A 53,645-nucleotide genomic window follows, 5' to 3' on the forward strand; every position below is an offset into this window, starting at 1 on the left:
TTGATGCAACAGTTCCCTACTCTCACATGGGGAGACCCCACACTACCATCGGCGCTACGGCGTTTCACTTCTGAGTTCGGCATGGGGTCAGGTGGGACCACCGCGCTACAGCCGCCAGGCAAATTCTGTTTTATCACCCCGTTTCCTCGAAGTGACATAATCTGTTATCAAGCTGAACTGAAAATTCTCTCAAATCCGCCAAAACAGCTTCGGCGTTGTAAGGTTAAGCCTCACGGTTCATTAGTACCGGTTAGCTCAACGCATCGCTGCGCTTACACACCCGGCCTATCAACGTCGTCGTCTTCAACGTTCCTTCAGGACCCTTAAAGGGTCAGGGAGAACTCATCTCGGGGCAAGTTTCGTGCTTAGATGCTTTCAGCACTTATCTTTTCCGCATTTAGCTACCGGGCAGTGCCATTGGCATGACAACCCGAACACCAGTGATGCGTCCACTCCGGTCCTCTCGTACTAGGAGCAGCCCCCCTCAATTCTCCAGCGCCCACGGCAGATAGGGACCGAACTGTCTCACGACGTTCTAAACCCAGCTCGCGTACCACTTTAAATGGCGAACAGCCATACCCTTGGGACCTACTTCAGCCCCAGGATGTGATGAGCCGACATCGAGGTGCCAAACACCGCCGTCGATATGAACTCTTGGGCGGTATCAGCCTGTTATCCCCGGAGTACCTTTTATCCGTTGAGCGATGGCCCTTCCATTCAGAACCACCGGATCACTAAGACCTGCTTTCGCACCTGCTCGCGCCGTCACGCTCGCAGTCAAGCTAGCTTATGCCTTTGCACTAACCTCCTGATGTCCGACCAGGATTAGCTAACCTTCGTGCTCCTCCGTTACTCTTTAGGAGGAGACCGCCCCAGTCAAACTACCCACCAGACACTGTCCGCAACCCGGATTACGGGCCCACGTTAGAACACCAGCCATTAAAGGGTGGTATTTCAAGGTTGGCTCCATGCAGACTGGCGTCCACACTTCAAAGCCTCCCACCTATCCTACACATCAAGGACCAGTGTTCAGTGTCAAGCTATAGTAAAGGTTCACGGGGTCTTTCCGTCTTGCCGCGGGTACACTGCATCTTCACAGCGAGTTCAATTTCACTGAGTCTCGGGTGGAGACAGCCTGGCCATCATTACGCCATTCGTGCAGGTCGGAACTTACCCGACAAGGAATTTCGCTACCTTAGGACCGTTATAGTTACGGCCGCCGTTTACCGGGGCTTCGATCAAGAGCTTCTCCCTAAGGATAACCCCATCAATTAACCTTCCGGCACCGGGCAGGCGTCACACCGTATACGTCCACTTTCGTGTTTGCACAGTGCTGTGTTTTTAATAAACAGTTGCAGCCAGCTGGTATCTTCGACTGATTTCAGCTCCATGAGTAAATCACTTCACCTACATATCAGCGTGCCTTCTCCCGAAGTTACGGCACCATTTTGCCTAGTTCCTTCACCCGAGTTCTCTCAAGCGCCTTGGTATTCTCTACCTGACCACCTGTGTCGGTTTGGGGTACGATTTGATGTTACCTGATGCTTAGAGGCTTTTCCTGGAAGCAGGGCATTTGTTACTTCAGCACCGTAGTGCCTCGTCATCACGCCTCAGTGTTAGAGTGAACCGGATTTACCTGGAACACACACCTACACGCTTAAACCGGGACAACCGTCGCCCGGCCAACATAGCCTTCTCCGTCCCCCCTTCGCAGTAACACCAAGTACAGGAATATTAACCTGTTTCCCATCGACTACGCCTTTCGGCCTCGCCTTAGGGGTCGACTCACCCTGCCCCGATTAACGTTGGACAGGAACCCTTGGTCTTCCGGCGAGCGGGCTTTTCACCCGCTTTATCGTTACTTATGTCAGCATTCGCACTTCTGATACCTCCAGCATGCCTCACAGCACACCTTCGCAGGCTTACAGAACGCTCCCCTACCCAACAACACATAGTGTCGCTGCCGCAGCTTCGGTGCATGGTTTAGCCCCGTTACATCTTCCGCGCAGGCCGACTCGACCAGTGAGCTATTACGCTTTCTTTAAATGATGGCTGCTTCTAAGCCAACATCCTGGCTGTCTGAGCCTTCCCACATCGTTTCCCACTTAACCATGACTTTGGGACCTTAGCTGGCGGTCTGGGTTGTTTCCCTCTTCACGACGGACGTTAGCACCCGCCGTGTGTCTCCCGTGATAACATTCTTCGGTATTCGCAGTTTGCATCGGGTTGGTAAGTCGGGATGACCCCCTAGCCGAAACAGTGCTCTACCCCCGAAGATGAGTTCACGAGGCGCTACCTAAATAGCTTTCGGGGAGAACCAGCTATCTCCCGGTTTGATTGGCCTTTCACCCCCAGCCACAAGTCATCCGCTAATTTTTCAACATTAGTCGGTTCGGTCCTCCAGTTAGTGTTACCCAACCTTCAACCTGCCCATGGCTAGATCACCGGGTTTCGGGTCTATACCCTGCAACTTAACGCCCAGTTAAGACTCGGTTTCCCTTCGGCTCCCCTATTCGGTTAACCTTGCTACAGAATATAAGTCGCTGACCCATTATACAAAAGGTACGCAGTCACCCCATAAAAGAGGCTCCCACTGCTTGTACGTACACGGTTTCAGGTTCTTTTTCACTCCCCTCGCCGGGGTTCTTTTCGCCTTTCCCTCACGGTACTGGTTCACTATCGGTCAGTCAGGAGTATTTAGCCTTGGAGGATGGTCCCCCCATATTCAGACAGGATACCACGTGTCCCGCCCTACTCATCGAGCTCACAACATATGCACTTTTGTGTACGGGGCTGTCACCCTGTATCGCCGGCCTTTCCAGACCGTTCCACTAACACACATGCTGATTCAGGCTCTGGGCTGCTCCCCGTTCGCTCGCCGCTACTGGGGGAATCTCGGTTGATTTCTTTTCCTCGGGGTACTTAGATGTTTCAGTTCCCCCGGTTCGCCTCGTTAAGCTATGTATTCACTTAACGATAGTGCAACGAATTGCACTGGGTTTCCCCATTCGGACATCGCCGGCTATAACGGTTCATATCACCTTACCGACGCTTTTCGCAGATTAGCACGTCCTTCATCGCCTCTGACTGCCAGGGCATCCACCGTGTACGCTTAGTCGCTTAACCTCACAACCCGAAGATGTTTCGTAAAACACCGTCAGTGTTGCGAAAATTTGAGAGACTCGAACACACATTGACTGTGTGTCGTTTCAATTTTCAGCTTGATCCAGATTTTTAAAGAGCAAAACTTCGCAGTGAACCTTTTCAGGTACACTCTGAAGTTTTCTTGGGTTTTGCAGTAAATATGGTGGAGCTATGCGGGATCGAACCGCAGACCTCCTGCGTGCAAAGCAGGCGCTCTCCCAGCTGAGCTATAGCCCCATCGTAGTTAATCTCATCAACCTTAATTCGTTCTGAGACAAGGCGTGGTAACGCGAAGCATACATCAGTATATGAGCGTTGCCGCAACGCAGTATCAGAAGGAATTTGGTAGGCCTGAGTGGACTTGAACCACCGACCTCACCCTTATCAGGGGTGCGCTCTAACCACCTGAGCTACAAGCCTGCAGAGATTTTTTACTGCTAATTTTCATCAGACAATCTGTGTGAGCACTACAAAGGCAGGTTCTTTAAGGTAAGGAGGTGATCCAACCGCAGGTTCCCCTACGGTTACCTTGTTACGACTTCACCCCAGTCATGAATCACAAAGTGGTAAGCGCCCTCCCGAAGGTTAAGCTACCTACTTCTTTTGCAACCCACTCCCATGGTGTGACGGGCGGTGTGTACAAGGCCCGGGAACGTATTCACCGTGGCATTCTGATCCACGATTACTAGCGATTCCGACTTCATGGAGTCGAGTTGCAGACTCCAATCCGGACTACGACATACTTTATGAGGTCCGCTTACTCTCGCGAGGTCGCTTCTCTTTGTATATGCCATTGTAGCACGTGTGTAGCCCTGGTCGTAAGGGCCATGATGACTTGACGTCATCCCCACCTTCCTCCAGTTTATCACTGGCAGTCTCCTTTGAGTTCCCGGCCGGACCGCTGGCAACAAAGGATAAGGGTTGCGCTCGTTGCGGGACTTAACCCAACATTTCACAACACGAGCTGACGACAGCCATGCAGCACCTGTCTCACAGTTCCCGAAGGCACCCTCGTATCTCTACAAGGTTCTGTGGATGTCAAGACCAGGTAAGGTTCTTCGCGTTGCATCGAATTAAACCACATGCTCCACCGCTTGTGCGGGCCCCCGTCAATTCATTTGAGTTTTAACCTTGCGGCCGTACTCCCCAGGCGGTCTATTTAACGCGTTAGCTCCGGAAGCCACTCCTCAGGGGAACAACCTCCAAATAGACATCGTTTACGGCGTGGACTACCAGGGTATCTAATCCTGTTTGCTCCCCACGCTTTCGCACCTGAGCGTCAGTCTTCGTCCAGGGGGCCGCCTTCGCCACCGGTATTCCTCCAGATCTCTACGCATTTCACCGCTACACCTGGAATTCTACCCCCCTCTACGAGACTCAAGCCTGCCAGTTTCGAATGCAGTTCCCAGGTTGAGCCCGGGGATTTCACATCCGACTTGACAGACCGCCTGCGTGCGCTTTACGCCCAGTAATTCCGATTAACGCTTGCACCCTCCGTATTACCGCGGCTGCTGGCACGGAGTTAGCCGGTGCTTCTTCTGCGGGTAACGTCAATTGCTGCGGTTATTAACCACAACACCTTCCTCCCCGCTGAAAGTACTTTACAACCCGAAGGCCTTCTTCATACACGCGGCATGGCTGCATCAGGCTTGCGCCCATTGTGCAATATTCCCCACTGCTGCCTCCCGTAGGAGTCTGGACCGTGTCTCAGTTCCAGTGTGGCTGGTCATCCTCTCAGACCAGCTAGGGATCGTCGCCTTGGTGAGCCGTTACCTCACCAACTAGCTAATCCCATCTGGGCACATCCGATGGCAAGAGGCCCGAAGGTCCCCCTCTTTGGTCTTGCGACGTTATGCGGTATTAGCTACCGTTTCCAGTAGTTATCCCCCTCCATCGGGCAGTTTCCCAGACATTACTCACCCGTCCGCCACTCGTCAGCAAAGCAGCAAGCTGCTTCCTGTTACCGTTCGACTTGCATGTGTTAGGCCTGCCGCCAGCGTTCAATCTGAGCCATGATCAAACTCTTCAATTTAAGTTTGATGCTCACAGAATTAAACTTCGTAATGAATTACGTGTTCACTCTTTGAGACTTGGTATTCATTTATTGTCCGAAGACATTAAGAATCCATGTCACTTTGAGTGCCCACACAGATTGTCTGATAAATTGTTAAAGAGCAGTTGCGACGCGCTTTAGCGTTCTGTCGCGAGGTGGCGTATGTTACGCTTTCCTCTTTCAGAGTCAACCCTGATTTTCAGGATTTTTCTCTTCGTTGTGACGACCATCTTGTGAAGTGTTTCACTTTGTCGTCTCAACGGAGGCGCATTATAGGGATCCCATTTTTTTGCACAAGCCTTTTTTCGATCTTTTTTTTCGTTTGCTGCTTTTTCATCCCTTTCGCTCCATTCATGCGCAATGTGGCGGATTTTTGATAGCTAAAGCACTTGCGCAAGGCCGGAAATGCAACCAAAGTCATCATTACTGTTCTCTTTCCTTGAGGTAAACATGTCTGACGTATTACGTCCTTATAAGGATCTTTTCCCACAGACAGGCCAACGTGTGATGCTCGACAGCAGCAGCGTGATCATTGGCGACGTTCGCCTGGCGGACGATGTAGGGATCTGGCCGCTTGTCGCGATCCGTGGCGATGTAAATTACGTTGCGATCGGTGCGCGTACGAATATTCAGGATGGTAGCGTACTGCACGTCACGCACAAATCCGCCTCTAACCCTGAGGGCAATCCGCTCATTGTGGGGGAAGATGTGACGGTCGGGCATAAAGTGATGCTGCATGGCTGCATCATCGGCAACCGCGTCCTGGTCGGTATGGGATCGATTCTGCTGGATGGTGCGGTGATAGAAGATGACGTCATGATCGGGGCGGGAAGCCTGGTGCCACAAAACAAGCGTCTGGAGAGCGGCTATCTCTATTTGGGGAGTCCGGTCAAACAGATCCGGCCGCTAACCGAGGAGGAAAAAGCGGGGCTGCAATACTCCGCCAAAAACTATGTGAAATGGAAAGACGAATATCTCGCTCAGGATAACCAGACCCAACCGTGATCGTCTTCTTGCTGGGACTGGATCAGCGCTTCTGCTTCTTCTTCCAGATCCCAGCGATGTTCGCAAAAGCGGATCAGCCATTGTTCCGCCGTCTCACCACCAAAGCGATTCGCCAGCGTTTCTCCCTTAATTGCGCACATTAACTGCATACCATTAACCAGCACGGGAAAGCAGACCGCTTCTTTCTGCATGTTCCACTCTTCCCTGTCAGGGAAGTGGATAGCCTGGTTCATGCGGACAACTCCTGTTTGAGCCGCGCAATCACCGGTTCAATTTCCGGCAACACGCCGTGCCAGAGCAGAACGGCATGGGCCGCTTGCCCCACCAACATCCCCAGACCATCGGCATAACGTTTCGCCCCCTGGCGTTCACACCAGGAGAGAAACGGCGTATTGCCCTTTTGATAGAACATGTCGTAACAACATACAGACGGACGAATAAGCGATGCCGGGATCGCCGGGATCTCACCGCTGATACCGCTGGAGGTGGCATTGATGATCAGATCAAATTCATGCCCTTCCAGCTCATTAAGATCCAACGCCTGCACGCTGCCCGTATGCGCAAAAACTTGCGCCAGTTCTTCCGCTCGGGATGCAGTCCGGTTGACGATAGTCACCCCGCAATCCATAGAAAGCAGCGGTAACAGTACGCCACGCGAAGCCCCACCCGCACCAATCAGCAGGATACGCTGCCCCGGCAGGATAAATGACAGGCGTTCGAGATCGCTTAACAGACCGATGCCGTCCGTATTATCGCCAAGCAAACGACCATCTTCGAGCCGCTTGATAGTATTCACCGCACCAGCCAGCGCAGCACGCTCCGTGAGTTCATCGGCGCGGGCAAACGCCTCTTCTTTAAACGGCACCGTTACGTTCACCCCTTTACCGCCATCGGCAAAGAACGCGTTTAGGGTATTAATAAAATCATTTACAGGCGCCAGCACACGGCCATACGGATGCGCAATATGCAGCTGCTGCGCAAATTGCTGATGAATAAACGGCGATTTGCTGTGCGCGATTGGATTACCAAAAACAGCATAGGTTTCCATCATCTTACCCCTGTCGAAACAGCTCGCCCGTCAGGGCATCACGAATTTCCGAAGGATTCAAGCGGCCGCCGGTTTCTCCTGGCACCACCGGGAAGTCGGTACCAAACTGAGCGTGGACCTCCTCTACCGTACGACAAGGGGGTAATCCACTCAGGTTGGCGCTGGTTGAAACCAACGGTTTGCCATAAGCCTGGCACAAGGCGACCACCAGCGGATGATCCGTCACGCGCACGGCCAGTGAATCAAAGCGTCCCGTTAACCAGCGAGGCGTTGTCGGCAGCGCGGGGAAAACAAAAGTCACCGGACCTGGCCAACGCGCAAACACGGCATCACGCTGGGCATTGGTCAGCATACTGTCATCAACATACGGTTTGAGCTGTTCAAAACTGGCGGCGATCAAAATTAACCCTTTATCGACCGGACGCTGTTTTAAGGCCAACAGGCGATTAACGGCCACTTCGCTATCGGGATCGCACCCGACGCCAAAGACGGCTTCTGTTGGATAGGCGATGACATTTTCTTTATTCAGTACCTCTATCGCGTCTGCGACAGGGTCTGTTAGCAGGTTATTCTTCACTTGTTTGTTCCGCCGAAACCGGCTTTCCACATTGTTTACTGGCGCAAAAGTGCTTCACACCCTGCGCGGTTTTCTTTTCGATGAGTAGCGGATAATGGCACTCTGGGCACTCTCCGGCTAGCGGCTTGAAGTTAATGACAAACTGGCACTCCGGATAGCGATCGCAGGAGTGGAAGGTCTTGCCATAACGGGAACGCCGCTGGACCAGATGGCCCGTCTGGCATTGTGGGCAGGTAATTGCGGTTTCATCGGGCTTATCAATGAGCTCGGTATGCTCACATTCAGGATAGTTGCTGCAGCCGATAAACATGCCAAAACGCCCCTGGCGCAACACCAGTTCACCACCGCAGACAGGACAATGCTTTCCCTCCAGAACTTTGACGATATGTCCGTCCGCTGAGGATTTCAACGGACGGATGTAGTCACATTCCGGATAGTGCGAGCAGCCAAGAAACGGACCATGTTTCCCGGAGCGAATCACCAGTTCAGCCCCGCACTGTGGGCAGGGCTCATTCTTACGCACCGAAAACAGTGCTGATTTAGCCATAACAACTCATGCTGAATTAAGGTTGATTAATGCAGCATACCTTCATTCACTTCAAAGAGTAATTCTTCCATTTGCTGATATGCATTTTCACAACCCGGAATGTTGAACAAAACCATCAGGATGACCCACTTCAGGTCTTCCAGGTCGAATTCTGCAGTATCCAGCGCGAGCACACGTTCAATCACCATTTCTCGCGTTTCGAGGTTTAGCACCTGGATCTGTTCAAGGAATAACAGGAATCCCCGGCAACTGGCATCCAGTCGGTCACACTCTTCTGGGGTATAAATACGCACAGAGAGAGGATCGGAGGCAAGCTGCATCGGTTCGGCAAGTCCTTCCTGATAATCAGCAAGCTTTTCCAGCCACAGGAGCGCATTGTAGATGTCTTCACGATCAAAACCAGCGTCGGTAAGATCCCGTTCAAGTTTGTCCTGATCCACACGTAATTCAGCTTCATTGTGGATATATGTCTCAAACAAATACATTAGTACGTCGAACATGGCATGCCCTCCTCAATCGGACATAGCCGCCGGGTACAGCTGCGATCCATCCTGCTAACTCCAGTTCGAGTAGCTGAGCCACTACTTCTGGCACAGGTTGGCCGGCACGTTCAGCGACGACGTCAACAGGTGTTACCTCATCTCCTACGTTAGCCAGGAGCTCGGGAAATGGCAATGCTGCGTCTTCCTGATCTGGTGAATAAAGTGATTTTTCAGGCTCATCTGGCAGCCAATGCAAGCCATACTGCAAATTTTCCATGATTTCCTCTGGAGCCGTCACAAGTGTGGCTCCCTGCTGTACCAGCCAGTGCGGCCCTTCACTTCCGGGACTGCCGAGAGGCCCGGGTACGGCGAACACCTCTCGCCCTTGTTCCAGCGCACAGCGTGCAGTAACCAACGAGCCGCTGCGTAAGGCCGCTTCAACCACCAGAACGCCTTTACTCAGACCGCTGATAATACGGTTTCGGCGGGGAAAATTACGTGGTAAAGGAGGCATCAGTAGCGGAAATTCGGACACCAGCGCACCTCCCGTTTCCAGTAAAGCCTCGGCCATCCCGGCATGCCGGCGGGGATAGATGGACTGCAGACCATTTCCTAATACGGCAATGCTTTTCACCTTCGACTGGATCGCTGCCCGATGGGCGATGCCATCAATACCACGTGCCAAACCACTGGTAATGGTGATTTCCCAGCCCGCAAGCTTCTCACAGAACAACCGTCCCCATCGTTCGCCATACCAGGACGGGGTTCGGCTTCCCACCACGGCGAGTTGAAAATCATGGAGGCATTGCGAGGAGCCGGAGACCAAAAGCGCGCCGGGGTAATCTTCAATGGCACGAAGCTGAGCGGGATAATCTTCACTGTCTGCCAGTAATAAGTGGTGATGCGGTGGCTCAAGCCAGCGAAAGGTCTTTTCCAGTTCGTTTTGCGAAAAGGTAATAAAGCGAGTGGCCTGGGAGGGAGAAAAGCCCATACGCCGCAGGACAGCGGTATCAATATGCGGTTGTGCTATCAGCCCGTGAGCGACGCGCACCATCTCATCGCCGAACAACTCGTTCACGCCCATTAAACGTAGCCAAATTTCGGTACGGGTCATCCTTATCCCCCTGCCACAAGCAGTCTTAGCAATCTTTGCGATTGGTCACTGATGCTGTCAATCAGAGGGGGATTTGTCTAGAATAGAGGTAATAATCTTTCCAACTCCTGAACACAACTCTGGATAACTATGTCAGTTTTGCAAGTGTTACATATTCCGGACGAGCGTCTTCGCAAAGTCGCAAAACCGGTAGAAGAAGTGAATGCAGAAATTCAGCGTATCGTCGATGATATGTTCGAGACGATGTACGCAGAAGAAGGTATTGGCCTCGCGGCAACGCAGGTTGATATTCATCAGCGAATTATCGTCATTGACGTGTCAGAAAACCGCGACGAACGCCTGGTGCTAATTAACCCGGAACTGCTGGAAAAAGAAGGCGAAACCGGTATTGAAGAAGGTTGCCTGTCTATTCCGGAACAACGTGCTTTAGTGCCACGTGCCGAGAAAGTGAAAGTTCGCGCACTCGATCGTGAGGGTAAACCGTTTGAGCTGGAAGCCGACGGCCTGCTGGCTATCTGTATTCAGCACGAAATGGATCACCTGGTCGGTAAACTGTTTATCGATTATTTGTCGCCGCTGAAACAGCAACGTATTCGTCAGAAAGTTGAGAAACTCGACCGCCTGAACGCACGAGCTTAAGGACAAGAATCAACGTGTCAGACTCACTACGTATTATTTTCGCGGGTACACCTGACTTTGCAGCGCGTCATCTTGACGCGCTGTTGTCTTCTGGACATCACGTCGTCGGCGTGTTTACCCAACCGGACCGTCCGGCGGGGCGGGGTAAAAAACTGATGCCGAGCCCGGTGAAAGTCCTGGCGGAAGAAAAAGGCATTCCGGTTTTCCAACCTGTCTCCTTGCGCCCACAGGAAAACCAGCATCTGGTTTCTGACCTGAACGCAGACGTGATGGTCGTCGTAGCGTATGGCCTGATTCTACCGAAAGCCGTGCTGGAGATGCCGCGACTCGGCTGCATTAACGTGCATGGTTCCCTGCTGCCGCGCTGGCGTGGCGCGGCCCCCATTCAACGTTCGCTCTGGGCGGGCGATGCTGAAACGGGGGTTACCATTATGCAGATGGACGTCGGTCTGGATACAGGCGATATGCTCTACAAACTCGCCTGCCCCATCACCGCGCAGGACACCAGCGGCACGCTGTACGACAAGCTGGCGGATCTGGGCCCACAGGGTCTGATTGAAACGCTGAAGCAGCTAGCGGAAGGTCGTGCAAATCCGGAAGTACAGGACGAAGCGCAGGTTACCCATGCTGAGAAGCTCAGTAAAGAAGAAGCGCGCATCGACTGGTCACTTTCTGCGGCACAACTGGAACGCTGCATCCGCGCATTCAATCCCTGGCCAATGAGTTGGCTGGAAATTGATGGCCAGCCGGTAAAAGTCTGGCAGGCATCCGTGATAGACTCGCCGACGAAGGCAGAGCCCGGCACCATCCTTGAAGCCACAAAACAAGGCATTCAGGTCGCGACTGGCAACGGAATCCTGAACTTGCTCTCATTACAACCCGCCGGGAAAAAAGCGATGAGCGCCCAGGATCTGCTAAATTCACGTCGGGAATGGTTCATTCCTGGCAACCGTCTGGCCTGACGGTCACTTCTGATTACGCCCGGTGTTGCCGGGCCTTTTTATTTTTGCGGTTATGAATAAGAAACTTAACTTACGCAGTATGGCGGCGCAGGCCGTTGAACAGGTCGTCGAGCAAGGGCATTCACTGAGCAATGTCCTGCCGCCGCTACAACAAAAAGTCTCCGATAAAGACAAAGCACTATTACAAGAACTCTGTTTTGGGGTTCTGCGTACGTTGTCGCAACTCGACTGGTTGATCAACAAACTGATGTCCCGTCCGATGACGGGAAAACAGCGTACCGTGCACTACCTGATTATGGTGGGATTCTATCAATTACTGCATACCCGTATTCCTCCCCATGCTGCGCTGGCGGAGACGGTCGAAGGTGCAGTAGCGATAAAGCGCCCGCAGCTTAAAGGGCTGATAAACGGTGTCCTGCGCCAGTTTCAGCGTCAACAAGAAGAACTGCTGGCAGAATTCGCCAACAGCGAGGCGCGTTTTCTGCATCCTTCCTGGATGCTGAAACGCCTGCAAAAAGCGTATCCCACTCAATGGGAAGCCATTGTCGATGCCAACAATCAACGGCCACCGATGTGGTTACGCGTGAATCGCATACACCATTCGCGCGACAGCTGGCTGGCACTGCTCGAAGACGCCGGGATGAAAGGTTTCCCCCATCCTGACTATCCCGATGCCGTACGCCTGGAAACGCCGGCACCGGTTCATGCGCTACCGGGATTCGATGAAGGATGGGTCACCGTTCAGGATGCCTCCGCTCAGGGGTGCGTCGCCTTCCTTGCGCCGCAAAACGGCGAGCACATTTTAGATCTGTGTGCAGCGCCAGGCGGTAAAACTACCCACATCCTCGAAGCCGCCCCCGAAGCAGACGTGCTGGCAGTCGATGTGGATGAACAACGACTCTCCCGCGTTTATGACAACCTGAAACGTCTCGGGATGAAAGCAACGGTCAAACAGGGTGATGGGCGTTATCCTGCTCAGTGGTGTGGTGAACAGCAGTTTGATCGCATACTGTTAGATGCGCCCTGTTCCGCAACCGGGGTTATCCGTCGCCATCCAGATATCAAATGGCTACGCCGCGATCGCGATATTGCAGAACTGGCAAAGCTACAGGCTGAAATTCTCGATGCCGTCTGGCCACATTTGAAATCTGGCGGCACGCTGGTGTATGCCACTTGTTCAGTGTTACCGGAAGAGAACAGCCAGCAGGTTCGCGCCTTCTTACAGCGTACGACGGACGCCACGCTTAGCGAGACAGGAACGCCTGAGGCGCCGGGTCTACAAAATCTGCCGGGTGCAGAAGACGGTGACGGCTTCTTTTACGCTAAGCTAATCAAAAAGTGATGGGATAACGGGTCGCGACTGATGAAAATAATCATTCTGGGCGCAGGACAAGTGGGGGGAACGCTGGCAGAGAACCTGGTCGGCGAGAACAACGACATCACTGTGGTCGATACCAACGGTGAACGTCTGCGCAGCCTGCAGGACAAGTTCGATCTGCGTGTCGTTCAGGGGCATGGTTCACACCCACGCGTGTTGCGCGAAGCCGGTGCGGATGATGCGGATATGCTGGTTGCCGTGACCAGCTCCGATGAAACGAATATGGTTGCCTGCCAGGTGGCCTATTCGCTGTTCAACACGCCAAACCGAATCGCCCGTATCCGCTCCCCTGATTATGTTCGTGATGCGGACAAACTGTTCCACTCAGAAGCCGTCCCTATCGATCATCTGATCGCGCCCGAGCAGCTCGTCATCGACAGTATTTATCGACTGATCGAGTATCCAGGCGCGTTACAGGTCGTCAACTTTGCGGAAGGTAAAGTGAGCCTGGCAGTGGTAAAAGCCTATTATGGTGGCCCACTGATCGGCAACGCACTCTCAACGATGCGGGAACATATGCCGCATATCGATACCCGCGTTGCGGCGATTTTCCGTCATGACAGACCGATTCGCCCGCAGGGCTCCACCATTGTGGAAGCGGGTGACGAAGTCTTCTTTATTGCCGCCTCCCAACACATTCGTGCGGTGATGAGCGAGTTGCAACGTCTCGAAAAACCTTACAAGCGCATCATGCTGGTTGGCGGCGGTAACATAGGGGCCGGTCTGGCGCGTCGTCTTGAGAAAGATTACAGTGTGAAATTGATCGAACGCGATCAACAGCGCGCTGCCGAACTGGCTGAAAAACTGCAGAATACGATCGTCTTCTTTGGCGACGCCTCGGATCAGGAGTTGCTGGCTGAAGAACATATCGATCAGGTCGATCTGTTCATTGCCGTCACCAACGACGATGAAGCTAACATTATGTCAGCAATGTTGGCCAAGCGAATGGGGGCGAAGAAGGTAATGGTCCTGATTCAACGTCGCGCGTATGTCGACCTCGTCCAGGGTAGCGTCATTGATATTGCGATCTCTCCTCAGCAGGCGACAATCTCCGCTCTCCTCAGCCATGTGCGAAAAGCAGATATCGTTGGTGTCTCTTCATTGCGTCGTGGTGTCGCGGAAGCTATTGAAGCCGTCGCTCACGGCGATGAAAGTACTTCGCGCGTTGTGGGTCGGGTTATAGACGAGATCAAGCTGCCGCCGGGTACGATTATTGGTGCCGTAGTGCGTGGTAACGATGTGATGATTGCCAATGATAACTTACGCATCGAACAAGGCGATCACGTCATTATGTTCCTGACGGATAAAAAGTTTATTACCGACGTCGAACGCTTATTCCAGCCAAGTCCTTTCTTCCTTTAACTTTGAAGGGTGCATTATTCGCACCCTTTTAAATCCCCTGAGTTATCAAGGCTTAATTAGCACTATTAATCTGAATACTTAAATGGAAAATGCCTTAACATTTGTTAAACTTATTAACGTCAGCTGCATAGGGAGAATATAATGAGCATTATTAAAGAGTTTCGCGAATTTGCGATGCGCGGGAATGTTGTCGATTTGGCGGTGGGTGTCATTATCGGTGCGGCATTCGGTAAAATTGTATCGTCACTGGTTGCCGATATCATTATGCCGCCGCTGGGTTTGCTAATTGGCGGGATCGATTTTAAACAGTTTGCCGTGACGCTGCGCGATGCGCAGGGAGATATCCCTGCCGTTGTGATGCATTATGGTGTGTTTATTCAGAACATTTTCGACTTTGTGATTGTGGCATTTGCTATTTTCATGGCAATTAAGCTCATTAACAAACTCAATCGTAAGAAAGAAGAACCGGCTGCTGCACCTGCGCCAACGAAAGAGGAAGTCTTGCTCACTGAGATCCGTGACCTGCTCAAAGAACAGAATAGTCGTTCTTAACAGACCACAGAAAGCAGAAGGCCAGTGGTAAAAAAGTGATTCACTTTCTTGCCACTGGCCTCCCAGTTACCCCGATTACCGTGTTTCCCTTTGCGTAAATAACTCCCTTTGCCTTTCCTGTTCTTTTCAACACGCTGTCTGAATAGTGGGTCATGTAATAATGCCTCAATGGCATTGTCCTTTATCTGCCCTTTCGTATGCTGATAACGACTCATAATAGCTCCAGTTTGTGGTTTAACGGCGGGAGTGTAGTCCCACCAGTCTGATAAATCAACAGCCCGACTTCACTCCACTGGCACCCTGCTCCAGGGCTTCAAGGATTGAGCAGTACACGCTGCTGTGCGCAGTACCGCAGCAGGCATCGTTCAGACGCTGTAATGAACGCTGCATACTTTGCAGTTCGGCAATACGCGCTTCGACTTCTTTCAGTCTGTCCTGCACGATCCCTTTTGACTCCTGACAGGTATGATGTTCGGGATCAATGCGGATCGACAATAACTCACGGATCGACTCAAGGGTAAATCCGAGCTGCCGGGCATAGCGGATGAACTTAAGCCGCTGAAGATCCTTTTCCGTATATAACCGGAATCCCCCTTCCGTGCGCACCTCATGTTCCATCATCTGCTGCTTTTCATAATAGCGGATCGTATCAGGGGTTACTTCCGCCAGCTTTGCTAACTCACCAATGCGATACATGCCCACGTCCTTAATTATCGTTAATCTTATGCAGCAATTTATCTGCGTACTCACCGCGTAAAAATTCAGTGCTTAGGCCAGCCTGCCGCAGCTTCAGTTCCAGAAGTGACAAACGCCGGCTCACTTCCTGATACTGAGGATCATCCTGCCTAAGGCCTTTCAGCAGATCCAGTAACTGGATGGCTTCTTTTCGCTGCTCCAGCTCGGGCGGCAGACAGCCGGCATTTTTCAGTAAGCGATAACCTGCCCGCAGCTCAACAGGCACATGTGAATCATCATCCAGAACCAGCCGCTCGCCAGTACCATGAAGATTCTCGAATTCACCTTTTCTCTGTGCATCAGTGATATGGCGCTCTGCCCACTGGTCCAGTAACCACATAGAAGACTCCAGGGGATGAACAAAAAGAGTACAGATATTGTAGATAAGTGGGGGTACTGCGGATATAAAAAAACCCGCCGGAGCGGGTTTCTTTACGTTACTACAGATTACTCTGCAGCAGCTTCTGCTTTCGACTCAGAGCGATCAACCAGCTCGATGTAAGCCATCGGCGCGTTGTCGCCTGCACGGAAGCCACACTTCAGAATGCGAGTGTAACCACCGGCGCGGCTCGCAAAACGCGGGCCCAGCTCGTTAAACAGTTTTGCCACGATCTCGTTATCACGAGTGCGGGCGAATGCCAGACGACGATTAGCTACGCTATCAGTCTTGGCAAGAGTAATCAGCGGCTCAACTACGCGACGCAGCTCTTTCGCTTTAGGCAGGGTCGTCTTGATGATTTCATGACGAACCAGTGAACCTGCCATGTTGCGGAACATAGCCTGGCGATGGCTGCTGTTGCGGTTCAGTTGACGACCACTCTTACGATGGCGCATGACCTTATCCTTCTCAGTAAAACCTTAACCTGTGATCCGGTTACTCGTCAGCGATGCTTGCCGGTGGCCAGTTTTCCAGGCGCATGCCCAGAGACAGTCCACGGGAAGCCAGCACGTCTTTAATCTCAGTAAGAGATTTTTTACCAAGGTTAGGCGTCTTAAGAAGCTCAACCTCAGTACGCTGTACCAGATCACCGATATAGTGGATAGCTTCTGCTTTAAGGCAGTTAGCAGAGCGGACAGTCAATTCCAGATCGTCAACAGGGCGCAGCAGGATCGGATCGAATTCTGGTTTCTCTTCTTTCACTTCCGGCTGACGTACATCACGTAAGTCAACGAAAGCTTCCAGTTGTTCAGCCAGAATGGTCGCCGCACGACGAATCGCCTCTTCAGGATCGATTGTGCCGTTGGTTTCCATTTCGATGACCAGCTTGTCCAGGTCGGTACGCTGTTCTACACGCGCTGCTTCAACATTGTAGGCAATACGCTCTACAGGGCTGTAGCATGCGTCGACTAGCAGACGGCCGATTGGGCGCTCATCTTCTTCCGAATGAATTCGGGTAGAAGCCGGCACATAACCACGACCGCGCTGAACTTTGATACGCATGCTAATAGACGCGTTCTCATCGGTCAGGTGGCAGATCACGTGCTGCGGCTTGACGATTTCGACATCCCCATCATGGGTAATGTCGGCTGCAGTCACAGGGCCAATGCCAGATTTATTCAAGGTAAGAATAACTTCATCTTTACCCTGAACTCTCACCGCCAGCCCTTTCAGGTTGAGCAGGATTTCCAGGATATCTTCCTGAACGCCTTCTTTGGTGCTGTACTCATGTAGTACACCATCAATCTCAACCTCGGTCACCGCGCAACCCGGCATCGATGAGAGCAGAATACGGCGCAGTGCGTTACCCAGAGTATGGCCGAAGCCACGCTCTAAAGGCTCAAGGGTCACCTTGGCGTGCGTCGAACTCACTTGCTCGATATCTACCAGGCGCGGTTTTAGAAACTCTGTCACAGAACCCTGCATTGTGTCCTCTCTTTGGTACTAAGCTTTACTTGGAGTAAAGCTCGACGATCAGGTGTTCGTTAATGTCCGCAGACAGATCAGAACGCTCAGGCTTACGCTTGTACGTACCTTCCATCTTGCCAGCATCAACTTCCAGCCAGGTTGGCTTTTCACGCTGCTCAGCCAGCTCCAGAGCGGCTTTCACGCGAGACTGCTTCTTCGCTTTCTCACGAATGCTAACAACGTCATTCGGACTAACCTGATAAGAAGCGATGTTAACAACACGACCGTTTACCATAATCGCTTTATGACTAACCAGCTGACGTGCTTCTGCACGAGTGGCGCCGAAGCCCATACGGTATACAACGTTGTCCAGACGACCTTCCAGCAGAGCCAACAGGTTTTCACCGGTGTTGCCTTTCAGACGTGCTGCTTCTTTGTAGTAGTTACGGAACTGACGCTCCAGCACACCGTAGATACGGCGAACTTTTTGCTTTTCACGCAACTGCACACCATAGTCAGACAGACGCGGTTTACGCGCACCGTGCTGGCCAGGAGCTTGTTCAATTTTACACTTGGTATCGATCGCGCGAACGCCAGACTTAAGGAATAAGTCGGTGCCCTCACGACGGCTCAGCTTGAGCTTAGGACCCAAATATCTTGCCATTTTCTTTCTCCAACAAACCTGGAAAACGAAGCGTTATACGCGGCGTTTTTTCGGCGGACGACAACCGTTATGAGGGATCGGAGTCACATCAGTAATATTAGTGATGCGGAAACCAGCGGCGTTCAGAGCACGAATAGTAGATTCGCGGCCTGGACCCGGACCTTTAACCATAACTTCCAGATTCTTGATACCGTATTCTTTTACGGCGTCAGCGCAACGCTCTGCTGCAACCTGAGCTGCGAACGGAGTAGATTTGCGAGAACCACGGAAACCGGAACCACCGGCTGTTGCCCAACCCAGCGCGTTACCCTGACGATCAGTGATAGTCACGATGGTGTTGTTGAAAGAAGCATGGATATGAGCCACGCCGTCAGAGACTTGTTTTCTTACACGTTTACGTGCACGAATTGGTGCCTTTGCCATTATTCAATCACCCCGATTATTTCTTGATCGGTTTGCGCGGACCCTTACGGGTACGTGCGTTGGTCTTAGTACGCTGACCGCGCACTGGCAGACCACGACGATGACGCAAACCGCGATAGCAACCAAGATCCATCAGGCGCTTGATGCTCATGCTGATTTCACGGCGCAGATCACCTTCAACGACAAATTTGGCAACTTCGTCACGCAGCGTGTCGATTTGTCCTTCAGACAGCTCACTGATCTTAACATTTTCAGCGATACCCGCTGAAGCCAGAATGGCTTTAGAACGGGTCTTACCGATGCCGTAGATCGACGTTAACGCGATCACTGCATGTTTTTGATCAGGAATGTTAATGCCTGCTATACGGGCCACTATGCACTCCTACTATTTAATATGTACGCACCATGCTGAAAAGCCCGTTTTCAGGATACTCAAATGGAAACGTACAGACATACAAAAGATTGGCTGGCTAATCTAGCCAGCTCAACCCAACTTTGCAAGAAAAATATGCGAATAAATCAGCCTTGGCGCTGTTTATGCTTCGGCTCGGCACTGCAAATCACACGGATGACACCATCACGCTTAACGATTTTGCAGTTACGGCATAATTTCTTGACGGAAGCACGAACTTTCATTTTTACTCTCCGTAACTTCTCGGGCGACCAATTATCGGCCGTAGCCTTTCAGGTTCGCCTTCTTCAATGCAGACTCGTACTGACTAGACATCATCAGAGTTTGCACTTGAGCCATAAAGTCCATAATCACGACAACAACGATAAGCAGTGAGGTCCCACCGAAGTAGAACGGTACTTTCATTGCATCACGCATGAACTCCGGGATCAGGCAGATAAAGGTAATGTAGAGCGCACCAACCAAAGTCAGGCGGGTCATTACTTTATCGATATACTTCGCCGTTTGCTCTCCCGGACGAATCCCTGGTACAAATGCACCGGACTTCTTCAGGTTATCTGCTGTTTCACGCGGGTTGAAGACCAACGCCGTGTAGAAGAAACAGAAGAAGATGATTGCAGACGCATAGAGTAACACATAAAGCGGTTGCCCAGGCTGCAAATACAGCGAAATTGTTGTCAGCCAGTTCCAACCAGTACCGCCCCCGAACCATGACGCGATGGTTGCCGGGAACAGAATAATACTGGAAGCGAAGATTGCCGGGATTACCCCCGCCATATTCACTTTCAGCGGTAAATGTGTGCTCTGTGCAGCATAGACACGACGACCCTGCTGACGTTTCGCGTAGTTTACCACAATGCGGCGTTGACCACGCTCAACAAATACAACAAAGAACGTCACTGCAAATACTAATACTGCAACCAACAGCAACACGAGGAAGTGCAGGTCGCCTTGACGCGCTTGCTCGATAGTATGGGCAATGGCTGGCGGGAGTCCCGCGACAATACCGGCGAAGATAATGATCGAGATACCGTTACCGATACCACGTTCAGTAATCTGTTCGCCCAACCACATCAGGAACATTGTCCCTGTGACCAGACTAACAACAGCGGTGAAATAGAATGCAAAGCCTGGGTTCATAACCAGACCTTGCATACCAGGCATATTCGGCAGACCGGTAGCAATACCGATCGACTGGAATATTGCCAGCACCAGAGTACCGTAGCGGGTGTACTGGCTGATCTTACGACGACCAGACTCCCCTTCTTTCTTGATTTCCGCTAACGTTGGGTGAACCACCGTCAGCAGCTGGATAATAATTGATGCCGAAATGTACGGCATAATACCCAGGGCAAAGATAGAAGCACGGCTGAGAGCACCACCAGAGAACATGTTAAACATTTCAATGATGGTGCCTCGCTGTTGCTCAAGCAGTTTGGCAAGGACAGCGGCATCAATACCAGGGATCGGAATGAAAGAGCCAATACGGAACACAATAAGCGCACCGATAACAAACAGCAGTCTGCGTTTCAGCTCGCCTAAGCCACCTTTGGCACTTTGAAAATCTAATCCCGGTTGTTTAGCCATCTGCTACTTATTCCTCGATTTTACCGCCAGCAGCTTCGATAGCAGCACGAGCGCCTTTAGTAACACGCAGACCACGAACAGTTACCGGAGTAGTGACTTCACCAGCCAGGATCACTTTCGCGAACTCGATCTGGATACCGATAATGTTAGCCGCTTTCAGCGTGTTCAGGTCTACAACACCGCCTTCTACTTTAGCCAGGTCAGACAGACGAACTTCGGCTGTAATCGCTGCTTTACGAGAAGTGAAGCCGAATTTCGGCAGACGACGATACAGAGGCATCTGGCCGCCCTCGAAACCGCGACGTACGCCACCGCCAGAACGAGACTTCTGACCTTTGTGACCACGACCACCGGTTTTACCGAGGCCAGAACCGATACCACGACCCAGGCGTTTACCCGCCTTTTTGGAGCCTTCGGCCGGAGACAGAGTATTTAAACGCATCTCTTACTCCTCAACTTTAACCATGAAGGAAACCGCGTTGACCATACCACGAACAGCAGGAGTATCCTCGCGCTCTACGGTGTGACCAATACGACGCAGACCCAGGCCAAGCAGCGTTGCCTTGTGTTTCGGCAGACGACCGATTGCACTGCGGGTTTGAGTAATTTTAATAGTCTTTGCCATGGTTTATTTCCCCAGAATTTCTTCAACGGATTTACCACGCTTGGCAGCGACCATTTCTGGAGAATTCATATTTTCCAGGCCATCAATAGTTGCACGAACCACGTTGATCGGGTTGGTGGAACCATATGCTTTAGCCAGAACGTTATGAACCCCAGCAACTTCCAGAACGGCGCGCATTGCACCACCGGCGATGATACCGGTACCTTCGGAAGCTGGCTGCATGAATACACGAGACCCCGTGTGAACACCTTTAACCGGGTGTTGCAGGGTGCCGTTGTTCAGCGCGACGTTAATCATATTGCGACGGGCTTTTTCCATCGCTTTCTGGATCGCTGCTGGAACTTCACGCGCTTTACCGTAACCAAAACCAACGCGACCGTTACCATCGCCTACTACAGTCAGAGCTGTGAAGGAGAAAATACGACCACCTTTTACGGTTTTAGATACGCGGTTTACCGCGATCAGCTTTTCCTGCAGTTCGCCAGCTTGTTTTTCGATGTGAGCCATCTTACACCTCTACCTTAGAACTGAAGGCCAGCTTCACGGGCAGCATCTGCCAGTGCCTGGACACGACCATGATATTGGAACCCGGAACGGTCAAAGGACACATCTTTGATGCCTTTTTCCAGAGCGCGTTCAGCGACAGCTTTACCCACAGCTGCAGCCGCGTCTTTGTTACCGGTGTACTTCAGTTGTTCAGCGATAGCTTTTTCTACAGTAGAAGCAGCTACCAGAACTTCAGAACCGTTCGGTGCAATTACCTGTGCGTAAATATGACGCGGGGTACGATGTACCACCAGGCGAGTTGCGCCCAGCTCTTTGAGCTTGCGGCGTGCGCGGGTCGCACGACGGATACGAGCAGATTTCTTATCCATAGTGTTACCTTACTTCTTCTTAGCCTCTTTGGTACGCACGACTTCGTCGGCGTAACGAACACCCTTGCCTTTGTAAGGCTCAGGACGACGGTAGGCACGCAGATCTGCTGCAACCTGGCCGATTACCTGCTTATCAGCGCCTTTCAGCACGATTTCAGTTTGAGTCGGACATTCTGCAGTAATCCCTGCCGGCAGTTGATGGTCAACTGGATGCGAGAAACCTAAAGACAGGTTTACTACGTTCCCTTTAACCGCTGCACGATAACCTACACCAACCAGCTGCAGCTTCTTAGTGAAGCCTTCGGTAACACCGATAACCATTGAGTTCAGCAGGGCACGCGCGGTACCAGCCTGAGCCCAACCGTCTACGTAACCATCACGCGGACCGAAGGTCAGTGCATTATCTGCATGTTTAACTTCAACAGCATCGTTGAGAGTACGAGTCAGCTCGCCGTTTTTACCTTTGATCGTAATAACCTGACCGTTGATTTTTACATCAACGCCGGCAGGAACAACGACCGGTGCTTTAGCAACACGAGACATTTTTTCCTCCGATTAGGCTACGTAGCAGATAATTTCGCCACCAAGACCAGCCTGGCGCGCTGCACGATCAGTCATAACACCTTTAGAGGTAGAAACAACCGCGATACCCAGACCCGCCATAACTTTCGGCAGCTCATCTTTACGTTTGTAGATGCGCAGACCTGGGCGACTGACACGCTGAATGCTTTCTACAACAGCTTTACCCTGGAAATACTTAAGAGTCAGTTCCAGTTCCGGCTTGGTGTCGCCTTCAACTTTAAAATCTTCAATAAAACCTTCTTCCTTCAGCACGTTGGCAATTGCCACTTTCAGCTTGGAGGAAGGCATGGTGACCGCAGCTTTGTTCGCGGCCTGACCGTTACGGATACGGGTCAGCATATCCGCGATCGGATCTTGCATGCTCATCTGTCTTTACTCCCGTGATTCAATTGGTGACAATTACCAGCTAGCCTTTTTCAAGCCTGGTACTTCACCGCGCATTGCGGCTTCACGTAACTTGATACGGCTCAACCCGAACTTGCCCACATAACCATGTGGACGACCTGTTTGACGGCAGCGGTTACGCTGACGAGACGGGCTGGAATCACGCGGCAGAGACTGCAGCTTAAGAACAGCGTTCCAACGATCTTCGTCGGAAGCGTTCACATCAGAGATGATCGCTTTCAGTTCAGCGCGTTTCGCGAAGTATTTATCAGCTAAAGCTACGCGTTTTACTTCGCGTGCTTTCATTGATTGCTTAGCCATTCAGTAACCCTACCTTACTTGCGGAACGGGAAGTCAAAGGCAGCCAGCAGAGCACGGCCTTCTTCGTCAGATTTCGCAGTAGTGGTAATGGTAATATCCAAACCACGAACGCGGTCGACTTTATCGTAGTCGATTTCTGGGAAGATGATCTGCTCACGGACACCCATGCTGTAGTTACCACGACCATCGAATGACTTAGCGGACAAGCCACGGAAGTCACGGATACGCGGTACAGCAATAGTGATCAGGCGCTCAAAGAACTCCCACATGCGTTCGCCACGCAGAGTTACTTTACAGCCGATCGGATAGCCCTGACGGATTTTGAAGCCTGCAACAGATTTGCGTGCTTTGGTGATCAACGGTTTTTGACCGGAGATTGCTGTCAGGTCAGCTGCTGCGTTATCCAGCAGTTTCTTGTCAGCGATCGCTTCACCAACACCCATGTTCAGGGTGATCTTCTCGACCCGAGGGACTTGCATGACAGAATTGTAGTTAAACTCAGTCATGAGTTTATTAACTACTTCGTCTTTGTAGTAATCATGCAGTTTCGCCATCGTACTACTCCAAATTACTTGATAGTTTCGCTGTTAGACTTGAAGAAACGGACTTTTTTGCCGTCTTCGAATCTAAAGCCTACACGGTCAGCCTTGCCGGTTGCCGCATTGAAGAGTGCAATGTTAGAGATCTGAATAGCTGCTTCTTTCTCTACAATGCCGCCTGGTTGGTTCAGAGCCGGAACCGGCTTCTGGTGTTTCTTAACCAGGTTGATACCTTCAACGATGACCTTGCCGGAAGACAAGACATTCTTAACTTTACCGCGTTTACCTTTATCTTTACCGGTTAACACGATAACTTCGTCATCACGACGGATTTTCGCTGCCATGATTCGCTCCTTAGAGTACTTCTGGTGCCAGAGAGATAATTTTCATGAACTTCTCATTACGAAGTTCACGAGTTACCGGCCCAAAAATACGCGTACCGATAGGTTGCTCGCTGTTATTGTTTAAAATAACGCATGCATTACCATCGAAGCGAATGACAGAACCGTCCGGGCGACGAACACCCTTCTTGGTGCGCACCACTACCGCCTTCAGCACATCACCTTTTTTGACCTTACCACGCGGAATTGCTTCTTTGATGGTGATCTTGATGATGTCGCCTACGCCTGCGTAGCGACGGTGCGAGCCACCCAGAACCTTGATACACATTACGCGACGTGCACCGGAGTTGTCGGCGACGTTCAGCATAGTCTGTTCTTGGATCATTTTAGTGCTCCGCTAATGTCAACTACTACTGAGACCCGAAATCAGGTCGTTAAAAAAGCCCCATATCTAGGGCGCGGCATTATAACACCGCTCTCAGGATATGGGTAGAAAAAATAAACGGCCCATCGCTGAGCCGTTTATTCGTTGAGAACGCGTACTGTATTACAGAACCGCTTTCTCTACAACGCGAACCAGCGTCCAGGACTTAGTCTTGGACAGCGGACGGCATTCACGGATTTCAACCTTGTCGCCGATACCGCATTCGTTGTTCTCGTCATGTACGTGCAGTTTGGTCGTACGCTTAATGAATTTACCGTAGATCGGGTGTTTCACAAAACGTTCGATAGCAACAACAATGGATTTCTCCATTTTGTCGCTAACAACGCGACCTTGCAGAGTACGGATTTTATCGGTCATTACGCACCCGCCTTCTCAGTCAGTAAAGTCTTAACGCGTGCGACATCACGACGCACTTGCTTCAACAGGTGAGACTGTTGCAGCTGGCCACTTGCAGCCTGCATACGCAGGTTGAACTGCTCACGCAGCAGGTTCAGCAGCTCGGTGTTCAGCTCTTCAACACTCTTCTCACGCAGCTCTTTTGCTTTCATTACATCACCGTCTTAGTTACAAAGGTGGTTTTAATCGGCAGTTTCGCTGCTGCCAGCTTGAATGCTTCACGGGCCAGCTCTTCCGGTACGCCGTCCATTTCATACAGGACTTTACCCGGCTGAATCAAGGCAACCCAATACTCCACGTTACCTTTACCTTTACCCATACGCACTGCCAGCGGCTTTTCAGTGATCGGTTTGTCCGGGAATACGCGGATCCAGATCTTACCTTGACGCTTAACTGCACGGGTCATAGCACGACGTGCTGCTTCGATCTGACGGGCAGTCAGACGACCACGGCCAACAGCTTTCAGACCGAAGCTGCCGAAGCTAACATCCGCGCCAGCAGCCAGACCGCGGTTACGGCCTTTGTGCATTTTACGGAATTTTGTACGCTTTGGTTGTAACATCAGCGACGCTCCTTATTTACGGCCTTTACGCTGCTGCTTTTTAGGTTGAGCAGCCGGTTTTTCCGGTTGTTCAACAGCAGCCATACCACCCAGGATCTCGCCTTTGAAGATCCATACCTTAACGCCGATTACACCGTAAGTGGTGTGCGCTTCAGAGGTGTTGTAGTCGATGTCAGCACGCAGAGTGTGCAGCGGTACGCGACCTTCGCGGTACCATTCGGTACGTGCGATTTCCGCGCCGCCCAGACGGCCGCTAACTTCAACTTTAATCCCTTTAGCGCCCAGACGCATTGCGTTCTGTACAGCACGCTTCATCGCACGACGGAACATAACGCGACGTTCCAGCTGTGAAGTGATGCTGTCAGCAACCAGTTTTGCGTCCAGTTCAGGCTTACGAACTTCGGCGATATTGATCTGTGCAGGAACGCCAGCGATATCCGCTACGACCTTACGCAGTTTTTCTACGTCTTCGCCTTTCTTACCGATAACGATGCCCGGACGAGCAGTGTGAATAGTCACACGGATGCTCTTAGCCGGACGCTCGATAACGATACGAGATACAGACGCTTTAGCCAGTTCCTTAGTCAGGTACTGACGTACTTTAAAATCGCTGTCCAGGTTGTCAGCGAATTCTTTGGTGTTCGCAAACCAGGTAGAGTTCCATGGTTTTACAATACCCAGGCGAATACCATTAGGATGTACTTTCTGACCCATTGCTAGTCTCCAGAGTCTCAGCGATCGGACACAACCACAGTAATGTGGCTGGTGCGCTTCAGGATGCGATCTGCACGACCTTTTGCACGCGGCATAATGCGCTTCATGCTCGGGCCTTCGTCTACGAAAATTTTCGTAACTTTCAGATCGTCAATGTCAGCGCCATCGTTGTGTTCAGCGTTAGCAATGGCAGATTCCAGTACCTTCTTGACCAGTACAGCCGCTTTCTTATTGGTGTAGGTCAGAATATCCAGAGCCTGCGACACTTTCTTACCGCGAATCAGGTCAGCAACAAGGCGAACCTTCTGAGCAGAAGAACGAGCATGGCGATGTTTAGCGATAGTTTCCATCTCTTCCTCCTACCTTATTTCTTCTTCGCTTTTTTATCAGCAGCGTGGCCGCGATAAGTACGAGTCGGTGCGAATTCACCCAGTTTGTGACCGACCATTTCATCGGTTACGAATACTGGAACGTGCTGACGACCATTATGGACAGCGATGGTCAAACCGATCATGTTAGGAAAGATCGTTGAACGACGGGACCAAGTGCGCAGGGGCTTCTTGTCTCCGCTTTCCACCGCTTTCTCTACCTTCTTCAGCAAGTGCAGGTCAATAAAAGGACCTTTCTTGAGAGAACGTGGCATGGCTTATCCTCTAAAATTATTTGCTACGGCGACGTACGATGAATTTATCAGTACGCTTGTTGCTGCGGGTCTTCTTACCTTTGGTCTGAACGCCCCACGGAGTTACCGGGTGCTTACCAAAGTTACGACCTTCACCACCACCATGTGGGTGGTCGACTGGGTTCATCGCGGTACCGCGAACGGTCGGACGAACACCACGCCAGCGTGCAGCACCTGCTTTACCCAGAACGCGCAGCATATGCTCAGCATTGCCAACTTCGCCCAGAGTTGCACGGCAGTCTGCTTCGACTTTACGCATTTCACCAGAACGCAGACGCAGGGTGACATAAGCACCATCACGAGCAACGATCTGAACGTAAGTACCAGCGGAACGTGCCAGCTGACCGCCTTTTCCTGGTTTCATTTCTACGTTATGAACGGTAGAACCAACCGGGATATTGCGCATCGGCAGGGTGTTGCCTGGTTTGATTGCAGCATCAACGCCAGATTGGATCTGGTCGCCAGCTTTCAGGCCTTTAGGGGCCAGGATGTAACGGCGCTCACCGTCTTTGTACAGAACCAGCGCGATGTTCGCGGAACGGTTCGGATCGTACTCAAGACGTTCAACAACTGCCGGGATACCATCTTTGTTGCGTTTGAAGTCAACAATACGGTACGCCTGCTTGTGGCCACCACCGATATGACGAGTGGTGATACGGCCATTGTTGTTACGACCACCGGATTTGCTGTTTTTTTCCAGCAACGGAGCAAAAGGTTTGCCCTTGTGCAGCTCAGGGTTAACCACTTTAACGACGTGGCGACGACCCGGAGATGTCGGTTTACATTTAACAACTGCCATTGTATTACTCCTCCGACTTACTCAGCGCCGCCAACGAAGTCCAGATTCTGGCCTTCTTTCAGGGTGACGTAAGCTTTTTTCCAGTCGCTACGACGACCGATACGCTGTCCGTGACGTTTAACTTTCCCTTTAACTACCAGGGTGTTAACGACTTCGACTTCGACTTCAAACAGTTTCTGCACAGCAGCTTTGATCTCTGCTTTGGTCGCGTCTTTAGCAACTTTGAGAACGATGGTGTTAGTTTTTTCCATCGCAGTAGACGCTTTTTCAGAAACGTGCGGTGCACGCAGCACCTTCAGCAGACGTTCTTCACGAATCATGCCAGCATCTCCTCAACTTGCTTAACAGCATCAGCAGTCATTACGACTTTGTCGAAGGCGATCAGGCTAACCGGGTCGATACCCGTTGCATCGCGAACGTCAACCTTGTGCAGGTTACGTGCTGCGAGGAACAGATTTTCGTCCAGCTCACCGGTGATGATCAACACATCTTCCAGAGCCATGTCTTTCAGTTTCTGTGCCAGCAGCTTAGTTTTAGGCGCTTCAACAGAGAACTTCTCGACAACGATCAGACGATCCTGACGTACCAGTTCGGACAGAATGCTTTTCAGCGCGCCGCGGTACATCTTCTTGTTAACTTTTTGACTGTGGTCCTGCGGGCGAGCAGCGAAGGTCACGCCACCGGAACGCCAGATCGGGCTCTTGATAGAACCTGAACGCGCACGGCCGGTACCTTTCTGGCGCCACGGCTTTTTGCCGGAACCAGTTACTTCAGCACGAGTCTTCTGAGCACGAGTACCCTGACGAGCACCAGCTGCATAAGCAACAACAACCTGGTGAACCAGCGCTTCGTTGAAATCACGACCGAAGGTAGTTTCGGAAACAGTCAGCGCGCTCTGCGCGTCTTTCAATACTAATTCCATTGCTATCCCCTTACGCCTTCACAGCTGGTTTAACGATCAGGTCGCTACCGGTTGCACCCGGGACAGCACCTTTAACCAGCAGCAGGTTGCGCTCAGCGTCAACACGTACTACGTCCAGGCTCTGAACGGTTACACGTTCGTTACCCAGCTGACCTGCCATCTTCTTGCCTTTGAACACTTTGCCCGGAGTCTGGTTCTGACCGATAGAACCCGGAACGCGGTGAGACAAGGAGTTACCGTGAGTCGCGTCCTGGGTACGGAAGTTCCAGCGCTTAACGGTACCAGCGAAACCTTTACCTTTAGAGGTGCCAGTTACGTCAACTTTTTTAACTTCAGCAAACAGTTCTACGCTGATGCTCTGACCAACGGTGAATTCTTCACCTTCAGCCAGACGGAACTCCCACAGGCCGCGGCCAGCTTCAACGCCAGCTTTAGCGAAATGGCCAGCTTCCGGCTTGGTTACACGGTTAGCTTTTTTAGCACCGGTGGTAACCTGAACAGCACGATAGCCATCGTTAGCCAGGTCTTTAACCTGAGTAACACGGTTTGCTTCAACTTCGATTACGGTTACTGGGATAGAGACGCCATCTTCAGTGAAGATGCGGGTCATACCCACTTTTTTACCGACTAAACCAATCATTGTATCAACCTCTCAATCGCTCGATGACCTGATTAACCCAGGCTGATCTGCACGTCTACACCGGCAGCCAGGTCCAGACGCATCAGAGCATCAACGGTTTTCTCGGTTGGCTCAACGATGTCAACCAGACGCTTGTGAGTGCGGATTTCGTACTGATCGCGCGCGTCTTTGTTAACGTGCGGAGAGATCAGAACGGTGAAGCGCTCTTTGCGGGTCGGCAGCGGGATCGGACCACGGACTTGCGCACCAGTGCGCTTAGCAGTCTCGACGATTTCCGCGGTTGATTGATCGATCAGACGATGATCAAACGCTTTAAGGCGGATACGGATTCTTTGGTTCTGCATGAGACCAGAGCTCCAATTATTTTATAAACGAAAATGACTACTCCTCAGACCCATTACGATTGATGGGAGAGTGTAACCGTTCTTACGTAGCCCCCCGATTGGGAGCATTGTTAGATAGCCAAATCGGCTATCTGAGGTTCAAATCGAACCTGCCGTCGATTAAGACAAGCCCGCGCATTATACGTAAATATCAGACTGAAGCAAGTGTCGCGTAGATATTAATCACTTCGTCCGTAATGCGAGTAGGGTTCCAGGCTTTTATGTAGTGAATGAAACGCGGCAATTGAGCAGGAAAGTCGCTCGCAATACTCATAATAGTACCTTGCTCCCTCATTAGCCTTCTTTAAAGTAGCGACAGGATTGATGGAGGATACCTGATGGTCGCTGCCCTGCCCTTTCTGCTGCTATATACCGCATTGTCTTTGTCTCTTAGTTTCTGCGATGTGCGCAGCGGACAACTGCCGGACCGGTTTACCTGCCCATTGCTATGGGGCGGACTCCTCTTTCACCTGTGCATCATCCCGGCACAACTTGCAGATGCCGTATGGGGTGCCATTGCAGGCTACGCCAGTTTTGCCTTTATCTACTGGAGCTATCGGTTGGTTCGTAAGAGAGAAGGACTCGGCTATGGTGATGTGAAACTCCTTGCCGCGCTGGGTGCCTGGCATGGGTGGATGTCATTACCATTTTTGGTCTTTTGGGCGGCGCTGTTGGCGTGTTCTGGTATCGCAGCATTGGGGATAATTCATGGAAAGTCGGTATTAAAAAACCCGCTGCCTTTTGGGCCATTTCTGGCGGCTGCGGGTTTCATCACCGGATGTTACCGTTTCACTTCTGAAGCGATTAACTGGTCACTTTAATTTGCGACTGCAGATAATTTTGCAGGCCAATTTTCGAGATGAGATCCAGTTCAGTCTCCAGCCAGTCGATATGCCCTTCTTCATCCGCGAGGATTTCGATCATCATATCCCGGCTGACATAATCATGAACGGTATCAGCATAGGCGATCGCTTCACGTAAGTTTTTCGCCCCTTCGAGCTCTAATCTGAGATCGGACTGCAGCATCTCTTCAACATCTTCGCCAATCCCCAACTTACCGAGATCCTGCAGGTTCGGGATCCCTTCCAGGAACAAAATACGCTCAATATATTTATCCGCGTGTTTCATCTCATCAATGGATTCATGGTACTCGACGTCATTGAGGCGGGTAAGTCCCCAATTTTTGAACATACGTGCATGGAGAAAATACTGGTTGATCGCGACAAGCTCATTTCCCAATAGTTTATTGAGATAATTTATGATTTTAACATCACCTTTCATTTTATAGTCCCTCCGCTTCCACTCTCCAGAGCATAGATGGGGCTACAGGGATGTCAAAAAAAAGAGTGTGACTCAGGCGATCTCTTTAAATTCTGGCATTTGCATTAACTCATCCTGCATCACTTCGCGTGCTGCCCGAACGCATTTACCGCATTGATTTCCCACAGGTATAAACTTGCGTAGCTGTTGGAAGGATTGAGGATGAAACTGACGTACCGCCTGGCGAATTTTTTTATCACTTACACCATTACACAAACAAACGTACATGATCGCTCCCGTTCAATTTCTGCGCAAAGTGTAAATGAGAATAGTTATGATTACAATAGCACAATTCTCTCTACGCAACGGGAGCGAAGTAAAAATTGCGAGTAAATGTGACGACCAAATCACAGGCAGCAAAAAGGGCGCCGAAGCGCCCTTTTTAAGTGCAGAACTAATGAGTAAATATTAGCTCATTACTTTAGCAACAACGCCCGCACCAACAGTACGGCCGCCTTCACGGATTGCGAAACGCAGACCGTCGTCCATCGCGATCGGGTGGATCAGGGTAACAACCATTTTGATGTTGTCGCCTGGCATTACCATCTCTACGCCTTCCGGCAGTTCGATGGTGCCAGTCACGTCAGTTGTACGGAAGTAGAACTGCGGACGGTAGCCTTTGAAGAACGGAGTATGACGGCCGCCTTCGTCTTTGGACAGAATGTACACTTCAGATTCGAACTTGGTGTGCGGCTTGATGGAACCCGGCTTAGCCAGTACCTGACCACGTTCGATTTCTTCACGTTTGATACCACGCAGCAGAACACCTACGTTCTCACCCGCACGGCCTTCGTCCAGCAGTTTGCGGAACATTTCAACGCCAGTACAGGTAGACTTCGCAGTCTCTTTGATACCAACGATTTCAACTTCTTCGCCAACTTTGATGATACCGCGCTCTACACGACCGGTAACAACGGTACCACGACCGGAGATGGAGAATACGTCTTCGATCGGCAGCAGGAACGGCTTGTCAATCGCACGCTCTGGTTCCGGGATGTAAGAATCCAGGAAGCCAGCCAGTTCGATGATTTTCGCTTCCCACTCTGCATCGCCTTCCAGCGCTTTCAGAGCAGAACCACGAATGATCGGCGTGTCGTCGCCCGGGAAATCGTACTGAGACAGCAGTTCACGAACTTCCATCTCTACCAGTTCCAGCAGCTCTTCGTCATCAACCATGTCGCATTTGTTCAGGAACACGATGATGTACGGAACGCCTACCTGACGACCCAGCAGGATGTGCTCACGAGTCTGCGGCATCGGGCCGTCAGTCGCAGCAACAACCAGGATCGCGCCGTCCATCTGCGCAGCACCGGTGATCATGTTTTTAACATAGTCGGCGTGGCCCGGGCAGTCTACGTGCGCGTAGTGGCGAGTCGGGGTGTCATATTCAACGTGAGAGGTGTTGATGGTGATACCACGAGCTTTTTCTTCCGGCGCGTTATCGATCTGATCGAATGCGCGAGCAGCACCGCCGTAGGTTTTAGCCAGTACGGTAGTGATGGCAGCAGTCAGGGTAGTTTTACCGTGGTCAACGTGGCCGATGGTGCCGACGTTAACGTGCGGTTTTGTACGTTCAAATTTTTCTTTAGACACGGCTATATTCCTTACTATAGCGCTCTCCCCTTGTGGAGAGAGCACGGGACTTAGGTTTTAATCCTGTGGATTATTTACCACGGGCTTCGATTACGGCCTGAGCAACGTTGTTCGGTGCATCATCATACTTCAGGAATTCCATAGTGTACGATGCGCGACCTTTGGTCAGAGAACGCAGCTGAGTTGCATATCCGAACATTTCAGACAGCGGAACTTCAGCGTGGATCTTAACGCCAGTGACTTCGGATTCCTGACCGCGCAGCATACCGCGACGACGGCTCAAGTCACCGATAACATCACCGGTGTTTTCTTCCGGCGTTTCTACCTCAACCTTCATGATTGGCTCAAGCAGAACTGGTTTAGCTTTCTTAAAGCCTTCTTTAAAGGCAATAGACGCAGCCAGTTTAAACGCCAGTTCAGAGGAGTCAACGTCATGGTAAGAACCGAAGTGCAGACGAACACCCATATCAACAACCGGGTAACCTGCCAGCGGGCCGGCTTTCAGCTGCTCCTGGATACCTTTATCAACGGCCGGGATGTATTCGCCAGGGATTACACCACCTTTAATGTCGTTGACGAACTCGTAGCCTTTCGGGTTAGAACCCGGCTCCAGTGGGTACATGTCGATAACAACATGACCATACTGACCGCGACCACCAGACTGCTTGGCGTGTTTACCTTCGATATCGGTAACTTTCGCACGAATCGCTTCGCGGTAAGCAACCTGAGGTTTACCGACGTTCGCTTCAACGTTGAATTCACGCTTCATACGGTCAACGATGATGTCGAGGTGCAGTTCACCCATACCGGCGATAATGGTCTGGTTAGATTCTTCGTCAGTCCATACGCGGAATGACGGGTCTTCTTTAGCCAGACGACCCAGAGCCAGACCCATTTTTTCCTGGTCAGCTTTGGTTTTCGGTTCTACGGCGATGGAAATTACCGGCTCAGGGAATTCCATACGCTCCAGAATGATCGGCGCATCCGGGTCACACAGGGTGTCACCAGTGGTTACGTCTTTCAGACCGATCGCAGCAGCGATGTCGCCCGCGCGAACTTCTTTGATCTCTTCACGTTTGTTAGCGTGCATCTGAACGATACGGCCGAAACGCTCACGTGCAGATTTCACGGAGTTCAGTACGGTATCACCAGAGTTAACCACACCGGAGTACACACGGAAGAAGGTCAGGTTACCCACGAACGGGTCGGTAGCGATTTTGAATGCCAGTGCAGAGAAAGGCTCTTCGTCGCTAGCGTGACGCTCAGCAGGCGTATCTTTACCGTCGTCCAGGATACCGTTGATCGCAGGTACGTCAACCGGGGATGGCAGGTAATCAATTACCGCATCCAGCATCGCCTGAACACCTTTGTTCTTAAATGCAGAACCACAGGTTACCAGGATGATTTCGTTGTTCAGAACACGCTGACGCAGAGCTTTTTTGATCTCTTCTTCAGTCAGTTCTTCACCACCCAGGTATTTCTCCATCAGCTCTTCAGAAGCTTCCGCAGCGGACTCGATCAGGTTCTGGTGCCATTCTTCAGCCAGTTCCTGCATGTCAGCCGGAATATCTTCATAAGTGAAGGTAACGCCTGCATCTGCTTCGTTCCAGTTGATGGCTTTCATTTTCACCAGGTCAACAACACCGGTGAACGCTTCTTCAGCGCCAATTGCCAGCTGCAGCGGAACAGGGTTCGCGCCCAGACGGGTTTTGATCTGACCAACAACTTTCAGGAAGTTCGCACCCATACGGTCCATTTTGTTAACGAACGCAATGCGCGGAACTTTATATTTGTTTGCCTGACGCCATACGGTTTCAGACTGCGGCTGAACACCACCAACTGCGCAGTAAACCATTACCGCACCATCAAGAACACGCATGGAACGTTCTACTTCGATTGTGAAGTCAACGTGCCCCGGGGTGTCGATGATGTTTACACGATGCGGTTCATACTGCTTAGCCATACCAGACCAGAATGCAGTAGTCGCTGCGGAAGTGATAGTAATACCACGTTCCTGCTCCTGCTCCATCCAGTCCATGGTGGCCGCGCCGTCATGAACTTCACCGATTTTATGGTTTACACCGGTGTAGAACAGAATACGTTCGGTAGTAGTGGTTTTACCGGCGTCGATGTGCGCACTGATACCGATGTTACGGTAGCGTGCGATGGGTGTTGTACGAGCCATTTGATTCCTCGTTTATCTTTTAGGCGTTCAATTTAAGTAGCCCAAAGCGGGCTGCTTACTGGAAGCGCCCGCCTGGTGACTAAAACTCCGAAGGGATTACCAACGGTAGTGTGCGAACGCCTTGTTGGCTTCTGCCATACGGTGAACGTCTTCACGTTTCTTAACTGCAGTACCTTTGTTGTCTGCAGCATCAGAAAGTTCGTTCGCCAGGCGCAGAGCCATGGATTTATCACCGCGTTTACGAGCAGCTTCAACGATCCAACGCATTGCCAGGGCATTACGACGAACCGGACGGACTTCAACTGGTACCTGATAAGTAGAACCACCAACGCGGCGAGACTTAACTTCGACAGTCGGGCGCACGTTTTCGAGAGCTACTTCGAAAGCTTCCAGTTCAGATTTACCAGAGCGCTGAGCCAGGGTCTCCAGCGCGCTGTATACGATTGTTTCGGCAGTAGATTTTTTACCATCTACCATCAGGATATTTACAAATTTAGCCAGCAGTTCTGATCCGAACTTCGGATCCGGCAGAATTTTACGCTGACCAATGACGCGACGACGTGGCATGGAAATACTCCGTTGTTAATTCAGGATTGTCCAAAACTCTACGAGTTTAGTTTGACATTTAAGTTAAAACGTTTGGCCTTACTTAACGGAGAACCATTAAGCCTTAGGACGCTTCACGCCATACTTGGAGCGAGCTTGCTTACGGTCTTTAACGCCAGAGCAGTCAAGCGCACCGCGTACGGTGTGGTAACGAACACCCGGGAGGTCTTTAACACGACCGCCACGGATCAGGATCACGGAGTGCTCCTGCAGGTTGTGACCTTCACCACCGATGTAGGAAGTCACTTCGAAACCGTTAGTCAGACGAACACGGCATACTTTACGCAGTGCGGAGTTCGGTTTTTTAGGAGTGGTAGTATATACACGAGTACATACACCACGTTTTTGCGGGCATGCTTCCAGCGCAGGCACGTTGCTTTTTGCAACTTTGCGAGCGCGTGGTTTGCGTACCAGCTGGTTAACTGTTGCCATTAAATAGCTCCTGGTTTTAGCTTTTGCTTCGTAAACACGTAATAAAACGACCTCATACAATATGAGGACGCCGAATTTTAGGGCGGTGTCGAAAAGGTGTCAAGAAATATACAACGATCACACAATCACCAGGCCATCTGGCTGGCGTGCTTAACCGTAAGTCTGACGAAGTCAGTATAGTCAACCCTGACGACACTGTCTGAAATTTGACCACCCAAACCGCGAGCTTCAATGTCTTCTTTCAGTGCGTAAACAGTTATGGGGGTATTTTGCAGGCTTTCAAGGAAGCGGCTGCCTTCTACTGCGGCGACGACGCCATCCTGGAGCAATAAAAGTTCATCGCCTTCTGCGATCAGGCGCTGAATAGCAGAGAAATCAGAGTGCCACGCGGAGCGGTGTAAAGTATGCAGCATGAGAACCTCAAAACCTCAGGATGACATCGTAGTTGCCCAGTTCGCGACGCAGCGCTTCTGGCTCCAGCGGTGTCGCATCAACGACAAAACTTACGCCTTCCCCGAGTCCCCTCTCGCGCAGCGAGGCGGCACATAACCAGCACTGTTCGATATCGTACAGTCCCAGCAGTTTGAAGGTCGCAATATAGTCGCGGGCCAGAATGACATCCGGTTTTTGTCCCTGCAGGATCTGAAAGACGCCATCACTAATAAAGAAGACGCCGATCTCTTCGGTTAATGCCGAGGTGGCCAACAGCGCATCCAGCCCTTCGCGACCCGATGCACTCCCGTGCGGCATTGTGGAAAAGACAAAGGCAATACGTTTCATCAGAACTGTACCACGCGATCGCAGGTCAGTGAGGCTTGTGCCAGCGCGCCCAGTCCGCTGAGGGTAAAACCCGGCTGCAGATTGGCGGACGCCAGCCCCAGCCTGCCCGCTTCTGTTTCATCGACCACACCGCGACGCAGTGCCGCCGCCACACAGATGTTCAGTTCAACGCCATGCTGTGTATTCATTTGTTGCCAGGCCCGGACCAGATCAAATTCATCACTGGCCGGAGAGGTCAGTTGGTTGGCGTTATACACGCCTTCCCGATAGAAAAAGACGCTGCTTAACGTATGGCCTTCTTCAATCAGCGCCTGAGCAAACTGCAGTGCGCTGCTCGCCTGCTGGGTACCATATGCCGGACCGGTAACCACAATGGCAAAACGCATTACTTATCTTGCCCCTGGAAGTCACCGCTCTTGAACTGGCGAATATAGAGGTACACGGTGTGCTTGGAGATATTCAGACGATCGGCAACCTGGTTGATCGCGTCCTTAATATCGAAGATGCCTTTCTCATACAGATTCAGAACGATCTGGCGGTTCTTGGCATTATTGGAGACATTACGATCGGCGTTCACCTCTTCAATGGTGAACTCCAGCGTCTGCGTCACCAGATCTTCTACAGAAGAGGCGAAGTTAACAGACGATCCGACTTCCGGGGTCTCCGGCGGAATAAAGGTATTCATGATCTGCGAGAACGGGACATCAAGGTTCATGTTGATGCACAGCAGACCAATCACGCGATGCTCGCGATTGCGAATGGCAATCGTCACTGACTTCATCAAAACGCCGCTTTTCGCACGGGTAAAATAGCATTTGGAAACGCTGCTATCTGCACCGGTCATATCGTGCAGCATTCGTAACGCAAGGTCAGTAATCGGTGAACCGATTTTACGTCCCGTGTGTTCACCATTGGCAATACGAATGGCGGAACATTTCAAATCCTGCAAAGAGTGCAATACGATTTCACAGTGGGAACCAATGAGCATCGCTAACCCGTCCACCACCGCTTCGTAGGATTTCAAAATATCAAAGTCGGTCTGATCGAAAGGACGTTGATCCAGTAAGTCGAGCTCACTGGTTTCGTTGGTTAAAAGCGACCTGGACATGAAAAAAAACACTCCTTTTCAGGAGCCTGTCGTTATGTTTTCAGGGCAGGCTCATTAATTTTGTGGATGGTTAAATTAATACAGAGGGGCTTCCACTTTCCACTATTAATTATACACGTCATCCTTCAGGCTGCCTCAGCGTTGGTTTCGCTCGTTCGCCCCAGTTACGTACTTATGTACGCGCCAGGGGATTCACTCCCTTACCGCCTTGATGCAACTTGAATGATTTTGTGTATGTATCCGGCCTGCATAAAAAAACCGCCGCTCTGTTCGGCGGCGGTTCTCAATTTTTATTTTTTAGCGGCATCTGCTGCTTTTGCATCAGCTTCTGCTGCTGCTTCTGGCTTGTCATCCGCCTTCGGTGCCGGCTTGATATCCAGCAGTTCTACGTCGAATACCAGCGTGGAGTTAGCTGGGATCCCCGGAACGCCGGTTTTACCGTAAGCCAGCTCTGGTGGGATGACCATCTTGATCTTCCCGCCTTTCTTAATGTTCTTCAGACCTTCAGTCCAGCCAGGAATCACACCGTCCAGACGGAAAGAGAGCGGCTCGCCACGGGTATAGGAGTTATCGAACTCTTTACCGTCGATCAGCGTCCCTTTGTAGTTCACCACCACAGTGTCGCTGTCTTTCGGCGCTTCGCCCGTACCGGCTTTCTCCACTTTGTAGAGCAGGCCCGTTGAAGAGGTCTTCACATCTTTCTCTTTCGCAAACTTGGTGCGGAACTCTTTGCCTTTGGTTTCGTTGTCAGCCGCGTCTTTTTCCATCTTCGCCTGAGCGGAGGCTTTCACGCGTGCTTCAAATGCTTGCAGAGTCTGTTCGATTTCCTGGTCAGACAGTTTGCTCTTATCAGCAAACGCATCCTGAACGCCGGCGATCAGTTGGTCTTTGTCCAGTTTGATGCCCAGTTTTTCCTGCTCTTTCAGGGAGTTTTCCATATAGCGGCCCAGCGATGCGCCCAGTGCATAAGCCGATTTCTGGTCGTCATTTTTGAACGCGGCTTTGCTGTCAGCAGCGGCGGCCGGTTTTGCGGCTTCGGCTGCGAAGGTGATCGGGGCGTGCAGAGCAACGGCCATCGTGGTCGCCAGCAGAGTGACTTTAAACAGTGATTTCATCCATATCTCCAGGGCCGGGGCATCTCACCCCATGGTTAACTTTTATGTGAGAAGCGTACTATAAAGCGTTGTTGAACAAATCAACATACAGACATACCTGATAATCGCTTCTTTTGAGACTCTTTTTGTTTAAATTAGTTTCGATGAGAAGGAATCAGGGCTGTGTATTCGGATAAAGTTAAGTAGAATCCGCCGCGACCAGAGACAATCGATGAGGTGAATCATGCAGGATACAACGATGGAAACCCGACTGGCCGAGCTGGAAAGTCGGCTGGCTTTTCAGGAAATCACCATTGAAGAGCTCAACGTAACGGTAACCGCTCACGAGATGGAAATGGCCAAATTGCGCGATCATCTGCGACTGCTGACGGAGAAACTCAAGGCGAGCCAGCCTTCCAATATCGCCTCTCAGGCCGAAGAGACGCCACCGCCTCATTATTGAGACATAAAAAAAGCGGGTTTATCCCGCTTTTTTGTGGCTCATTGCCGGATGGCGGCGCAAGCGCCTTATCCGGCCTACTCATCCCAATGAACCCGTAGGCCTGATAAGCGTAGCGCCATCAGACATTATGACCTTTTAGTGGCAACCGCAGCCGCCGTTGCCTTTACCGCCACCACCGCAGCAGCCTTCGCCGCCGTGCTCGTGACCGTGGTCATGGCCGTGACCGCCGCAGCAGCCGTCGTGATCGTGGTCATGGTCGTGACCGTGCGCACCGTGAACGTGGCCATGAGCCAGCTCTTCTTCGGTCGCTTCGCGGATCGCCACAACTTCAACGTTGAACTTCAGATTCTGACCTGCAAGCATGTGGTTGCCATCAACCACAACGTGGTCGTCTTCCACTTCGGTAATTTCTACCGGTACCGGACCCTGGTCAGTTTCAGCCAGGAAACGCATGCCAACCTGCAGTTCATCAACGCCCATGAAGACGTCTTTAGGAACGCGCTGCACCAGGTTTTCGTCGTACTGACCGTAAGCGTCGTTCGCGCCTACAGCAACATCAAATTTGTCGCCAACATCGTGACCTTCCAGCGCTGTTTCCAGGCCAGAGATCAGGGAACCGTGACCATGCAGATAGTCCAGCGGCGCACTCACCGGAGACTCATCAACCAACACACCGTCTTCTGTACGTACCTGATAGGCCAGGCTGACCACCAGGTCTTTTGCTACTTTCATGATATCTCCTGAGCGTGGGAAAATTGCTGGCGCAGATTGTAGCGGAAATCTGCACCTGTGTACCCCTTAGCTTAAAAAATCTCGGGCCATATCGCTAGTCTGGATGAAAGATCCCGATCACTTGCTCTTCTTTGCGCACGTGATCGCGGACTTCTTTATCCGCTTCCCGCATCTGATGCCCGCACTTAACACATTCAACAATATCGATATTATTCTCGCGCCACATCGCCAGAGAATCCTGCGCCTGGCAGGAAGGGCATTTCGCCCCTGCAATAAAACGTTTACGGATTGCCATACTTATCCTCTATTCGAATTCATCCCAGCCATCCAGTTGGCGTCGCTCTTGTTGCATCTCGCGCTGGAAAATCTCCTCCAGCTCGCGTCTGGCTTCTCTGGCGCGAGAGATTTGTAGCGTATCGGTATGCATCGGGATGAGCTCCCTCAGCATCCGCATATCCAGCCGGCGGAAATGTAGTTGCGCCCGCTGCGCCTGATGGGGATGCATTCCCAATGACACCAGCGTTTTGCGCCCCAGCTCCAGTGCACTGGAGAAGGTCTCACGGGAAAACTGCACGACCCCCGCCTGTAATAACTCATGTGCTTCGACACGTCCGCGCGCTCGCGCAAGAATATGCAAATGCGGAAAATGCTGTTGGCAAATCTCCACCAGCTTCATCGTATCTTCCGGCTCATTACAGGTAATGACGATGGATTCCGCCGCCTCGGCACCGGCAGAACGCAGCAGGTCCACCTGCGTCGCATCACCGTAATAAACCTTATAGCCGTATTTGCGCATCAGATTCACCGCACTGATGTCCCGCTCCAGCACGGTAATGCGCATCTTATTTGCCATCAGCAAACGACCGATGACCTGACCAAAACGACCAAAACCCACCACGATGACCTGCGGCTTGTCATCCTCGACCCACGGCATTTCATCTTCTTCATCCGGACCGTTAAGCTGGCGGGAAAGCCATTTGTCGATAAGCTTCATCAGCATCGGCGTAGTCATCATCGACAGCGTGACGGTCACCAGCAGAAGCGCCATCTGGTCGCCCTGAAACAGCCGCTGCGATGACGCGGTCGAGAACAGCACAAAGGCAAACTCTCCCCCCTGACTCAACACGCCAGCAAACTGCATTCTTTCAGAACTGCGCAGACCGTACAGTCGCGCCAGCAGATAAAGGACCAGCGTTTTAACCGCCACCAGCACCACCACGCTTGCCACGACCCACAACAGATGGGTGTACAGCACGCCCAGATTGAGCGACATCCCGACCGAAATGAAAAAGAGGCCCAGCAGCAGTCCCTTGAACGGATCGATCGCGGTTTCCAGCTCATGCCGGTATTCGCTTTCCGCTAACAGCACCCCCGCGATAAACGTGCCGAGCGCCATCGACAGCCCCAGCGCATCCATAAACAGTGCCGATCCCAGCACCAGCAGCAGCGTGGCGGCGGTAAACACTTCTCGCACGCCGGACGCCGCAATAAACCGGAATACCGGGCGCAGCAAATAGCGTCCGCCAATCAGCATGCCGGCAAACGCCAGCACCTTCATGCCGATCTTCATCCAGTCAAAGTTTTCATCCGCCGACCCGGCTAACAGCGGCACCAGCGCTAATGCCGGGATCACAGCCAGATCCTGGAACAGTAAAACCGAAAAGCCCAACTGCCCGGATTCGCTGCGGTTCATCCCTTTTTCGCGCATCAGCTGCAGCGCCATCGCAGTTGACGACATCGCGAGGCCTATCCCGCCGACGACCGCCGCCTGCCATGAGAAATCAGTCAACATCAGCAATCCGGCCAACAGCGCCGCGCTGAGCAAAACCTGCGCCGCTCCGACGCCAAAGATAGAACGTCGAAGCTGCCAGAGTTTCGACGGATTCAGCTCCAGTCCGATGATAAACATCAGGAACACAACGCCCAGCTCGGAGAAGTGGAGAATTTCATCCACGTCGCTGATGAACCCCAGTCCCCACGGACCAATGGCAATCCCCGCCAGCAAATAGCCCAACACGGCGCCAATACCCAGCCGCGATGCCAGAGGCACCGCAGCCACCGCCGCGAAGAGAAACAGCACTCCCGCGGTCAATAAATCGGAACCTTCCATCAGCGGCCTCCCACAGGAACGGGATGAGCAAGCCAGTCGCCATACGCTTTTGCATGGCTTTCCAGCTCCTGCGCGCTTTGTCGTCTGGCCCAGTAGATAATAATGGGACTCAGCCAGTGCATTCGGCACATTCCTGCCGTCAGTTCGAATGGCCGCAATACATCGCTCATTGGATAGCGATTCAGCGCGTCATAGCGATAGGCGCTCTCCGGTTCACCGGTGGTGATGACGCTGCGCCAGTACTTTCCCGCAAGCTGATTTCCCCCGGGGCCGCTGGCAAAGCCACGGCTCAACACGCGATCCAGCCACTCTTTGAGCAGTGCCGGACAGCTATAGGTGTACAGCGGATGCTGAAACACGATCACGTCATGCTCACGCAGTAACGCCTGCTCATGCGGGATATCGATAAAAAAATCAGGATAGTGCGCGTAGAGATCGTGCACCGTAACGTTGCTGAGCTGCGTGGCCGGCTTAAGCAGTACCCGATTTGCCACCGAGTCCTGAGATTCCGGATGGGCATACAGCAGCAAGACCTTTGCTGGCTGAGACATCATCCCCCTCCCGGTTTTGTTTCTGTTTTTGTGTATAGTCGTCGTTTTGGGCTACCATTGCGGCCCGGTGCGGAAAATGGCCCACACCTTACATTATCATAATGATAAATTAACATAGTCTGAACATACGGCGCCTTATGATTGTTTTCTCCTCGTTACAAATTCGTCGCGGCGTGCGCGTCTTACTGGACAATGCCACTGCCACCATCAATCCGGGCCAGAAAGTCGGTCTGGTGGGTAAGAACGGCTGCGGGAAATCTACCCTGCTGGCATTGCTGAAAAATGAAATCAGCGCAGATGCCGGCGGTTTTACCTTCCCCGGAAGCTGGCAACTGGCATGGGTAAATCAGGAAACACCGGCACTGCCCCAGCCCGCGCTGGAATATGTCATTGACGGCGACCGCGAATACCGTCAACTGGAAGCGCAGTTGCACGACGCCAACGAACGTAACGATGGACACGCCATTGCCACCGTCCACGGCAAGCTGGATGCCATCGACGCCTGGACCGTGCGTTCCCGCGCGGCCAGCCTGTTGCATGGTCTCGGCTTCTCTAATGAACAACTGGAACGTCCGGTGAGCGACTTTTCCGGCGGCTGGCGTATGCGTCTCAACCTGGCCCAGGCGTTAATTTGTCGCTCCGATCTCCTCCTGCTCGATGAACCGACCAACCACCTCGATCTGGATGCAGTTATCTGGCTGGAAAAATGGCTGAAGAGCTATCAGGGCACTCTGATTCTGATCTCCCACGACCGCGACTTCCTCGATCCGGTGGTGGATAAAATCATTCATATCGAACAGCAAACCCTGTTCGAGTACACCGGCAACTACAGCGCGTTTGAAATTCAACGTGCAACGCGTCTGGCCCAGCAGCAGGCGATGTACGAAAGCCAACAGGAGCGCGTGGCGCATCTGCAAAGCTACATTGATCGCTTCCGCGCCAAAGCCACGAAAGCGAAGCAGGCGCAGAGCCGTATCAAGATGCTGGAACGCATGGAGCTGATTGCCCCGGCGCATGTCGACAACCCGTTCCATTTCAGCTTCCGCGCGCCGGAGAGCCTGCCGAACCCGCTGCTGAAAATGGAGAAAGTGAGCGCCGGTTATGGTGAACGCATTATCCTGGACTCGATCAAACTGAACCTGGTGCCGGGTTCGCGCATTGGCCTGCTGGGACGTAACGGCGCGGGTAAATCCACGCTCATCAAACTGCTGGCAGGTGAACTGACTCCCGTCAGCGGTGAAATCGGGCTGGCGAAGGGCATCAAGCTCGGTTACTTCGCTCAGCACCAGCTCGAGTATTTGCGCGCGGATGAGTCGCCGTTGCAGCATCTGGTGCGACTGGCGCCACAAGAGCTGGAACAGAAGCTACGCGATTATCTGGGCGGTTTCGGCTTCCAGGGAGATAAAGTCAGCGAAGAGACACGCCGTTTCTCCGGTGGCGAAAAGGCACGACTGGTGCTGGCGCTGATCGTCTGGCAGCGGCCGAACCTGCTGCTGCTCGATGAACCGACCAACCACCTTGATCTCGACATGCGTCAGGCGTTAACCGAAGCGTTGATTGAATTTGAAGGCGCACTGGTGGTGGTCTCGCACGACCGCCATTTGCTGCGCTCCACGACCGACGATCTGTATCTGGTGCATGACCGCAAGGTCGAGCCGTTCGATGGCGATCTGGAAGATTATCAGCAGTGGCTGAGCGACGTGCAGAAGCAGGAAAACCAGGCTGACGACGCCCCAAAAGAGAACGTCAACAGCGCGCAGGCGCGTAAAGATCAGAAGCGTCGTGAAGCCGAACTGCGCACGCAAACCCAACCGCTGCGTAAGGAGATAGCCCGTCTGGAAAAAGAGATGGAGAAACTGAACGCGCAGTTGGCGCAGGCGGAAGAGAAGCTGGGCGACAGCGAACTTTACGACCAGAGCCGCAAAGCCGAGCTGACGGAATGTCTGCAACAGCAGGCCAGCGCCAAAGCCGGACTGGAAGAGTGCGAAATGGCCTGGCTGGACGCCCAGGAGCAACTCGAGCAGATGCTGAGCGAGTAACGGCGATGACACACGTAATCCTTCACGATCCTGAAATGCCGAACGGCAGCAGTGACGAATTTCGCCCGATGCGCGGTATCAGTAACTGTCATTTGCAGACCATGCTGCCGCGTTTGATCCGGCGAAAAGTGAATTTCGACGCCCACTGGCAGCGTCTGGAATTACCCGACGGCGACTTTGTCGATCTGGCATGGAGTGAAGATCCGCATCAGGCGAAGCATAAGCCGCGCCTGGTGGTGTTTCATGGTCTGGAAGGCAGTCTGAACAGTCCGTACGCGCATGGCCTGATTGAAGCGGCAAAGAATCGTGGCTGGCTTGGCGTGGTGATGCATTTTCGCGGCTGCAGCGGCGAGCCCAATCGTCTGAATCGCATTTATCACTCGGGCGAAACCGAAGACGGGACCTGGTTCTTAGGCTGGTTACAGCGGGAATTTGGCAATGCGCCAACGGCCGCCGTGGGCTATTCGCTTGGCGGAAACGTGCTGGCGTGTCTGCTGGCAAAAGAGGGAAAAAACATCCCGCTCGACGCGGCGGTCATTGTCTCAGCGCCCTTTGTGCTGGAAGCCTGCAGCTACCATATGGATAAAGGCTTTTCCCGTGTTTATCAGCGCTATCTGCTCAACCTGCTGAAGGCTAACGCGTCACGCAAGCTGGCGGCCTATCCCGGTTCGCTACCGGTAAGCCTGGCGCAATTGAAATCCTTGCGCCGTATCCGTGAGTTTGACGATCTCATCACCGCCAAAATTCACGGTTTCGCCGATGCTATCGACTACTATCGTCAGTGTAGCGCAATGCCCTTGCTCAGTGACATCGCCATTCCGACGCTGATCATCCACGCGAAAGACGACCCGTTTATGGACAGTCATGTGATCCCCAAAGCGGAAGATTTACCGCCGCAGGTGGAATATCAGTTAACGGAACACGGCGGTCACGTCGGGTTTATCGGCGGGACATTGCGTCGGCCAGAAATGTGGCTCGAGTCGCGCATTCCTGACTGGCTGACACCGTACCTGGAGGCATAATTATGCAGATCCCCTGGCAAGACCTTTCCCCCGAGACGCTGGACAATCTGATCGAAAGCTTTGTGTTGCGCGAAGGCACCGATTATGGTGAACATGAACGTACCCTTGAGCAAAAAGTCGCCGACGTTAAACGCCAGTTGCAGTGTGGAGAAGCGATACTGGTGTGGTCCGAGTTGCACGAAACCGTCAACATCATGCCGCACAAACCATTTCGCGAATAACCTGCACGCTATCGGCCGACTATAATAAAAAATCAATTTATTGATGGAGTTAACATGTCTGCCAAACATCCGGTGATAGCGGTAACAGGATCCAGCGGCGCGGGGACCACCACCACCAGCCTCGCGTTTCGTAAAATTTTTGCGCAGCTCAACCTGCGCGCCGCCGAGGTGGAAGGCGACAGTTTTCATCGCTATACCCGCCCGGAAATGGATATGGCGATCCGCAAAGCGCGCGACGCCGGACGCCACATCAGCTATTTTGGCCCCGACGCCAATGACTTCGGTCTGCTGGAACAGACGTTTGTTGAGTACGGTCTGACGGGTAAAGGCCAGTCGCGCAAATATCTGCATACCTACGATGAAGCGGTCCCGTGGAACCAGGTACCAGGGACCTTCACCCCGTGGCAACCCCTGCCAGAACCTACAGACGTGCTGTTCTATGAAGGCCTGCACGGCGGTGTCGTCACACCGCAGCATGAGGTCGCAAGCCATGTTGACCTGCTGGTCGGCGTTGTCCCCATCGTTAACCTGGAGTGGATCCAGAAACTGATCCGTGATACCAGCGAGCGGGGTCATTCTCGTGAAGCGGTGATGGATTCCGTGGTGCGTTCTATGGACGACTACATCAACTACATTACGCCGCAGTTCTCCCGCACCCACATTAACTTTCAGCGCGTCCCCACCGTGGACACGTCAAACCCGTTTGCAGCCAAAGGTATTCCATCGCTGGATGAGAGCTTTGTGGTGATTCATTTCCGCAATCTGGAAGGGATCGATTTCCCCTGGCTGCTGGCAATGCTGCAAGGTTCATTCATTTCCCATATCAATACATTGGTAGTGCCTGGCGGCAAAATGGGGCTGGCAATGGAACTCATTATGTTGCCGCTGGTACAACGACTGATGGAAGGGAAAAAAATCGAGTAAGGTAAGATTTTGCCGGATGGCGGCGTTGCGTTATCCGGCCTACTCCTGTCGTAGGCCTGATAAGTGCAGTGCCATCAGGCAAGGATCATCAGGCAGCAATCACTTCATACGAATGGGTAATATTGACCGCTTTTTCCAGCATTAACGCCACGGAGCAATACTTTTCTGCCGACAGATCGACCGCACGCGAAACGGCGGCATCCTTCAGGTCGTGACCCGTGACAATAAAATGCAGATTGATGTGGGTGAACAGGCGGGGTGCCTCTTCGCGACGTTCTGACGTCAGTTTCACTTCGCAGTTCGTCACATCCTGACGACCTTTTTGCAGGATAGAAACCACGTCAATCGCGCTGCACCCCCCTGCCGCCATCAACACCATTTCCATCGGGCTCGGCGCTTTATCACCGGAGTTACCGTCCATCAAAATCTGGTGACCGGAAGCCGACTCACCCAGGAAGGTTAACCCTTCAACCCATTTAACACGCGCTTGCATATTTTTTAACTCCAGTGCGTCAATTTTCCTGACAGATTACGCGTACATAACAATTCTCGCAACGGAAGGCGACCTCCGTCATGCTGAAGCGAGACACCAGGAGACACACGGCTAAAGCTATGCTAAAACAGTCAGGATGCTACAGTAATACATTGATGTACTGCATGTATGCAGAGGACTTCACATTAAAGGCTGCAGTTCGTTTTTGACGGCCTCTTCCCAGGACGAGGGAAGCACATTTTTGCAACCCCAGAGACAGCGGATTTTTTTGGCTCTGGAGACAGCTTATAACAGAGGATAATCGCGCATGGTGCTTGGCAAACCGCAAACAGACCCGACACTTGAATGGTTCTTGTCTCATTGCCACATTCATAAGTACCCGTCCAAGAGCACGCTGATTCACCAGGGTGAAAAAGCAGAAACGTTGTACTACATCGTTAAAGGCTCAGTGGCAGTGTTGATTAAAGATGAGGAAGGGAAAGAAATGATCCTTTCTTATCTGAATCAGGGTGATTTCATTGGCGAACTGGGCCTGTTTGAAGAAGGCCAGGAACGTAGCGCATGGGTTCGAGCGAAAACAGCGTGTGAAGTGGCTGAAATTTCCTACAAGAAATTCCGCCAGTTGATCCAGGTGAACCCAGATATTCTGATGCGCCTGTCTTCCCAAATGGCTCGCCGCCTGCAAGTTACTTCGGAGAAAGTCGGTAACCTGGCCTTCCTCGATGTGACCGGTCGTATCGCCCAGACGCTGCTGAATCTGGCGAAACAGCCTGATGCGATGACTCACCCGGACGGTATGCAGATCAAAATCACTCGCCAGGAGATTGGCCAGATCGTTGGCTGCTCTCGCGAAACCGTTGGTCGTATTCTGAAGATGCTGGAAGATCAGAACCTGATCTCCGCTCACGGTAAAACGATCGTCGTTTACGGCACTCGTTAATCTCATCGAAAATGACGCGCTACCCGATAGCGCGTCATTTTTGTTTTGCCAATGTGGCGCAGACTGATTTATCACCCAGAAATCAACTATGCACTACGTCAAACACTGGTGCTCTGTTTGCCCGTGGCCGTCGGCCTGCTCATCGGGCAGTTACATCTTGGCCTGCTCTTCTCTCTCGTTCCCGCCTGCTGCAACATTGCCGGGCTTGATACTCCGCACAAACGCTTTTTCAAACGCCTGATTATCGGGGCGTCGCTGTTTGCCGGCTGTAGCCTGATCATGCAACTGCTGCTGGCGCAGGCGATACCGTTACCCCTGATCCTGACCGGACTAACGCTCACGCTCGGCGTCACTGCGGAATTGAGCTCCCTTCACGCCCGCCTGCTTCCAGCCTCGCTGATTGCAGCGATTTTCACACTGAGCCTCGCGGGGAACATGCCGGTCTGGGAGCCTCTGCTGATCTACGCATTGGGCACGCTATGGTACGGATTGTTTAACTGGTTCTGGTTTTGGCTCTGGCGCGAACAGCCGCTTCGCGAGTCGCTGAGCCTGTTATACCGTGAACTGGCGGATTACTGCGAAGCCAAATACAGTATGCTGACCCAGCATACTGATCCGGAAAAAGCCCTGCCGCCACTGCTGATGCGCCAGCAGAAAGCGGTCGACCTCATCACCCAGTGCTATCAGCAGATGCACATGCTGTCGGCGCACCGCAACAATGACTACAAGCGGATGCTGCGCGCCTTTCAGGAAGCACTGGATCTGCAGGAGCATATCTCCGTCAGTCTGCATCAGCCGGAAGAAGTGCAAAAGCTGGTCGAACGCAGCCATGCGGAACAGGTGATTCGCTGGAATGCGCAAACGGTCGCCGCTCGCCTGCGCGTACTGGCGGATGACATTCTCTATCACCGACTGCCGACGCGGTTCACCATGCAAAAGCAGATTGGCGCGCTGGAAAAAATTGCTAATCAGCATCCGGATAACCCCGTCGGGCAGTTCTGTTACTGGCATTTCAGCCGTATCGCCCGCGTGCTTCGCACTCAGCGCCCACTCTACGCCCGCGATCTGATGGCCGACAAACAGCGTCGGTTACCGCTGCTGCCGGCGCTGAAAAACTACCTCTCGTTGAAATCTCCGGCGCTGCGTAACGCCGGGCGTATCAGCGTAATGCTCAGCATTGCCAGTCTGATGGGGTCCGCGTTACATCTGCCGAAACCTTACTGGATCCTGATGACCGTTCTGTTTGTGACGCAAAATGGTTACGGAGCCACCCGCGTGCGTATTCTGCACCGTTCGGCGGGAACGCTGGTGGGGCTGATTATCGCAGGCGTGACGCTGCACTTTCATATTCCTGAGGGGTATACGCTGGCACTGATGCTGGCGATCACCCTGGTCAGCTATCTGACCATCCGGAAAAACTACGGCTGGGCGACGGTAGGATTTACCATCACCGCGGTGTATACCTTGCAACTCCTGACGCTGGACGGCGAGCAGTTCATTATCCCGCGATTTGTCGATACGGTCATAGGCTGCCTGATTGCATTTGGGGGTACCGTCTGGCTGTGGCCGCAATGGCAGAGCGGTCTGTTGCGTAAAAACGCCCATGACGCGCTGGAGGCCGATCAGGAGGCCATTCGCCTGATTCTAAGCAACGATCCGCAACCGACGCCGCTCGCCTGGCAACGTATGCGGGTCAACCAGGCACACAACACGTTGTTCAACTCGCTCAATCAGGCGATGCAGGAACCCGGCTTCAACACCCATTATCTGGAAGATATGAAGCTGTGGGTGACGCACAGCCAGTTTATCGTCGAACACATCAATGCGATGACCACGCTAGCGCGCGAGCATACGATGCTCACGCCGGATCTGGCGCAACGATACCTGCAATCGTGTGAAATTGCGCTGCAACGCTGTCAGCAGCGACTGGAGTATGACGGGCCTGGCAGCTCAGGGGATGTGAATATTCTGGAAGCGCCAGAGATGCTTTCCCACGGACCGTTAAGTACCCTGGAACAGCATCTGCAGCGTGTTATCGGCCACCTGAACACTATGCATACCATCTCGTCTGTGGCATGGCGTCAGCGGCCGCACCACGGAATCTGGCTCAGCCGTCGCTTGCGGGATATGCGGGGTTAACACTGATTGCCGGATGGCGGCGTAACGCCTTATCCGGCCTACACGGAGCGTGTTATCGACAACAAGCCTGACAAGCGCAGCGCCATCAGGCAGAGAGTTAACTGATTACCGGATGGCGGCGTAACGCCTTATCCGGCCTACACGGAGCGTGTTATCGACAACAGGCCTGATAAGCGCAGCGCCATCAGGCAAACTGTTAACCGACAATTTTTGCGACAGCGTCGGCAAAACGCAGCATCCCTTCGTCGATATCCGCCTCTTCCACCACCAGCGATGGCGCAAAGCGCATCACGTCCGGCCCCGCATTCAACACCATTACGCCGGCATCCGCCGCCGCATAGAGGAAATCGCGCGCGCGTCCTTTGTACTGCGGTTGCAACTCGGCACCAATCAACAGGCCCATGCCGCGAATGTCGCTAAACACGTGGTACTGCTCATCAATCTGTTGCAGATGTTGAACAAATTTCTGCCGTTTCGCCACCACGCCGCCCAGCACATCCGGGGTGTTGATGATGTCGAACGCCGCCTCTGCTACCGCGCAGGCTAGCGGGTTGCCGCCGTAGGTTGATCCATGAGAGCCGACGTGAAACGCTGAGGCAATCTCCTGAGTCGTCAATACCGCACTCACCGGGAAGCCGCCGCCCAGGGCTTTCGCACTGGTAAGAATATCCGGCGTCACGCCGTAGTGCATATAGGCAAAGAGGTCGCCGGTGCGCCCCATTCCGCATTGCACTTCATCAAACACCAGCAGCGCCTGATGCTGACTGCAGAGGTCACGCAAACCTTGCAGGAACGCCGGCGTTGCGGCCAGAACGCCGCCCTCCCCCTGTACAGGTTCAACCACGACAGCGCAGGTATGGTCGTCCATCACCGCTTTCACGGCGTGGAGATCGTTAAACGGAACGTGGACGATATCCGCCGGTTTTGGACCGAAGCCATCAGAATACTTCGGCTGTCCACCCACGGTAACGGTAAACAACGAGCGGCCGTGGAACGCATTATGAAAGGCAATGATTTTGGTTTTGAACGGGCTATGGCGCACACAGGCGTAATGACGCGCCAGCTTGAACGCCGTTTCGTTGGCTTCTGTCCCGGAGTTCATGAACAGCACGCGCTCGGCAAAGGTGGCGTCGATGATTTTTCGCCCCAGACGCAGTGCGGGTTCGTTGGTGAAAACGTTACTGGTATGCCAGAGCGTTTCGCCCTGGGTTTTCAGGGCCTCCACCAGCGCCGGATGGCAGTGCCCCAGCGCAGTCACCGCAATCCCGCCCGCGAAATCAACGTAGTCCTTGCCCTGCTGATCCCAGACCCGGCTGCCTTTCCCTTTTACCGGAATAAATTCCGCCGGTGCATAAATTGGCAGAATGACTTCATCAAAAGTTGCCCGGGTTACTGCCGTTTGTTCAATTGCCATCTCATGACCATCCAGTTATGCAAAAATGAATGTGAAAATATAATCACAAAATATGCATAAAAAATCATCAGATAGCAACCACAAATCACCGACTGAGGAAATTGGCCAGCAGCTGATGACCCTGTTCGCTGAGAATACTTTCCGGATGAAACTGCACGCCTTCCAGATCCCACGTCGTATGGCGGATCCCCATAATCTCCTGCGTTTCGCTCCAGGCGGTCACCTCAAAGCAGTCGGGAAGCGTGGCGGGATCGATAAGAAGCGAATGGTAACGGGTGACGGTAAGGGGGTTAGTTAGCCCCTGAAACACGCCCTGTCCCGTGTGGCGGATGGGTGACGTTTTTCCGTGCATCACTTTTGCGGCGCGCACGATAGTCGCACCAAATGCCTGTGCCATCGCCTGATGCCCCAGACAAACACCCAGTATCGGCAAACGACCGGCATAGTGGCGAATCACGTCCAGCGAAATTCCGGCATCATCCGGGGTGCAGGGGCCGGGCGAGATGACGATTTTTTGCGGATTCAGCACATCTATCTGCGACAGCGTCAACTCGTCATTACGCTTAACCCGCACGTCAGCGCCCAGCTCGCAAAAATACTGGTAGAGGTTCCAGGTGAAAGAATCGTAGTTATCGATAAGCAGGATCATGACGGCTCCGGTCCAGGAAAACCGCGCTATTCTACTCAGTTTCCTCGGCTTCGCTTACCCCTTTACGAAATATCGCCTGTAAAGCACTAAGGTCGCCCATCGCCCCTTCCTGATTCGCCCGATTCCACTCCGCCACCGAAACATCCCCCCAGTGAAGAAGATAACCGGCATGAATAGCCAGTTGTTCGAAGAAAATCCGCTGCGCCATGCCGCTGCCAAGACGAAATGGATGCAGCACATTGATCTCACAGTAATAATGCGCAAGACGATTGACGAATTTCTCTTCCGGCAGTCCCATCAGGTAGCCCTCTTCTTCCAGATCCTGCATCAGGGCATTGCCTTCTTTTTCGATGTAGGCGAAGTGGCAGAAACGGGTATCTCCCTGATAGATATCCACTTCACGCAGGTGGCCTGCCCAGTCGAAAACGTCCTGGTAAAGCTGACGATGAATCGCACACAGGTGAGGTAACCCGCGCTTCGCCGGTCCCAGTTCGATGGTCGCCGCACGCAGCGCGGTGAGTTCATAAGCGGCCTGTTCCAGACGTTCGACCTGGTGGATCCCCAGACGGTTACGCATCACGTTCAGTCCGGGGTAGAGATACGGATCGCGGTCGTCGCCGATTTTAGCGCTCATAGTGCCTCCGGAGTTCTTCCAGACGCGTCAGCGCCTCTGCGGCGTTAAGCGTGATTAGCGGATGTTCGACGCCCTCAAGACGGCGACTGGCCTGAAAATTCACGTTTCGCTGCTGTTCCCAGAGCCGGGATTTTTGCCTGTCGGTGAGTTTTTTCACTTTACGCCTCCCTGATTAATCCGTGTTTGCCACAAGTATAAGCAGCAAAACACAGTTACGCAGGGAGGATGAAACGACGCGGGCCAGCAATGCCCGCGCAGGAAAGGATTACGGCAGAACTTTTGCGGACAGGATAACAACCGGTTTTGACGGCACATTCTGGTAAGGGCCGACATCATGGGTCGGAACCTGGGAGATCTTATCAGCCACGTCCATCCCTTTCACAACTTTACCAAATACGGCATAACCGAAGTCACGCTGGCCGTGATCGAGGAAGGCGTTATCGGCTACGTTGATAA

Annotated in this window: 72 protein-coding genes, 2 tRNA genes and 3 rRNA genes (1 of these 77 running past the window's edge); 14 read left to right on the plus strand and 63 right to left on the minus strand. The window is 52.4% G+C overall.

The window, feature by feature from the left end; translation table 11 throughout:
- Nucleotides 1-3: 3 nt before the first annotated feature.
- From rrf to GBC03_02155, 5 genes are all read right to left on the minus strand, one after another.
- A 5S ribosomal RNA gene (rrf, locus tag GBC03_02135) occupies nt 4-119 on the minus strand.
- An 83-nt stretch (nt 120-202) separates the two neighbouring features.
- Nucleotides 203-3,135, minus strand: a 23S ribosomal RNA gene (locus tag GBC03_02140).
- Between the two features lie 170 nt (nt 3,136-3,305).
- A tRNA-Ala gene (locus GBC03_02145) sits at nt 3,306-3,381 on the minus strand.
- Nucleotides 3,382-3,487: 106 nt separating this feature from the next.
- A tRNA-Ile gene (locus tag GBC03_02150) sits at nt 3,488-3,564 on the minus strand.
- 60 nt (nt 3,565-3,624) lie between these two features.
- Nucleotides 3,625-5,176, minus strand: a 16S ribosomal RNA gene (locus GBC03_02155).
- Together the 16S, 23S and 5S rRNA genes with 2 tRNA genes alongside form the textbook arrangement of a ribosomal RNA operon.
- Nucleotides 5,177-5,647: 471 nt before the next feature.
- Between GBC03_02155 and GBC03_02160 the strand changes: the two genes are divergently transcribed.
- Nucleotides 5,648-6,202 carry a gamma carbonic anhydrase family protein gene (locus GBC03_02160; GenBank protein ID QFS69090.1) on the plus strand — a complete coding sequence of 185 codons (555 nt, stop codon included), beginning with the start codon at nt 5,648-5,650 and terminating at the stop codon, nt 6,200-6,202.
- Here GBC03_02160 and GBC03_02165 read toward each other — a convergent pair.
- From GBC03_02165 to dprA, 6 genes are read right to left on the minus strand one after another with little or no spacing between them, the layout of a single operon-like run.
- A complete protein-coding gene (locus tag GBC03_02165; protein ID QFS69091.1) occupies nt 6,178-6,435 on the minus strand; it encodes a DUF1488 family protein in 258 nt (85 codons plus the stop codon). The two genes, GBC03_02160 and GBC03_02165, sit on opposite strands and share 25 nt — an antisense overlap.
- Nucleotides 6,432-7,250: a shikimate dehydrogenase gene (gene aroE / locus GBC03_02170; protein QFS73891.1), complete on the minus strand. Its 819-nt coding sequence runs from the start codon at nt 7,248-7,250 to the stop codon at nt 6,432-6,434. Before aroE ends, GBC03_02165 begins: the two co-directional genes overlap by 4 nt.
- Before the next feature lie 4 nt (nt 7,251-7,254).
- Nucleotides 7,255-7,827, minus strand: a complete 573-nt coding sequence (gene tsaC / locus GBC03_02175; GenBank protein QFS69092.1) for an L-threonylcarbamoyladenylate synthase type 1 TsaC — start codon at nt 7,825-7,827, stop codon at nt 7,255-7,257.
- Nucleotides 7,817-8,374: a hypothetical protein gene (locus GBC03_02180; GenBank protein QFS69093.1), complete on the minus strand. Its 558-nt coding sequence runs from the start codon at nt 8,372-8,374 to the stop codon at nt 7,817-7,819. Before GBC03_02180 ends, tsaC begins: the two co-directional genes overlap by 11 nt.
- Before the next feature lie 26 nt (nt 8,375-8,400).
- The gene (locus GBC03_02185; GenBank protein QFS69094.1) at nt 8,401-8,874 is read right to left on the minus strand and encodes a DUF494 family protein; all 474 of its coding nucleotides are present in this window, start codon (nt 8,872-8,874) and stop codon (nt 8,401-8,403) included.
- Entirely contained in the window at nt 8,846-9,970 is a 1,125-nt protein-coding gene (dprA, locus tag GBC03_02190) for a DNA-protecting protein DprA (protein QFS69095.1), read from the minus strand. The genes GBC03_02185 and dprA overlap by 29 nt, the downstream gene beginning before the upstream one ends.
- Before the next feature lie 129 nt (nt 9,971-10,099).
- Here dprA and GBC03_02195 point away from each other — a divergent pair, with 129 nt between their 5' ends.
- The 5 genes from GBC03_02195 to mscL all read left to right on the plus strand — a co-directional run bounded on the left by GBC03_02195 (nt 10,100) and on the right by mscL (nt 14,863).
- Entirely contained in the window at nt 10,100-10,609 is a 510-nt protein-coding gene (locus GBC03_02195; GenBank protein ID QFS69096.1) for a peptide deformylase, read from the plus strand.
- Nucleotides 10,610-10,623: 14 nt separating this feature from the next.
- Nucleotides 10,624-11,571 carry a methionyl-tRNA formyltransferase gene (locus GBC03_02200; GenBank protein QFS69097.1) on the plus strand — a complete coding sequence of 316 codons (948 nt, stop codon included), beginning with the start codon at nt 10,624-10,626 and terminating at the stop codon, nt 11,569-11,571.
- Nucleotides 11,572-11,623: 52 nt separating this feature from the next.
- Entirely contained in the window at nt 11,624-12,913 is a 1,290-nt protein-coding gene (rsmB, locus tag GBC03_02205) for a 16S rRNA (cytosine(967)-C(5))-methyltransferase RsmB (GenBank protein ID QFS69098.1), read from the plus strand.
- A 21-nt stretch (nt 12,914-12,934) separates the two neighbouring features.
- Nucleotides 12,935-14,311 carry a Trk system potassium transporter TrkA gene (trkA, locus tag GBC03_02210; protein QFS69099.1) on the plus strand — a complete coding sequence of 459 codons (1,377 nt, stop codon included), beginning with the start codon at nt 12,935-12,937 and terminating at the stop codon, nt 14,309-14,311.
- 141 nt (nt 14,312-14,452) lie between these two features.
- Complete coding sequence (gene mscL / locus GBC03_02215; GenBank protein ID QFS69100.1) at nt 14,453-14,863, plus strand: large-conductance mechanosensitive channel protein MscL; 411 nt, start codon at nt 14,453-14,455, stop codon at nt 14,861-14,863.
- Here mscL and arfA read toward each other — a convergent pair.
- From arfA to rpsJ, 31 genes are all read right to left on the minus strand, one after another.
- Nucleotides 14,860-15,078 carry a ribosome alternative rescue factor ArfA gene (arfA, locus tag GBC03_02220; protein QFS69101.1) on the minus strand — a complete coding sequence of 73 codons (219 nt, stop codon included), beginning with the start codon at nt 15,076-15,078 and terminating at the stop codon, nt 14,860-14,862. The two genes, mscL and arfA, sit on opposite strands and share 4 nt — an antisense overlap.
- A 55-nt stretch (nt 15,079-15,133) precedes the next feature.
- Entirely contained in the window at nt 15,134-15,559 is a 426-nt protein-coding gene (gene zntR, locus GBC03_02225; GenBank protein QFS69102.1) for a Zn(2+)-responsive transcriptional regulator, read from the minus strand.
- 10 nt (nt 15,560-15,569) lie between these two features.
- Nucleotides 15,570-15,938: a DUF1992 domain-containing protein gene (locus tag GBC03_02230; protein ID QFS69103.1), complete on the minus strand. Its 369-nt coding sequence runs from the start codon at nt 15,936-15,938 to the stop codon at nt 15,570-15,572.
- Nucleotides 15,939-16,045: 107 nt separating this feature from the next.
- On the minus strand, nt 16,046-16,432 hold the full coding sequence (gene rplQ / locus GBC03_02235; protein QFS69104.1) for a 50S ribosomal protein L17: 387 nt from the start codon (nt 16,430-16,432) through the stop codon (nt 16,046-16,048).
- Between the two features lie 40 nt (nt 16,433-16,472).
- Complete coding sequence (gene rpoA, locus GBC03_02240; GenBank protein ID QFS69105.1) at nt 16,473-17,462, minus strand: DNA-directed RNA polymerase subunit alpha; 990 nt, start codon at nt 17,460-17,462, stop codon at nt 16,473-16,475.
- Between the two features lie 25 nt (nt 17,463-17,487).
- On the minus strand, nt 17,488-18,108 hold the full coding sequence (gene rpsD / locus GBC03_02245; protein QFS69106.1) for a 30S ribosomal protein S4: 621 nt from the start codon (nt 18,106-18,108) through the stop codon (nt 17,488-17,490).
- Nucleotides 18,109-18,141: 33 nt separating this feature from the next.
- Nucleotides 18,142-18,531 carry a 30S ribosomal protein S11 gene (gene rpsK, locus GBC03_02250; protein QFS69107.1) on the minus strand — a complete coding sequence of 130 codons (390 nt, stop codon included), beginning with the start codon at nt 18,529-18,531 and terminating at the stop codon, nt 18,142-18,144.
- A 16-nt stretch (nt 18,532-18,547) separates the two neighbouring features.
- Nucleotides 18,548-18,904 carry a 30S ribosomal protein S13 gene (gene rpsM / locus GBC03_02255; GenBank protein QFS69108.1) on the minus strand — a complete coding sequence of 119 codons (357 nt, stop codon included), beginning with the start codon at nt 18,902-18,904 and terminating at the stop codon, nt 18,548-18,550.
- Nucleotides 18,905-19,050: 146 nt separating this feature from the next.
- Nucleotides 19,051-19,167 carry a 50S ribosomal protein L36 gene (rpmJ, locus tag GBC03_02260; protein ID QFS69109.1) on the minus strand — a complete coding sequence of 39 codons (117 nt, stop codon included), beginning with the start codon at nt 19,165-19,167 and terminating at the stop codon, nt 19,051-19,053.
- Between the two features lie 31 nt (nt 19,168-19,198).
- Entirely contained in the window at nt 19,199-20,530 is a 1,332-nt protein-coding gene (gene secY, locus GBC03_02265) for a preprotein translocase subunit SecY (GenBank protein ID QFS69110.1), read from the minus strand.
- A 7-nt stretch (nt 20,531-20,537) separates the two neighbouring features.
- On the minus strand, nt 20,538-20,972 hold the full coding sequence (gene rplO / locus GBC03_02270; GenBank protein ID QFS69111.1) for a 50S ribosomal protein L15: 435 nt from the start codon (nt 20,970-20,972) through the stop codon (nt 20,538-20,540).
- 3 nt (nt 20,973-20,975) lie between these two features.
- On the minus strand, nt 20,976-21,155 hold the full coding sequence (rpmD, locus tag GBC03_02275) for a 50S ribosomal protein L30 (protein QFS69112.1): 180 nt from the start codon (nt 21,153-21,155) through the stop codon (nt 20,976-20,978).
- 3 nt (nt 21,156-21,158) lie between these two features.
- Complete coding sequence (rpsE, locus tag GBC03_02280) at nt 21,159-21,662, minus strand: 30S ribosomal protein S5 (GenBank protein ID QFS69113.1); 504 nt, start codon at nt 21,660-21,662, stop codon at nt 21,159-21,161.
- 14 nt (nt 21,663-21,676) lie between these two features.
- Nucleotides 21,677-22,030 (minus strand): 50S ribosomal protein L18, encoded by a 354-nt coding sequence (rplR, locus tag GBC03_02285; GenBank protein QFS69114.1) that lies wholly within the window; start codon nt 22,028-22,030, stop codon nt 21,677-21,679.
- A 9-nt stretch (nt 22,031-22,039) separates the two neighbouring features.
- On the minus strand, nt 22,040-22,573 hold the full coding sequence (rplF, locus tag GBC03_02290; protein ID QFS69115.1) for a 50S ribosomal protein L6: 534 nt from the start codon (nt 22,571-22,573) through the stop codon (nt 22,040-22,042).
- 12 nt (nt 22,574-22,585) lie between these two features.
- Entirely contained in the window at nt 22,586-22,978 is a 393-nt protein-coding gene (gene rpsH / locus GBC03_02295; protein ID QFS69116.1) for a 30S ribosomal protein S8, read from the minus strand.
- Nucleotides 22,979-23,011: 33 nt separating this feature from the next.
- Nucleotides 23,012-23,317 carry a 30S ribosomal protein S14 gene (rpsN, locus tag GBC03_02300; GenBank protein ID QFS69117.1) on the minus strand — a complete coding sequence of 102 codons (306 nt, stop codon included), beginning with the start codon at nt 23,315-23,317 and terminating at the stop codon, nt 23,012-23,014.
- Between the two features lie 14 nt (nt 23,318-23,331).
- Complete coding sequence (rplE, locus tag GBC03_02305; protein ID QFS69118.1) at nt 23,332-23,871, minus strand: 50S ribosomal protein L5; 540 nt, start codon at nt 23,869-23,871, stop codon at nt 23,332-23,334.
- Between the two features lie 14 nt (nt 23,872-23,885).
- A complete protein-coding gene (gene rplX / locus GBC03_02310; GenBank protein ID QFS69119.1) occupies nt 23,886-24,200 on the minus strand; it encodes a 50S ribosomal protein L24 in 315 nt (104 codons plus the stop codon).
- Nucleotides 24,201-24,210: 10 nt separating this feature from the next.
- Nucleotides 24,211-24,582, minus strand: a complete 372-nt coding sequence (gene rplN, locus GBC03_02315) for a 50S ribosomal protein L14 (protein ID QFS69120.1) — start codon at nt 24,580-24,582, stop codon at nt 24,211-24,213.
- Nucleotides 24,583-24,744: 162 nt separating this feature from the next.
- Complete coding sequence (gene rpsQ / locus GBC03_02320) at nt 24,745-24,999, minus strand: 30S ribosomal protein S17 (protein QFS69121.1); 255 nt, start codon at nt 24,997-24,999, stop codon at nt 24,745-24,747.
- Complete coding sequence (rpmC, locus tag GBC03_02325) at nt 24,999-25,190, minus strand: 50S ribosomal protein L29 (GenBank protein ID QFS69122.1); 192 nt, start codon at nt 25,188-25,190, stop codon at nt 24,999-25,001. The genes rpsQ and rpmC overlap by 1 nt, the downstream gene beginning before the upstream one ends.
- Complete coding sequence (rplP, locus tag GBC03_02330) at nt 25,190-25,600, minus strand: 50S ribosomal protein L16 (protein ID QFS69123.1); 411 nt, start codon at nt 25,598-25,600, stop codon at nt 25,190-25,192. The genes rpmC and rplP overlap by 1 nt, the downstream gene beginning before the upstream one ends.
- A gap of 12 nt (nt 25,601-25,612) precedes the next feature.
- Nucleotides 25,613-26,314: a 30S ribosomal protein S3 gene (rpsC, locus tag GBC03_02335; GenBank protein ID QFS69124.1), complete on the minus strand. Its 702-nt coding sequence runs from the start codon at nt 26,312-26,314 to the stop codon at nt 25,613-25,615.
- Nucleotides 26,315-26,331: 17 nt separating this feature from the next.
- Nucleotides 26,332-26,664, minus strand: coding sequence for a 50S ribosomal protein L22 (gene rplV, locus GBC03_02340; GenBank protein QFS69125.1), 333 nt, complete (start codon nt 26,662-26,664; stop codon nt 26,332-26,334).
- A 14-nt stretch (nt 26,665-26,678) separates the two neighbouring features.
- Nucleotides 26,679-26,957, minus strand: coding sequence for a 30S ribosomal protein S19 (rpsS, locus tag GBC03_02345; protein QFS69126.1), 279 nt, complete (start codon nt 26,955-26,957; stop codon nt 26,679-26,681).
- 16 nt (nt 26,958-26,973) lie between these two features.
- Nucleotides 26,974-27,795, minus strand: coding sequence for a 50S ribosomal protein L2 (rplB, locus tag GBC03_02350; GenBank protein QFS69127.1), 822 nt, complete (start codon nt 27,793-27,795; stop codon nt 26,974-26,976).
- Between the two features lie 17 nt (nt 27,796-27,812).
- On the minus strand, nt 27,813-28,115 hold the full coding sequence (gene rplW / locus GBC03_02355) for a 50S ribosomal protein L23 (protein QFS69128.1): 303 nt from the start codon (nt 28,113-28,115) through the stop codon (nt 27,813-27,815).
- Nucleotides 28,112-28,717, minus strand: a complete 606-nt coding sequence (gene rplD, locus GBC03_02360) for a 50S ribosomal protein L4 (GenBank protein QFS69129.1) — start codon at nt 28,715-28,717, stop codon at nt 28,112-28,114. Before rplD ends, rplW begins: the two co-directional genes overlap by 4 nt.
- A gap of 10 nt (nt 28,718-28,727) precedes the next feature.
- Nucleotides 28,728-29,357, minus strand: coding sequence for a 50S ribosomal protein L3 (gene rplC, locus GBC03_02365; GenBank protein QFS69130.1), 630 nt, complete (start codon nt 29,355-29,357; stop codon nt 28,728-28,730).
- A gap of 32 nt (nt 29,358-29,389) precedes the next feature.
- Nucleotides 29,390-29,701 carry a 30S ribosomal protein S10 gene (gene rpsJ / locus GBC03_02370; protein QFS69131.1) on the minus strand — a complete coding sequence of 104 codons (312 nt, stop codon included), beginning with the start codon at nt 29,699-29,701 and terminating at the stop codon, nt 29,390-29,392.
- A gap of 377 nt (nt 29,702-30,078) precedes the next feature.
- Between rpsJ and GBC03_02375 the strand changes: the two genes are divergently transcribed.
- The gene (locus GBC03_02375; GenBank protein ID QFS69132.1) at nt 30,079-30,561 is read left to right on the plus strand and encodes a prepilin peptidase; all 483 of its coding nucleotides are present in this window, start codon (nt 30,079-30,081) and stop codon (nt 30,559-30,561) included.
- On the opposite strand, the gene GBC03_02380 is transcribed toward GBC03_02375, so the two are convergent.
- The 11 genes from GBC03_02380 to fkpA all read right to left on the minus strand — a co-directional run bounded on the left by GBC03_02380 (nt 30,545) and on the right by fkpA (nt 38,879).
- Nucleotides 30,545-31,021, minus strand: coding sequence for a bacterioferritin (locus tag GBC03_02380; protein ID QFS69133.1), 477 nt, complete (start codon nt 31,019-31,021; stop codon nt 30,545-30,547). The two genes, GBC03_02375 and GBC03_02380, sit on opposite strands and share 17 nt — an antisense overlap.
- A 72-nt stretch (nt 31,022-31,093) precedes the next feature.
- Nucleotides 31,094-31,288: a bacterioferritin-associated ferredoxin gene (locus tag GBC03_02385; protein QFS69134.1), complete on the minus strand. Its 195-nt coding sequence runs from the start codon at nt 31,286-31,288 to the stop codon at nt 31,094-31,096.
- A gap of 180 nt (nt 31,289-31,468) precedes the next feature.
- A complete protein-coding gene (gene tuf / locus GBC03_02390) occupies nt 31,469-32,653 on the minus strand; it encodes an elongation factor Tu (protein ID QFS69135.1) in 1,185 nt (394 codons plus the stop codon).
- Nucleotides 32,654-32,723: 70 nt separating this feature from the next.
- Complete coding sequence (gene fusA, locus GBC03_02395; protein QFS69136.1) at nt 32,724-34,838, minus strand: elongation factor G; 2,115 nt, start codon at nt 34,836-34,838, stop codon at nt 32,724-32,726.
- 96 nt (nt 34,839-34,934) lie between these two features.
- Entirely contained in the window at nt 34,935-35,405 is a 471-nt protein-coding gene (gene rpsG, locus GBC03_02400) for a 30S ribosomal protein S7 (GenBank protein ID QFS69137.1), read from the minus strand.
- Nucleotides 35,406-35,501: 96 nt separating this feature from the next.
- Nucleotides 35,502-35,876, minus strand: a complete 375-nt coding sequence (gene rpsL, locus GBC03_02405; protein ID QFS69138.1) for a 30S ribosomal protein S12 — start codon at nt 35,874-35,876, stop codon at nt 35,502-35,504.
- A 125-nt stretch (nt 35,877-36,001) separates the two neighbouring features.
- Nucleotides 36,002-36,289: a sulfurtransferase complex subunit TusB gene (tusB, locus tag GBC03_02410; protein ID QFS69139.1), complete on the minus strand. Its 288-nt coding sequence runs from the start codon at nt 36,287-36,289 to the stop codon at nt 36,002-36,004.
- A gap of 7 nt (nt 36,290-36,296) precedes the next feature.
- Complete coding sequence (gene tusC / locus GBC03_02415) at nt 36,297-36,656, minus strand: sulfurtransferase complex subunit TusC (protein ID QFS69140.1); 360 nt, start codon at nt 36,654-36,656, stop codon at nt 36,297-36,299.
- Complete coding sequence (tusD, locus tag GBC03_02420) at nt 36,656-37,042, minus strand: sulfurtransferase complex subunit TusD (GenBank protein QFS69141.1); 387 nt, start codon at nt 37,040-37,042, stop codon at nt 36,656-36,658. Before tusD ends, tusC begins: the two co-directional genes overlap by 1 nt.
- Complete coding sequence (locus GBC03_02425; protein QFS69142.1) at nt 37,042-37,764, minus strand: hypothetical protein; 723 nt, start codon at nt 37,762-37,764, stop codon at nt 37,042-37,044. Before GBC03_02425 ends, tusD begins: the two co-directional genes overlap by 1 nt.
- 290 nt (nt 37,765-38,054) lie before the next feature.
- Nucleotides 38,055-38,879, minus strand: a complete 825-nt coding sequence (gene fkpA, locus GBC03_02430) for an FKBP-type peptidyl-prolyl cis-trans isomerase (protein ID QFS69143.1) — start codon at nt 38,877-38,879, stop codon at nt 38,055-38,057.
- Between the two features lie 223 nt (nt 38,880-39,102).
- Here fkpA and GBC03_02435 point away from each other — a divergent pair, with 223 nt between their 5' ends.
- Nucleotides 39,103-39,321: a lysis protein gene (locus GBC03_02435; protein ID QFS69144.1), complete on the plus strand. Its 219-nt coding sequence runs from the start codon at nt 39,103-39,105 to the stop codon at nt 39,319-39,321.
- Between the two features lie 135 nt (nt 39,322-39,456).
- Here the strand turns inward: GBC03_02435 and GBC03_02440 are convergent, their stop codons facing one another.
- From GBC03_02440 to kefG, 4 genes are all read right to left on the minus strand, one after another.
- Nucleotides 39,457-40,053 carry a peptidylprolyl isomerase gene (locus tag GBC03_02440; protein ID QFS69145.1) on the minus strand — a complete coding sequence of 199 codons (597 nt, stop codon included), beginning with the start codon at nt 40,051-40,053 and terminating at the stop codon, nt 39,457-39,459.
- Between the two features lie 94 nt (nt 40,054-40,147).
- The gene (locus GBC03_02445; protein ID QFS69146.1) at nt 40,148-40,348 is read right to left on the minus strand and encodes a YheV family putative metal-binding protein; all 201 of its coding nucleotides are present in this window, start codon (nt 40,346-40,348) and stop codon (nt 40,148-40,150) included.
- A gap of 9 nt (nt 40,349-40,357) precedes the next feature.
- On the minus strand, nt 40,358-42,163 hold the full coding sequence (gene kefB, locus GBC03_02450) for a glutathione-regulated potassium-efflux system protein KefB (GenBank protein ID QFS69147.1): 1,806 nt from the start codon (nt 42,161-42,163) through the stop codon (nt 40,358-40,360).
- A complete protein-coding gene (gene kefG / locus GBC03_02455) occupies nt 42,163-42,714 on the minus strand; it encodes a glutathione-regulated potassium-efflux system ancillary protein KefG (GenBank protein QFS73892.1) in 552 nt (183 codons plus the stop codon). Before kefG ends, kefB begins: the two co-directional genes overlap by 1 nt.
- A 137-nt stretch (nt 42,715-42,851) precedes the next feature.
- Between kefG and GBC03_02460 the strand changes: the two genes are divergently transcribed.
- The 4 genes from GBC03_02460 to GBC03_02475 are packed head-to-tail and all read left to right on the plus strand — an operon-like array spanning nt 42,852 to nt 46,920.
- Nucleotides 42,852-44,753, plus strand: coding sequence for an ABC transporter ATP-binding protein (locus GBC03_02460; GenBank protein ID QFS69148.1), 1,902 nt, complete (start codon nt 42,852-42,854; stop codon nt 44,751-44,753).
- A gap of 35 nt (nt 44,754-44,788) precedes the next feature.
- Nucleotides 44,789-45,775, plus strand: coding sequence for a hydrolase (locus tag GBC03_02465; GenBank protein QFS73893.1), 987 nt, complete (start codon nt 44,789-44,791; stop codon nt 45,773-45,775).
- 2 nt (nt 45,776-45,777) lie between these two features.
- Nucleotides 45,778-45,996 carry a YheU family protein gene (locus GBC03_02470; GenBank protein QFS69149.1) on the plus strand — a complete coding sequence of 73 codons (219 nt, stop codon included), beginning with the start codon at nt 45,778-45,780 and terminating at the stop codon, nt 45,994-45,996.
- Nucleotides 45,997-46,050: 54 nt separating this feature from the next.
- Nucleotides 46,051-46,920 carry a phosphoribulokinase gene (locus GBC03_02475; GenBank protein QFS69150.1) on the plus strand — a complete coding sequence of 290 codons (870 nt, stop codon included), beginning with the start codon at nt 46,051-46,053 and terminating at the stop codon, nt 46,918-46,920.
- 88 nt (nt 46,921-47,008) lie between these two features.
- Here GBC03_02475 and GBC03_02480 read toward each other — a convergent pair whose 3' ends face one another.
- A complete protein-coding gene (locus GBC03_02480; protein QFS69151.1) occupies nt 47,009-47,413 on the minus strand; it encodes an OsmC family protein in 405 nt (134 codons plus the stop codon).
- Nucleotides 47,414-47,720: 307 nt separating this feature from the next.
- Here GBC03_02480 and crp point away from each other — a divergent pair, with 307 nt between their 5' ends.
- Nucleotides 47,721-48,353 carry a cAMP-activated global transcriptional regulator CRP gene (gene crp / locus GBC03_02485; GenBank protein ID QFS69152.1) on the plus strand — a complete coding sequence of 211 codons (633 nt, stop codon included), beginning with the start codon at nt 47,721-47,723 and terminating at the stop codon, nt 48,351-48,353.
- Nucleotides 48,354-48,404: 51 nt separating this feature from the next.
- Entirely contained in the window at nt 48,405-50,492 is a 2,088-nt protein-coding gene (locus tag GBC03_02490) for a hypothetical protein (GenBank protein ID QFS69153.1), read from the plus strand.
- Nucleotides 50,493-50,688: 196 nt separating this feature from the next.
- Here the strand turns inward: GBC03_02490 and astC are convergent, their stop codons facing one another.
- The 5 genes from astC to ppiA all read right to left on the minus strand — a co-directional run.
- A complete protein-coding gene (gene astC, locus GBC03_02495) occupies nt 50,689-51,906 on the minus strand; it encodes an acetylornithine/succinylornithine family transaminase (GenBank protein ID QFS69154.1) in 1,218 nt (405 codons plus the stop codon).
- Nucleotides 51,907-51,991: 85 nt separating this feature from the next.
- Nucleotides 51,992-52,555 carry an aminodeoxychorismate synthase component 2 gene (pabA, locus tag GBC03_02500; protein ID QFS69155.1) on the minus strand — a complete coding sequence of 188 codons (564 nt, stop codon included), beginning with the start codon at nt 52,553-52,555 and terminating at the stop codon, nt 51,992-51,994.
- Nucleotides 52,556-52,586: 31 nt separating this feature from the next.
- Nucleotides 52,587-53,189 carry a putative adenosine monophosphate-protein transferase Fic gene (locus GBC03_02505; protein ID QFS69156.1) on the minus strand — a complete coding sequence of 201 codons (603 nt, stop codon included), beginning with the start codon at nt 53,187-53,189 and terminating at the stop codon, nt 52,587-52,589.
- Complete coding sequence (locus tag GBC03_02510; protein QFS69157.1) at nt 53,179-53,346, minus strand: DUF2559 family protein; 168 nt, start codon at nt 53,344-53,346, stop codon at nt 53,179-53,181. The genes GBC03_02505 and GBC03_02510 overlap by 11 nt, the downstream gene beginning before the upstream one ends.
- A gap of 108 nt (nt 53,347-53,454) precedes the next feature.
- On the minus strand, nt 53,455-53,645 hold the end of the coding sequence (ppiA, locus tag GBC03_02515; GenBank protein ID QFS69158.1) for a peptidylprolyl isomerase A. Its footprint extends 382 nt past the window's final position; 191 of the gene's 573 nt are visible here — the last part of the coding sequence; its start codon lies off the right edge, out of view; it ends in the stop codon at nt 53,455-53,457.

It is taken from the genome of Citrobacter telavivensis (assembly GCA_009363175.1).
GTDB classification, from domain to species: Bacteria; Pseudomonadota; Gammaproteobacteria; order Enterobacterales; family Enterobacteriaceae; genus Citrobacter_A; species Citrobacter_A telavivensis.

Excerpts from the sequence above, each read along its gene's own strand:
- GBC03_02160 (QFS69090.1), top strand. The coding sequence starts at position 5,648 with ATGTCTGACGTATTACGTCCTTATAAGGATCTTTTCCCACAGACAGGC.
- GBC03_02165 (QFS69091.1), bottom strand. The coding sequence starts at position 6,435 with ATGAACCAGGCTATCCACTTCCCTGACAGGGAAGAGTGGAACATGCAG.
- aroE (QFS73891.1), bottom strand. The coding sequence starts at position 7,250 with ATGGAAACCTATGCTGTTTTTGGTAATCCAATCGCGCACAGCAAATCG.
- GBC03_02180 (QFS69093.1), bottom strand. The coding sequence starts at position 8,374 with ATGGCTAAATCAGCACTGTTTTCGGTGCGTAAGAATGAGCCCTGCCCA.
- GBC03_02185 (QFS69094.1), bottom strand. The coding sequence starts at position 8,874 with ATGTTCGACGTACTAATGTATTTGTTTGAGACATATATCCACAATGAA.
- dprA (QFS69095.1), bottom strand. The coding sequence starts at position 9,970 with ATGACCCGTACCGAAATTTGGCTACGTTTAATGGGCGTGAACGAGTTG.
- GBC03_02195 (QFS69096.1), top strand. The coding sequence starts at position 10,100 with ATGTCAGTTTTGCAAGTGTTACATATTCCGGACGAGCGTCTTCGCAAA.
- rsmB (QFS69098.1), top strand. The coding sequence starts at position 11,624 with ATGAATAAGAAACTTAACTTACGCAGTATGGCGGCGCAGGCCGTTGAA.
- trkA (QFS69099.1), top strand. The coding sequence starts at position 12,935 with ATGAAAATAATCATTCTGGGCGCAGGACAAGTGGGGGGAACGCTGGCA.
- mscL (QFS69100.1), top strand. The coding sequence starts at position 14,453 with ATGAGCATTATTAAAGAGTTTCGCGAATTTGCGATGCGCGGGAATGTT.
- arfA (QFS69101.1), bottom strand. The coding sequence starts at position 15,078 with ATGAGTCGTTATCAGCATACGAAAGGGCAGATAAAGGACAATGCCATT.
- zntR (QFS69102.1), bottom strand. The coding sequence starts at position 15,559 with ATGTATCGCATTGGTGAGTTAGCAAAGCTGGCGGAAGTAACCCCTGAT.
- GBC03_02230 (QFS69103.1), bottom strand. The coding sequence starts at position 15,938 with ATGTGGTTACTGGACCAGTGGGCAGAGCGCCATATCACTGATGCACAG.
- rplQ (QFS69104.1), bottom strand. The coding sequence starts at position 16,432 with ATGCGCCATCGTAAGAGTGGTCGTCAACTGAACCGCAACAGCAGCCAT.
- rpoA (QFS69105.1), bottom strand. The coding sequence starts at position 17,462 with ATGCAGGGTTCTGTGACAGAGTTTCTAAAACCGCGCCTGGTAGATATC.
- rpsD (QFS69106.1), bottom strand. The coding sequence starts at position 18,108 with ATGGCAAGATATTTGGGTCCTAAGCTCAAGCTGAGCCGTCGTGAGGGC.
- rpsK (QFS69107.1), bottom strand. The coding sequence starts at position 18,531 with ATGGCAAAGGCACCAATTCGTGCACGTAAACGTGTAAGAAAACAAGTC.
- rpmJ (QFS69109.1), bottom strand. The coding sequence starts at position 19,167 with ATGAAAGTTCGTGCTTCCGTCAAGAAATTATGCCGTAACTGCAAAATC.
- secY (QFS69110.1), bottom strand. The coding sequence starts at position 20,530 with ATGGCTAAACAACCGGGATTAGATTTTCAAAGTGCCAAAGGTGGCTTA.
- rplO (QFS69111.1), bottom strand. The coding sequence starts at position 20,972 with ATGCGTTTAAATACTCTGTCTCCGGCCGAAGGCTCCAAAAAGGCGGGT.
- rpmD (QFS69112.1), bottom strand. The coding sequence starts at position 21,155 with ATGGCAAAGACTATTAAAATTACTCAAACCCGCAGTGCAATCGGTCGT.
- rpsE (QFS69113.1), bottom strand. The coding sequence starts at position 21,662 with ATGGCTCACATCGAAAAACAAGCTGGCGAACTGCAGGAAAAGCTGATC.
- rplR (QFS69114.1), bottom strand. The coding sequence starts at position 22,030 with ATGGATAAGAAATCTGCTCGTATCCGTCGTGCGACCCGCGCACGCCGC.
- rplF (QFS69115.1), bottom strand. The coding sequence starts at position 22,573 with ATGTCTCGTGTTGCTAAAGCACCGGTCGTTGTTCCTGCCGGCGTTGAT.
- rpsH (QFS69116.1), bottom strand. The coding sequence starts at position 22,978 with ATGAGCATGCAAGATCCGATCGCGGATATGCTGACCCGTATCCGTAAC.
- rpsN (QFS69117.1), bottom strand. The coding sequence starts at position 23,317 with ATGGCTAAGCAATCAATGAAAGCACGCGAAGTAAAACGCGTAGCTTTA.
- rplE (QFS69118.1), bottom strand. The coding sequence starts at position 23,871 with ATGGCGAAACTGCATGATTACTACAAAGACGAAGTAGTTAATAAACTC.
- rplX (QFS69119.1), bottom strand. The coding sequence starts at position 24,200 with ATGGCAGCGAAAATCCGTCGTGATGACGAAGTTATCGTGTTAACCGGT.
- rplN (QFS69120.1), bottom strand. The coding sequence starts at position 24,582 with ATGATCCAAGAACAGACTATGCTGAACGTCGCCGACAACTCCGGTGCA.
- rpsQ (QFS69121.1), bottom strand. The coding sequence starts at position 24,999 with ATGACCGATAAAATCCGTACTCTGCAAGGTCGCGTTGTTAGCGACAAA.
- rpmC (QFS69122.1), bottom strand. The coding sequence starts at position 25,190 with ATGAAAGCAAAAGAGCTGCGTGAGAAGAGTGTTGAAGAGCTGAACACC.
- rplP (QFS69123.1), bottom strand. The coding sequence starts at position 25,600 with ATGTTACAACCAAAGCGTACAAAATTCCGTAAAATGCACAAAGGCCGT.
- rpsC (QFS69124.1), bottom strand. The coding sequence starts at position 26,314 with ATGGGTCAGAAAGTACATCCTAATGGTATTCGCCTGGGTATTGTAAAA.
- rplV (QFS69125.1), bottom strand. The coding sequence starts at position 26,664 with ATGGAAACTATCGCTAAACATCGCCATGCTCGTTCTTCTGCTCAGAAG.
- rpsS (QFS69126.1), bottom strand. The coding sequence starts at position 26,957 with ATGCCACGTTCTCTCAAGAAAGGTCCTTTTATTGACCTGCACTTGCTG.
- rplB (QFS69127.1), bottom strand. The coding sequence starts at position 27,795 with ATGGCAGTTGTTAAATGTAAACCGACATCTCCGGGTCGTCGCCACGTC.
- rplW (QFS69128.1), bottom strand. The coding sequence starts at position 28,115 with ATGATTCGTGAAGAACGTCTGCTGAAGGTGCTGCGTGCACCGCACGTT.
- rplD (QFS69129.1), bottom strand. The coding sequence starts at position 28,717 with ATGGAATTAGTATTGAAAGACGCGCAGAGCGCGCTGACTGTTTCCGAA.
- rplC (QFS69130.1), bottom strand. The coding sequence starts at position 29,357 with ATGATTGGTTTAGTCGGTAAAAAAGTGGGTATGACCCGCATCTTCACT.
- rpsJ (QFS69131.1), bottom strand. The coding sequence starts at position 29,701 with ATGCAGAACCAAAGAATCCGTATCCGCCTTAAAGCGTTTGATCATCGT.
- GBC03_02375 (QFS69132.1), top strand. The coding sequence starts at position 30,079 with ATGGTCGCTGCCCTGCCCTTTCTGCTGCTATATACCGCATTGTCTTTG.
- GBC03_02380 (QFS69133.1), bottom strand. The coding sequence starts at position 31,021 with ATGAAAGGTGATGTTAAAATCATAAATTATCTCAATAAACTATTGGGA.
- GBC03_02385 (QFS69134.1), bottom strand. The coding sequence starts at position 31,288 with ATGTACGTTTGTTTGTGTAATGGTGTAAGTGATAAAAAAATTCGCCAG.
- fusA (QFS69136.1), bottom strand. The coding sequence starts at position 34,838 with ATGGCTCGTACAACACCCATCGCACGCTACCGTAACATCGGTATCAGT.
- rpsG (QFS69137.1), bottom strand. The coding sequence starts at position 35,405 with ATGCCACGTCGTCGCGTCATTGGTCAGCGTAAAATTCTGCCGGATCCG.
- rpsL (QFS69138.1), bottom strand. The coding sequence starts at position 35,876 with ATGGCAACAGTTAACCAGCTGGTACGCAAACCACGCGCTCGCAAAGTT.
- tusB (QFS69139.1), bottom strand. The coding sequence starts at position 36,289 with ATGCTGCATACTTTACACCGCTCCGCGTGGCACTCTGATTTCTCTGCT.
- tusC (QFS69140.1), bottom strand. The coding sequence starts at position 36,656 with ATGAAACGTATTGCCTTTGTCTTTTCCACAATGCCGCACGGGAGTGCA.
- tusD (QFS69141.1), bottom strand. The coding sequence starts at position 37,042 with ATGCGTTTTGCCATTGTGGTTACCGGTCCGGCATATGGTACCCAGCAG.
- GBC03_02425 (QFS69142.1), bottom strand. The coding sequence starts at position 37,764 with ATGTCCAGGTCGCTTTTAACCAACGAAACCAGTGAGCTCGACTTACTG.
- fkpA (QFS69143.1), bottom strand. The coding sequence starts at position 38,879 with ATGAAATCACTGTTTAAAGTCACTCTGCTGGCGACCACGATGGCCGTT.
- GBC03_02435 (QFS69144.1), top strand. The coding sequence starts at position 39,103 with ATGCAGGATACAACGATGGAAACCCGACTGGCCGAGCTGGAAAGTCGG.
- GBC03_02440 (QFS69145.1), bottom strand. The coding sequence starts at position 40,053 with ATGAAAGTAGCAAAAGACCTGGTGGTCAGCCTGGCCTATCAGGTACGT.
- GBC03_02445 (QFS69146.1), bottom strand. The coding sequence starts at position 40,348 with ATGGCAATCCGTAAACGTTTTATTGCAGGGGCGAAATGCCCTTCCTGC.
- kefB (QFS69147.1), bottom strand. The coding sequence starts at position 42,163 with ATGGAAGGTTCCGATTTATTGACCGCGGGAGTGCTGTTTCTCTTCGCG.
- kefG (QFS73892.1), bottom strand. The coding sequence starts at position 42,714 with ATGTCTCAGCCAGCAAAGGTCTTGCTGCTGTATGCCCATCCGGAATCT.
- GBC03_02460 (QFS69148.1), top strand. The coding sequence starts at position 42,852 with ATGATTGTTTTCTCCTCGTTACAAATTCGTCGCGGCGTGCGCGTCTTA.
- GBC03_02465 (QFS73893.1), top strand. The coding sequence starts at position 44,789 with ATGCCGAACGGCAGCAGTGACGAATTTCGCCCGATGCGCGGTATCAGT.
- GBC03_02470 (QFS69149.1), top strand. The coding sequence starts at position 45,778 with ATGCAGATCCCCTGGCAAGACCTTTCCCCCGAGACGCTGGACAATCTG.
- GBC03_02475 (QFS69150.1), top strand. The coding sequence starts at position 46,051 with ATGTCTGCCAAACATCCGGTGATAGCGGTAACAGGATCCAGCGGCGCG.
- GBC03_02480 (QFS69151.1), bottom strand. The coding sequence starts at position 47,413 with ATGCAAGCGCGTGTTAAATGGGTTGAAGGGTTAACCTTCCTGGGTGAG.
- crp (QFS69152.1), top strand. The coding sequence starts at position 47,721 with ATGGTGCTTGGCAAACCGCAAACAGACCCGACACTTGAATGGTTCTTG.
- GBC03_02490 (QFS69153.1), top strand. The coding sequence starts at position 48,405 with ATGTGGCGCAGACTGATTTATCACCCAGAAATCAACTATGCACTACGT.
- astC (QFS69154.1), bottom strand. The coding sequence starts at position 51,906 with ATGGCAATTGAACAAACGGCAGTAACCCGGGCAACTTTTGATGAAGTC.
- pabA (QFS69155.1), bottom strand. The coding sequence starts at position 52,555 with ATGATCCTGCTTATCGATAACTACGATTCTTTCACCTGGAACCTCTAC.
- GBC03_02505 (QFS69156.1), bottom strand. The coding sequence starts at position 53,189 with ATGAGCGCTAAAATCGGCGACGACCGCGATCCGTATCTCTACCCCGGA.